The organism is Citrobacter sp. Cb080 (genome assembly GCF_030334745.1).
Lineage (GTDB): Bacteria > Pseudomonadota > Gammaproteobacteria > Enterobacterales > Enterobacteriaceae > Citrobacter > Citrobacter braakii.
Genome location: NZ_JAOWDG010000039.1, coordinates 1 through 48,078, shown reverse-complemented (window position 1 = coordinate 48,078; position 48,078 = coordinate 1). Strand labels below are relative to the sequence as shown.

Annotated in this window: 44 protein-coding genes; 10 read left to right on the top strand and 34 right to left on the bottom strand. The window is 53.2% G+C overall.

All coding sequences use genetic code 11. The features are described from left to right. Positions 1-147 precede the first annotated feature (147 nt). Positions 148-1,128, bottom strand: coding sequence for an IS5-like element ISKpn26 family transposase (locus OGV38_RS08040; protein ID WP_000019450.1), 981 nt, complete (start codon positions 1,126-1,128; stop codon positions 148-150). Positions 1,129-1,289: 161 nt separating this feature from the next. Here OGV38_RS08040 and OGV38_RS08035 point away from each other — a divergent pair, with 161 nt between their 5' ends. After that, the gene (locus OGV38_RS08035) at positions 1,290-2,420 is read left to right on the top strand and encodes a hypothetical protein (RefSeq protein WP_286473156.1); all 1,131 of its coding nucleotides are present in this window, start codon (positions 1,290-1,292) and stop codon (positions 2,418-2,420) included. A gap of 73 nt (positions 2,421-2,493) precedes the next feature. On the opposite strand, the gene OGV38_RS08030 is transcribed toward OGV38_RS08035, so the two are convergent. The 3 genes from OGV38_RS08030 to OGV38_RS08020 are packed head-to-tail and all read right to left on the bottom strand — an operon-like array spanning position 2,494 to position 5,976. Next, positions 2,494-3,435, bottom strand: coding sequence for an ABC transporter substrate-binding protein (locus OGV38_RS08030; protein ID WP_019077849.1), 942 nt, complete (start codon positions 3,433-3,435; stop codon positions 2,494-2,496). Positions 3,436-3,464: 29 nt separating this feature from the next. Continuing rightward, complete coding sequence (locus OGV38_RS08025; protein ID WP_016155386.1) at positions 3,465-4,460, bottom strand: ABC transporter permease subunit; 996 nt, start codon at positions 4,458-4,460, stop codon at positions 3,465-3,467. Next, positions 4,453-5,976 (bottom strand): sugar ABC transporter ATP-binding protein, encoded by a 1,524-nt coding sequence (locus tag OGV38_RS08020; protein WP_016155468.1) that lies wholly within the window; start codon positions 5,974-5,976, stop codon positions 4,453-4,455. Before OGV38_RS08020 ends, OGV38_RS08025 begins: the two co-directional genes overlap by 8 nt. Positions 5,977-6,090: 114 nt before the next feature. Between OGV38_RS08020 and OGV38_RS08015 the strand changes: the two genes are divergently transcribed. Then, the gene (locus tag OGV38_RS08015) at positions 6,091-8,355 is read left to right on the top strand and encodes a hybrid sensor histidine kinase/response regulator (RefSeq protein WP_103767214.1); all 2,265 of its coding nucleotides are present in this window, start codon (positions 6,091-6,093) and stop codon (positions 8,353-8,355) included. Positions 8,356-8,424: 69 nt separating this feature from the next. Next, positions 8,425-8,754: a DDRRRQL repeat protein YjdP gene (gene yjdP, locus OGV38_RS08010; protein WP_016155470.1), complete on the top strand. Its 330-nt coding sequence runs from the start codon at positions 8,425-8,427 to the stop codon at positions 8,752-8,754. Between the two features lie 69 nt (positions 8,755-8,823). Here the strand turns inward: yjdP and phnP are convergent, their stop codons facing one another. The 16 genes from phnP to OGV38_RS07930 all read right to left on the bottom strand — a co-directional run bounded on the left by phnP (position 8,824) and on the right by OGV38_RS07930 (position 20,768). Continuing rightward, a complete protein-coding gene (gene phnP, locus OGV38_RS08005; RefSeq protein ID WP_286473155.1) occupies positions 8,824-9,582 on the bottom strand; it encodes a phosphonate metabolism protein PhnP in 759 nt (252 codons plus the stop codon). An 8-nt stretch (positions 9,583-9,590) separates the two neighbouring features. Beyond that, complete coding sequence (gene phnO / locus OGV38_RS08000) at positions 9,591-10,025, bottom strand: aminoalkylphosphonate N-acetyltransferase (protein WP_016155472.1); 435 nt, start codon at positions 10,023-10,025, stop codon at positions 9,591-9,593. After that, entirely contained in the window at positions 10,012-10,566 is a 555-nt protein-coding gene (phnN, locus tag OGV38_RS07995) for a ribose 1,5-bisphosphokinase (protein WP_016155392.1), read from the bottom strand. Before phnN ends, phnO begins: the two co-directional genes overlap by 14 nt. Before the next feature lie 2 nt (positions 10,567-10,568). Continuing rightward, positions 10,569-11,705 (bottom strand): alpha-D-ribose 1-methylphosphonate 5-triphosphate diphosphatase, encoded by a 1,137-nt coding sequence (gene phnM / locus OGV38_RS07990; protein WP_016155393.1) that lies wholly within the window; start codon positions 11,703-11,705, stop codon positions 10,569-10,571. Then, positions 11,702-12,388 (bottom strand): phosphonate C-P lyase system protein PhnL, encoded by a 687-nt coding sequence (phnL, locus tag OGV38_RS07985; RefSeq protein WP_016155474.1) that lies wholly within the window; start codon positions 12,386-12,388, stop codon positions 11,702-11,704. The genes phnM and phnL overlap by 4 nt, the downstream gene beginning before the upstream one ends. 116 nt (positions 12,389-12,504) lie before the next feature. After that, the gene (gene phnK / locus OGV38_RS07980) at positions 12,505-13,263 is read right to left on the bottom strand and encodes a phosphonate C-P lyase system protein PhnK (RefSeq protein ID WP_003844769.1); all 759 of its coding nucleotides are present in this window, start codon (positions 13,261-13,263) and stop codon (positions 12,505-12,507) included. Continuing rightward, entirely contained in the window at positions 13,260-14,051 is a 792-nt protein-coding gene (gene phnJ, locus OGV38_RS07975) for an alpha-D-ribose 1-methylphosphonate 5-phosphate C-P-lyase PhnJ (protein ID WP_049259807.1), read from the bottom strand. The genes phnK and phnJ overlap by 4 nt, the downstream gene beginning before the upstream one ends. 46 nt (positions 14,052-14,097) lie before the next feature. After that, a complete protein-coding gene (locus OGV38_RS07970) occupies positions 14,098-15,165 on the bottom strand; it encodes a carbon-phosphorus lyase complex subunit (protein WP_137351699.1) in 1,068 nt (355 codons plus the stop codon). Next, positions 15,165-15,749 (bottom strand): phosphonate C-P lyase system protein PhnH, encoded by a 585-nt coding sequence (gene phnH / locus OGV38_RS07965; RefSeq protein ID WP_003031824.1) that lies wholly within the window; start codon positions 15,747-15,749, stop codon positions 15,165-15,167. Before phnH ends, OGV38_RS07970 begins: the two co-directional genes overlap by 1 nt. After that, positions 15,746-16,198, bottom strand: a complete 453-nt coding sequence (gene phnG, locus OGV38_RS07960) for a phosphonate C-P lyase system protein PhnG (protein WP_204566344.1) — start codon at positions 16,196-16,198, stop codon at positions 15,746-15,748. Before phnG ends, phnH begins: the two co-directional genes overlap by 4 nt. Next, positions 16,199-16,924: a phosphonate metabolism transcriptional regulator PhnF gene (gene phnF / locus OGV38_RS07955; protein ID WP_016155397.1), complete on the bottom strand. Its 726-nt coding sequence runs from the start codon at positions 16,922-16,924 to the stop codon at positions 16,199-16,201. Positions 16,925-16,944: 20 nt separating this feature from the next. Continuing rightward, complete coding sequence (gene phnE, locus OGV38_RS07950) at positions 16,945-17,724, bottom strand: phosphonate ABC transporter, permease protein PhnE (protein WP_016155398.1); 780 nt, start codon at positions 17,722-17,724, stop codon at positions 16,945-16,947. 104 nt (positions 17,725-17,828) lie between these two features. Beyond that, positions 17,829-18,845 (bottom strand): phosphonate ABC transporter substrate-binding protein, encoded by a 1,017-nt coding sequence (phnD, locus tag OGV38_RS07945; protein WP_016155478.1) that lies wholly within the window; start codon positions 18,843-18,845, stop codon positions 17,829-17,831. Between the two features lie 80 nt (positions 18,846-18,925). After that, the gene (phnC, locus tag OGV38_RS07940) at positions 18,926-19,714 is read right to left on the bottom strand and encodes a phosphonate ABC transporter ATP-binding protein (RefSeq protein WP_016155479.1); all 789 of its coding nucleotides are present in this window, start codon (positions 19,712-19,714) and stop codon (positions 18,926-18,928) included. Between the two features lie 132 nt (positions 19,715-19,846). After that, a complete protein-coding gene (gene yjdN, locus OGV38_RS07935) occupies positions 19,847-20,293 on the bottom strand; it encodes a VOC family metalloprotein YjdN (RefSeq protein ID WP_016155401.1) in 447 nt (148 codons plus the stop codon). Positions 20,294-20,432: 139 nt separating this feature from the next. After that, complete coding sequence (locus tag OGV38_RS07930) at positions 20,433-20,768, bottom strand: zinc ribbon domain-containing protein YjdM (RefSeq protein ID WP_003031835.1); 336 nt, start codon at positions 20,766-20,768, stop codon at positions 20,433-20,435. 539 nt (positions 20,769-21,307) lie between these two features. On the opposite strand from OGV38_RS07930, the gene crfC reads away from it, so the two are divergent. Beyond that, complete coding sequence (gene crfC / locus OGV38_RS07925) at positions 21,308-23,665, top strand: clamp-binding protein CrfC (RefSeq protein ID WP_286473154.1); 2,358 nt, start codon at positions 21,308-21,310, stop codon at positions 23,663-23,665. After that, positions 23,662-24,555 (top strand): diguanylate cyclase regulator RdcB family protein, encoded by an 894-nt coding sequence (locus OGV38_RS07920; RefSeq protein ID WP_016155481.1) that lies wholly within the window; start codon positions 23,662-23,664, stop codon positions 24,553-24,555. The genes crfC and OGV38_RS07920 overlap by 4 nt, the downstream gene beginning before the upstream one ends. Before the next feature lie 30 nt (positions 24,556-24,585). On the opposite strand, the gene kdgT is transcribed toward OGV38_RS07920, so the two are convergent. After that, a complete protein-coding gene (gene kdgT / locus OGV38_RS07915; protein ID WP_016155482.1) occupies positions 24,586-25,584 on the bottom strand; it encodes a 2-keto-3-deoxygluconate transporter in 999 nt (332 codons plus the stop codon). A 699-nt stretch (positions 25,585-26,283) separates the two neighbouring features. Here kdgT and proP point away from each other — a divergent pair. Then, a complete protein-coding gene (gene proP, locus OGV38_RS07910) occupies positions 26,284-27,786 on the top strand; it encodes a glycine betaine/L-proline transporter ProP (protein WP_016155405.1) in 1,503 nt (500 codons plus the stop codon). Between the two features lie 82 nt (positions 27,787-27,868). Further along, a complete protein-coding gene (gene pmrR, locus OGV38_RS07905) occupies positions 27,869-27,958 on the top strand; it encodes an LpxT activity modulator PmrR (RefSeq protein WP_016155483.1) in 90 nt (29 codons plus the stop codon). Here the strand turns inward: pmrR and pmrB are convergent. From pmrB to melR, 7 genes are all read right to left on the bottom strand, one after another. Continuing rightward, positions 27,952-29,034: a two-component system sensor histidine kinase PmrB gene (gene pmrB / locus OGV38_RS07900; RefSeq protein ID WP_016155484.1), complete on the bottom strand. Its 1,083-nt coding sequence runs from the start codon at positions 29,032-29,034 to the stop codon at positions 27,952-27,954. The genes pmrR and pmrB overlap by 7 nt on opposite strands. Continuing rightward, on the bottom strand, positions 29,035-29,703 hold the full coding sequence (gene pmrA / locus OGV38_RS07895) for a two-component system response regulator PmrA (protein WP_016155408.1): 669 nt from the start codon (positions 29,701-29,703) through the stop codon (positions 29,035-29,037). It lies immediately after the preceding gene. 4 nt (positions 29,704-29,707) lie between these two features. Continuing rightward, complete coding sequence (gene eptA, locus OGV38_RS07890) at positions 29,708-31,345, bottom strand: phosphoethanolamine transferase EptA (protein WP_049043178.1); 1,638 nt, start codon at positions 31,343-31,345, stop codon at positions 29,708-29,710. 145 nt (positions 31,346-31,490) lie between these two features. Beyond that, positions 31,491-32,828, bottom strand: a complete 1,338-nt coding sequence (adiC, locus tag OGV38_RS07885) for an arginine/agmatine antiporter (RefSeq protein ID WP_286473152.1) — start codon at positions 32,826-32,828, stop codon at positions 31,491-31,493. 127 nt (positions 32,829-32,955) lie between these two features. After that, positions 32,956-33,717, bottom strand: coding sequence for an AraC family transcriptional regulator (locus OGV38_RS07880; protein WP_016155486.1), 762 nt, complete (start codon positions 33,715-33,717; stop codon positions 32,956-32,958). A 314-nt stretch (positions 33,718-34,031) separates the two neighbouring features. Next, a complete protein-coding gene (gene adiA / locus OGV38_RS07875; RefSeq protein ID WP_286473157.1) occupies positions 34,032-36,299 on the bottom strand; it encodes an arginine decarboxylase in 2,268 nt (755 codons plus the stop codon). 277 nt (positions 36,300-36,576) lie between these two features. Then, the gene (gene melR, locus OGV38_RS07870) at positions 36,577-37,509 is read right to left on the bottom strand and encodes a transcriptional regulator MelR (RefSeq protein WP_016155413.1); all 933 of its coding nucleotides are present in this window, start codon (positions 37,507-37,509) and stop codon (positions 36,577-36,579) included. 269 nt (positions 37,510-37,778) lie between these two features. Between melR and melA the strand changes: the two genes are divergently transcribed. The 3 genes from melA to OGV38_RS07855 all read left to right on the top strand — a co-directional run bounded on the left by melA (position 37,779) and on the right by OGV38_RS07855 (position 40,914). Then, the gene (melA, locus tag OGV38_RS07865) at positions 37,779-39,134 is read left to right on the top strand and encodes an alpha-galactosidase (protein WP_049259806.1); all 1,356 of its coding nucleotides are present in this window, start codon (positions 37,779-37,781) and stop codon (positions 39,132-39,134) included. Positions 39,135-39,226: 92 nt separating this feature from the next. Beyond that, on the top strand, positions 39,227-40,657 hold the full coding sequence (gene melB / locus OGV38_RS07860) for a melibiose:sodium transporter MelB (protein WP_019077833.1): 1,431 nt from the start codon (positions 39,227-39,229) through the stop codon (positions 40,655-40,657). 2 nt (positions 40,658-40,659) lie between these two features. Beyond that, positions 40,660-40,914 carry a SemiSWEET transporter gene (locus tag OGV38_RS07855; RefSeq protein ID WP_016155416.1) on the top strand — a complete coding sequence of 85 codons (255 nt, stop codon included), beginning with the start codon at positions 40,660-40,662 and terminating at the stop codon, positions 40,912-40,914. 26 nt (positions 40,915-40,940) lie between these two features. On the opposite strand, the gene OGV38_RS07850 is transcribed toward OGV38_RS07855, so the two are convergent. The 6 genes from OGV38_RS07850 to OGV38_RS07825 form a co-directional block, all read right to left on the bottom strand. After that, on the bottom strand, positions 40,941-41,558 hold the full coding sequence (locus tag OGV38_RS07850) for a DUF2238 domain-containing protein (protein ID WP_016155491.1): 618 nt from the start codon (positions 41,556-41,558) through the stop codon (positions 40,941-40,943). Between the two features lie 147 nt (positions 41,559-41,705). Continuing rightward, entirely contained in the window at positions 41,706-43,352 is a 1,647-nt protein-coding gene (fumA, locus tag OGV38_RS07845; RefSeq protein ID WP_016155418.1) for a class I fumarate hydratase FumA, read from the bottom strand. A 96-nt stretch (positions 43,353-43,448) separates the two neighbouring features. Beyond that, positions 43,449-44,789: an anaerobic C4-dicarboxylate transporter DcuB gene (gene dcuB, locus OGV38_RS07840; RefSeq protein WP_003031873.1), complete on the bottom strand. Its 1,341-nt coding sequence runs from the start codon at positions 44,787-44,789 to the stop codon at positions 43,449-43,451. Positions 44,790-44,907: 118 nt separating this feature from the next. After that, positions 44,908-45,198: a hypothetical protein gene (locus OGV38_RS07835; protein WP_220133217.1), complete on the bottom strand. Its 291-nt coding sequence runs from the start codon at positions 45,196-45,198 to the stop codon at positions 44,908-44,910. A gap of 309 nt (positions 45,199-45,507) precedes the next feature. Further along, positions 45,508-46,227 carry a two-component system response regulator DcuR gene (gene dcuR / locus OGV38_RS07830; protein ID WP_016155419.1) on the bottom strand — a complete coding sequence of 240 codons (720 nt, stop codon included), beginning with the start codon at positions 46,225-46,227 and terminating at the stop codon, positions 45,508-45,510. After that, the gene (locus OGV38_RS07825) at positions 46,224-47,855 is read right to left on the bottom strand and encodes a sensor histidine kinase (RefSeq protein WP_286473149.1); all 1,632 of its coding nucleotides are present in this window, start codon (positions 47,853-47,855) and stop codon (positions 46,224-46,226) included. Before OGV38_RS07825 ends, dcuR begins: the two co-directional genes overlap by 4 nt. Positions 47,856-48,078: the final 223 nt, after the last annotated feature.

The following is a 48,078-nucleotide window of genomic DNA, read 5'->3' as shown; positions in this document are numbered from 1 at the left end:
GGAAGGTGCGAATAAGCAGGTCATTTCTTCCCAAGCTGACTCGCTGATTAAAATTTCGCGGATCTGGGCCGATTTTTTTCCCGCAAACACATCGAATCAGCCTATTTAGGCTATTTTTTCCACCATTTCTGGCGTTATTTCCGGTTTTTACTGAGATCTCTCCCACTGACGTATCATTTGGTCCACCCGAAACAGGTTGGCCAGGGTGAATAACATCGCCAGTTGGTTATCGTTTTTCAGCAGCCCCTTGTATCTGGCTTTCACGAAGCCGAACTGCCGCTTGATGATGCGAAACGGGTGCTCCACCCTGGCACGGATGCTGGCTTTCATGTATTCGATGTTGATGGCCGTTTTGTTCTTGCGCGGATGCTGCTTCAAGGTTTTTACCCTGCCGGGACGCTCGGCGATCAGCCAGTCCACATCCACCTCGGCCAGCTCCTCGCGCTGTGGCGCTCCTTGGTAGCCGGCATCGGCTGAGACAAATTGCTCCTCTCCATGAAGCAGATTACCCAGCTGATTGAGGTCATGCTCGTTGGCCGCGGTGGTGACCAGGCTGTGGGTCAGGCCACTCTTGGCATCGACACCAATGTGGGCCTTCATGCCAAAGTGCCACTGATTGCCTTTCTTGGTCTGATGCATCTCCGGATCGCGTTGCTGCTCTTTGTTCTTGGTAGAGCTGGGTGCCTCAATGATGGTGGCATCCACCAAAGTGCCTTGGGTCATCATGACGCCTGCTTCGGCCAGCCAGCGATTGATGGTCTTGAACAATTGACGGGCCAGTTGATGCTGCTCGAGCAGGTGGCGGAAATTCATGATGGTGGTGCGATCCGGCAGGGCGCTATCCAGGGATAATCGGGCAAACAGGCGCATGGAGGCGATTTCGTACAGGGCATCTTCCATGGCACCGTCGCTCAGGTTGTACCAATGCTGCATGCAGTGAATACGCAGCATGGTCTCCAGCGGATAGGGCCGTCGGCCATTGCCCGCCTTGGGATAAAACGGCTCGATGACAGCGGTCATATTCTGCCATGGCAGAATCTGCTCCATGCGGGAGAGGAAAATCTCTTTTCGGGTCTGACGGCGCTTAGTGCTGAATTCACTATCGGCGAAGGTGAGTTGATGGCTCATGATGTCCCTCTGGGATGCGCTCCGGATGAATATGATGATCTCATATCAGGAACTTGTTCGCACCTTCCCTAATAGTGTTAGTAATCTGGTGTGTGGTGATAATCATTCACGGTATAATATCTTTTCCGTTTTATTATGCGGGTTACCTTGAGCAGTATGGTATGTATAAGTGGAAAAACTGGGCAATACAGGCATTGCCTCTTTTAGACTATTCATCAATTCTCCCGGTGCCTGAACTGGCATTAAAAATTCAGAAACTAGAAGGGGAAGCGCCAGCAGGTTCTGCAACGCCGTTACGAATTGATATCGAAGTTGATTCAATGGATGACGCCAGAGTTGATAAAGTGCTAAGCCGGTTGATAGAACCACTCAAGAATTCTCTTGTCAAAGAGTATCGTCCGTTTAATACCTGGTTGTATGTTAAGGGTGCGGATGACACTATCGGCAATAGTTTCAGGGCGGTACTCGCAAGTCTGGGCATCTCCAGCAATAAGGTCGGAGACGTTAATATTCTTCATGATTGTCCGGATTATTCATTAATCAATGGTTGGGTTGGCCTAAATATTTCTGAAAACAACCTGGTTATTACAGTTGAATTGCACAATAAAAATAATTCTGATTTTTTCGAAAGTGCTAATGCCTTTATTTTTACCAATGCAAAATTGCTTGAAGATAAAGACACACCTTTATATTTATTGCGTATGATGGACAGTACTCCATATTATCTTGATGAAATCGTAAGTGCATATTTATCTGCTCAACAAGTGGATGTGAGTAAAATTAAAAAGATGTGGTTCAACTCACTGGATAAACAGTCAAAATTCGTAATGTTTAGTGGGGTGGAAAACGCAAAAGTGAACATTTTGGCCGATAGTCGATATGAACTGGAAGCCGTTACTGGGCAAAGCACAGAGGTTCAGCGTTGGGTTGTATTGGCGTTGGCTGCGGATGCTGCAAAATATGGTCAAGGACATCAGTTATTCGCCAGTGCATCCGCAGGCACGATTCAAACCGGAATAATAACTGCTAAATATCCAGGATGTTGGCCTGCACTTGGTAAGCTCGATTTCGGGAATTATTGGAAAATCATAATTGTTTGCGCAATTATTTTATGGGGTATAGGGTTTGTAAGTCTCGTGCCAACGGAAATGTTCAATAATCATCCCTGGTATACGTTTACTCCTTTAGTTATCGGCATTCTGGTTATTTATACGGCAATTATGATTTATTCTTTGATAGTGAGTCAAAATATAGAGCGGGAAATGGATATTTATTACTCTCAGTTTTTATGAGGTAAGCGCCCTGACGGGCGCTCATACTTCTTTTACTCTCTTTGCGGCAGGAGAGCATCAGTCGGTTAAGGGGTTATTTCACCGTCCAACCCTTATAGCTGCCGACGTTGTTTTTATCGATCATCGTCACCGGGATCAGTACGGGCTCTTTCGGGGCGGGTTTCCCCTGCAATATGTCATAGCCGATTTCGACCGCTTTGGCAGCCATCACCTGCGGATCTTGTGCAGGCGTCGCCACAAATAGTGAGTTTTCCCGCTTCAACGCTTCTTCAGCGTCTGGCGATCCGTCTACGCCGACAATAAAGAATTCGCTACGTTGTGCCTGTTTTGCCGCCAGATCGGCACCGATCGCTGTAGGATCGTTAATGGCGAATACGCCGTCGATCTTCGGATTCGCCGCCAGCAGCGCGGTCATGATCTCCAGTCCGCCTTCGCGACTGCCTTTGGCGTTTTGGTTATACGACAGCACCTTGATATCCGGGTGGCGTTTAAACTCGGTCTGGCAGCCTTCGACGCGGTTCTGGACGGCGGAAACCGGCGGCCCGTTGATAATGACGACGTTGCCTTTCCCTTTCAGACGGTCGGTAATGTATTTACAGGCCATTTCACCCGCCTGGGTGTTATCGGAGGTAATGGTCGCATCTGCGCCTTCCGCCGCTACGTCAACGGCAACCACCACAATCCCTGCGTCTTTCGCGCGTTTTACCGCTGGGCCGATGCCTTTGGAGTCGGCGGCGTTAAGAATAATCATGTCGACCTTGGCGGCAATAAAGTTGTCGATTTGCGACACCTGTTGTCCCAGATCGTAGCCGCTGGAAACCAGCGTCACTTTAACGCTATCACCCGCCAGTTTGCGTGCTTCCAGCTCCGCGCCTTTGGTGATCTGCACGAAGAACGGGTTGGCCAGATCGCCCACCGTAACGCCGATCGATTTCAGTTCTTTTGCCTGCACAAACGGAGCTGCAGCAAGCAGTGCGCCAGCACAGAGCGCGGTGACTAAGGGCTTCAATCTCATGCTGTATTCCTCGAAGTAAGATGTTGTTGTTATGCACTTTGATGGTGTCGGGTACGGTATTTGTCGATCAGTACCGCTATGATGATCACCGCCCCTTTGATCACCAGTTGCCAGAAATAGGAGACGCCCATCAGCGTCATGCCGTTATTGAGCGTGGCGATAATCAACGCCCCTACCAGCGTGCCGGTGATGGTACCGATCCCCCCAACAAAGCTGGTACCGCCGAGGATCACCGCCGCGATGGCGTCCAGCTCGTAACCCATGCCTAAGTTGCCGTTGGCGCTGTATAGCCGCGAGGCGCTCATCACCCCGCCAAGACCTGAGAGCACACCGCTCATGCCGTAGACGAACAGCAGCACCAGCCACACTTTGATACCGGTTAAACGAGCGGCCTGCATATTGCCGCCGACCGCATAAATATGAACGCCGAGTGTGGTGCGCCTAAGAATGAACCAGCACATCACCACCACCGCCAGCGCAATGACCACTAGCCACGGAACCGGGCCAAGATAGTTGTTACCGATCCACTCAAAGCTGATATTGGAATTGATCACCGTCGTGCCGTCGGCCAGCAGATAGGCCGCGCCGCGCAGCGCCGTATACGTTCCAAGCGTGACGATAAACGGTGGCAGTCCGGCAAAAGCAACCAGCGCGCCGTTAAACAACCCCAGCACCAGACCGAGCATCAGCGCCGCCGGAATCGACAGCATGGCAAACTCAGGGATCAGCGAAACGACCATAGCCGCGACGGCGGTGGTGCCGAGAATCGAGCCAACCGAGAGGTCGATCCCGCCGGTCAAAATAATGAAGGTCATGCCAGCCGCCAGCACGATGTTGATCGACGCCTGGCGGGTTATATTCAACAGGTTGCTTTCGGTAAAAAAGTTTGGCGCGATAAAGCCAAACACCGCCACTATCAGGATGAGAATCGGCAAGATGCCGACCGTTTGCATCAGATCGCTCATCAGCAATTTTTTCGCGGAGGCGGATTTCGCCACCTGCTGGGGAGTGGTTGGATTATTCATGGGACACCGCCTGGTGATGGGAGTCGTTCACGCCGGTTGCCAGCGTCATAATATTTTCCTGGGTAATACTTTGCCCGTTCAGCTCACCGGCAATGCTGCCTTCCCGCATGACGTACACGCGATCGCTCATACCGACAACTTCCGGCAATTCGCTGGAGATCATCAGGATCGCCACGCCTTTGCGCGCCATGTCGTTCATGATCCGGTAGATCTCGCTTTTGGCGCCAACGTCTACGCCGCGCGTGGGTTCATCGAGGATCAAAATGCGTGGGCCGATCGCGACCCAGCGAGAAATCAGCAGCTTTTGCTGATTACCGCCGGACAGCCCGCCCGCGCGTACCTGGGCGTGCGGAACGCGGATGTTGAGCAATTGGATGGCGTCATCGGAAATAGCCTGCGCCTTTTTGCGATCGAGCATGCCCCAGTTGGCGTCACGTTCCAGCGTCGCCATGGTGATGTTCTCTGCTGCCGCCAGCTCTAAAAACAATCCCTGCTCTTTGCGGTTTTCCGTCAGAAAGCCAATGCCGTGGTCAATCGCTTCGCGAGGGGAGTGGATCACCACCGGTTCACCGTCTACTTCAATCATGCCGCCGATGGCTTTACGCACGCCAAAAATCAGCTGAGCCAGTTCAGAACGCCCGGCGCCGACTAACCCGGCAAGGCCGACGATCTCCCCGGAGCGCACCAGTAAACTGCACGGCTGGACTTTATGGCCGTCGGTCAGGTGGTGGACGTTGAGGCGCGCTTTACCTAAGGGAATATCGCGCTCTTTGTTGAACAAATCGCTTAACGGTCGGCCCACCATCATGCGCACCAGCTCAGAGGCGTTGAGTTTGTCTCGGGTCAGGCTGCCTACATATTGCCCGTCGCGCAGAACGCTGACGCGGTCCGAGAGTTCATACACCTCCGCCATGCGGTGGCTAATGTAGATAATCGCCATCCCCTCATCGCGCAGGCGCATGATCAGTTCAAACAAGCGGTGGGTTTCACGTGAGGAGAGGGCGGCAGTGGGTTCATCCATCACCAGAATGCGGCTGTTACGGTGCAGGGCGCGGGCGATTTCCACCTGCTGCTGTTCGGCGATGGTCAACGTCATCACGCGATCGCTGGCCTTAAACTGGGCGCCGAGCCGGTCGATGACTTTTTGCGACTGCATCACCATCTCTTTACGTTGGACCAGACCGCCGCGCGACAGCTCGCTGCCAAGAAAGATATTTTCCGCCACCGTCAGGTTCGGCGCGAGCTGCATCTCCTGGTAAATCAGCGTGATGCCTGCGCTGAGCGCGTCTTTTGGCCCGCGAATGTGAAACGGCTGACCGTCGATCAGGATCTCACCGCTGGTGGCGGTATACGCGCCCGCGAGGATCTTCATCAGGGTACTTTTCCCCGCGCCGTTCTCACCCATCAGGGCATGAATCTCACCCGGCCAGACCGTTAAATCGACCCCTTTCAGCGCGTAAAATTTACCAAACGCTTTGGCAATGTTGCGCATCTCCAGAACCGGTGTCCTGCTCATAGCGGATCTCCTGTGGGGTGGCCGATATCAGCAGTCCATCACAGGAATGTAAATGCAAAATGTCAGAAGCCGTTCATATTTGTCATATTGCGATTTTTCTTCACGGAGCGTGATATGCCGCAACCAGGACGTCACTTTTTCGCCAGTGCGCGCGGACGATTGCTGTTCTTCAATCTGCTGGTGGTGACGGTCACGCTGATGGTAAGCGGTGTGGCGGTGCTGGGGTTTCAGCATGCCAGTCAAATCCAGGAACAGGTACAGCAGCAAACCGTTGACGACATGACCGGCAGCATGAACCTGGCCCGGGATACGGCGAACGTGGCGACGGCGGCGGTGCGGCTGTCGCAGGTGGTCGGCGCGCTGGAATACAAAGGTGAAGCGGAGCGGCTGCAGGAGACGCAACGGGCGCTGAAGCATTCGCTGGAACAGCTGGCTACCGCGCCGTTGGCGCAGCAGGAGCCGGCGCTGGTCGAGCGTATTATCCAGCGCAGCCAGGAGCTACAAAGCAGCGTGGAAGGTATGCTGCAGCGCGGGCAACGGCGACATCTGGAACGTAACGCCCTGCTCAGTTCGCTGTATCAGAATCAAAGTTATTTACGTCATCTGCAAAAGCTGACCGGCGCGCAGGATGACGTGCTGCTGGGGCAGATAGACCGCTTAATTGTTGCCGCCATTGAAACACCCACGCCGCGTTCGGTGGTGAAACAACTGGACGGCGTGATGCCCGCGCTGCCTGTGCAAAATAGCAATCCGCTGATTACCAACATCCTCACCGACTTCAACCAGGAGTTGCATAAGCTGGAGCCGCTCTCTTCTGCGCTTGAGCAGAGTGATTTGGCGATCAACTGGTATATGTTTCATATCAAAGCGCTGGTGGCGATCCTCAACAGCGATATCAACCGGTATGCTTCGCAGGTGGCGCTGATCTCCGAACAGCGGGTGGCGCAAAGCCATCAGGAACTGCAATCCGGCGCGTTGTTTATTTTGGTGTTTGCGCTGTTGGCGGTGGTGATCACCGGTTTTGCCGGCTGGTATATCTACCGTAACCTCGGTTCTAACCTGACGGCCATTTCGCGGGCGATGACCCGGCTGGCGCATGGTGAATCGGACGTTAGCGTCCCGGCCCTACAGCGGCGCGATGAGCTGGGCGAACTGGCCCGCGCCTTTAGCGTCTTCGCCCGTAATACGGCATCGCTGGAGCACACCACCCGACTGCTAAAAGAAAAAACCAGCCAGATGGAAATCGACCGCACCGAGCGCCAGGGGCTGGAGGAAGCGCTATTGCACAGTCAGAAACTGAAGGCGGTAGGGCAACTGACGGGCGGATTGGCGCATGATTTCAATAACCTGCTGGCGGTCATTATTGGCAGCCTGGATCTGGTGAACCCAGACTCTCCTGACGCGCCACGGGTCAATCGGGCGCTAAAAGCCGCCGAGCGCGGGGCGCTCCTTACCCAGCGGCTGCTGGCCTTTTCGCGCAAACAGTCGTTGCATCCCCATGCGGTGGAGCTGAAAACGCTGCTGGAAAATTTGGGCGAACTGATGCGCCACTCTCTTCCGGCTACGTTGACGCTGGAGATTGAAGCCCAGTCTCCCGCCTGGCCCGCGTGGATTGATGTCAGCCAACTGGAGAACGCCATTATTAATCTGGTGATGAATGCCCGTGACGCCATGGACGGGCAGGCGGGCACGATTAAAATCCGTACCTGGAATCAGCGGGTCACGCGCAGCGATGGGCGTAAGCAGGATATGGTGATGCTGGAAGTTGCCGACCAGGGAAGCGGGATGTCGCAGGAGGTGAAAGCTCAGGTCTTCGAGCCGTTTTTCACCACCAAACAGACCGGCAGCGGCAGTGGGCTGGGGCTGTCTATGGTCTACGGTTTTGTGCGCCAGTCCGGTGGCCGCGTGGAGATTGAAAGCGCACCTGGGCAGGGAACGACGGTCAGATTGCAGCTTCCTCGCGCGGTTGTGCCGGTGCAGACACCGGTGGAGACAATCGCACAGCACACCCCGACTCGCGGTGAAAAACTGGTGCTGGTTCTCGAAGATGAAGCCGATGTGCGCCAGACGTTATGTGAGCAATTACACCTGCTGGGCTACCTGACGTTAGAGGCCGCCAACGGCGAACAGGCTATGCATATGCTGGCGGCTTCATCCGAGATTGATATTTTTATCAGCGACTTAATGCTGCCCGGCGGTTTAAGCGGTGTGGATGTGATTAATCATGCGCTGGCACATTATCCACAACTGAACATCCTGCTGATTAGCGGCCAGGATTTACGTCCGGCGCATAACCCGGCGCTGCCAGATGTGGCGTTATTGCGTAAGCCCTTCACCCGGGGAGAACTGGCGCAGGCGCTGCGGCATTCGCGTAATTGAGATTCCTCCGCTACCCGCGCAAATACGCTTTGATTACCGTGGGGCGAGTTTCTTGATGAGGCTAGTTTTATGCAACGCTCCGCGACATTCTTACTTTTCACTCTGCTGATGATGACCACCGTATCGGCGCAGGCGGATATTATCGATGACGCCATCGGCAATATTCAGCAGGCAATTAACGACGCATACAAACCGGACAGCGGGCGGGATTATGACGACTCTCGTGATGAAAGCTGGCAGCGACAGATGAGTGACGATCGTCGCAGGCAGTATGATAATCGCCGCCGCCAGTTTGAAGACCGCCGCCGCCAACTGGATGACCGCCAGCGCCAGCTCGATCAGGAACGGCGTCAGTTAGAAGACGAAGAGCGCAGAATGGAAGAAGATTATGATCGTTAGCGCAATCTTTCGCTGGCAAGGTTATAGGGAGCAGAGACCTGTTAACAAGTGTTTTAGTGCGATGTAAACCTACCTCAGCACAATCTCCATTCCGTCATACCCGGCTTCAAGCCCTGTCGGTAGCGGATTCTCCATCATCCACAAATCAAACTGATGACTGATATGTGTCAGGATCACCCGTGGGCAGCGGATAACCTCGTTCAAGGCGATAACGGTATTTACATCGCTGTGATTGCGCGGCGGCTCGGTGTGCGGGGCGTGGCTGCAGTCGATGATAATCACCTGAGGCTGGTTATTGTGGAGAAACTTCAGCGTCTTGTCGGGAAGTCCGGCGGTATCGGAGAGCCACGCCACGCGGCTGTGCGCGGTCTCCAGCAGATAGCCAAACGTCAGCTTTGAATGGTTGAGCGGGAGTGGCGTCACCTGCAACCCTTGCAGGTTAAACACCACGAATGGCGCGACGGTATGGCTAAAATCGAGGATGCCAGGGTGCTTAAACAGATCGTCGCATCCCTGTTCATCCGGCGGACCGTACACCGGGATAGTCGCCCCCACGCCCCAGCGCAGCGGAAACAGCTCCTGCACGTGATCCATATGGTAGTGGGTGAGCAGAAACTGCTGGAAGCTGCCTGCTGGCCAGTCGTCCATCAGATGCGGGATCCCCGCGTCCAGCAGCGTCAGCGCATTGTTAAATTTGACCACCCCGCTACAAGGGCGTCGACGGTATTGCGCCTGTAAGCGTGCTCGTTGGCAGGCCGCACAGTCACAGCCAAATGCCGGCACCAGTTGCGCGCCGCCGGTTCCCGTCAGCGTAATGGTCAGACTCATGGCTCCCCCTACAACGGTTTGGTGAAGCGAAAATGGCTCATGGTATAGCCTTCGCGCTGGTAAAAGCGGTGCGCGTCAAGGCGTTGGGTACTGGTAGAAAGCTCGGTTATTTCTGCGCCCGCTTCGCGCGCGGTGGCTTCAGCCCAGGTCAGTAACTGACTACCCACTTTTAGTCCTCGCGCCTGTGGCATCACCACCAGTTCCTGGATCTCGCCAATCCAGTTGGCGTGGTGCAGATGAAACTGCAGGTGCAGACCGATCAAGCCGACGACCTGTCCGTCGAGCAGCGCCAGCTGGTAGTGCATATTGGGATCTTGCAGATTTGCGGCGTAGCCGGCGCTAAAGGCCTGCAGGTCGAATTGGCCCTGTTTCAACTCACAGATAAGCGCGTAAACCGCATCGGTATCGTATAGCGTGGCGCGGCGTAATTCACAGACAGACATGTTTCTTCTCCTTGCGTCCCATCAGGGTGAGCAGTGTATCGACAGACTGTAGCAAACTTCCATCATTGTTCAGGACGTGGCAGTCATACGGCGTGTAGCGCGCCGCGCGTTCAAGGCGGGCAGCGATTTCCGTTTCGCTCTCCCGTCCACGTGCCTGCAGGCGCTGGCGTAAAATGGCCGGGGAAACCTGTAAGCAAATGGGAAGTAAAGAAGCGCCGTAACGGGCCTGCGCCTGGGGCAGATGCGCGCGCGAGCCGTTGACCACCACATCAAAACCGGCGTGCAGCCAGAGGTCAATCTCTACGCCGACGCCGTAATAGAAGCCGTTGGCGTGCCAGCTCAGCGCCAGCAGGTTCTGCCCGGCGCGGGTAAAAAACTCTGGTTCGCTGAGGGCAATATGGTTTTCATTCCCTGCGTTGGCGGCGCGGGTGATGTAACGGTGCGCCACCAGCAGTTGCGCAGGTTCCTGCTGGCGAAGTTCTGCCAGTAGACTGTCCTTACCGGAGCCGGACGGCCCCATCAGCCAGATCAGTTTCCCCATAGTCAGAATACCCTTTTGCCCTGACGCCAGACGTGGTCGATATGGATGTGATCGCCTTTGCGATGCGCCAGCACCAGATCCGCGCGTTTACCTTCGGCTACAACGCCACGATCGTCGAGATTTAATGCCCGCGCCGGATTGCGGGTCACCAGACGAATGGCCTGCGGCAGCGTAAAGCGGTTGGCGTCATCGTCTGCCACGCGGAATGCCGCATCGAGCAGGCTGGCGGGGTAGTAGTCGGAGGAGAGAATATCCAGCAGCCCCAGCTCAGCCAGCTTATGCGCTGCAACGTTGCCGGAGTGAGAACCGCCGCGCACGATGTTGGGCGCGCCCATCAGCACGTTCATGCCATGCTGGCGCGAGGCCTCTGCGGCGGCAAAGGTAGTAGGAAATTCGGCGATCACGCTGCCAAGTTGATGCGATTCCAGCACATGATCGCAGGTGGCATCGTCATGGCTCGCCAGCGCTATCTGGCGCTCACGACACATCTGAGCAATCGCCGTGCGGTTGGGTTGCGACCAACGTGCAGCCAGAGCTAACTGTTCTTCTTCGTAGCGGGCCATTTGCTCGTCGGTAAGTGAATACTTGCCCTGATAGTACTCGCGGTACTTCTCGCGATTGGCAAACTGACGCTGGCCGGGGGAGTGGTCCATCAGCGATACCAGCGTCACCGGCTCACGACTGACCAGTTTTTCAAACAGCGGTAGGGTGGTGTGATGCGGCAGCTCGCAGCGCAAATGCAGGCGGTGCTCGGCGCGATTGACCCCGCGCTTTTGCGTCTCTTCCACCGCGTTGATCATCTTCTCGAGATTTTCCAGGCGGTCGCCACCGTCGCGCACATCGCCAATCGCCACCGCGTCCAGCACGGTGGTAATGCCGCTGGCGACCATCAGCGCGTCGTGGCTGCTCATCGCCGAGTGGGCGGGCCAGTCTACCTTCGGGCGCGGGGTGAAAAACTTGTCGAGATTGTCGGTATGCAGCTCGATAAGCCCTGGCAGCAGCCAGCCGCCTTCTCCGTCCATCGCTTGGGCCAGTTGGCTCTGACTTTCGGCAAAGGCGCGGATCGTTCCGCCCTCAATTTCCAGCGATCCTTGCACCACTTCATCTTCCAGCACCAGCTTTACATTATTGATAATCATGCTGTTGTTCCCATCAGGTGCAGGCGATCCGCGACGCGGTCGCGCACGGTTTGATCGTGAAAAATGCCGACAATTGCCGCGCCGCGGGCTTTCGCTTCTTCAATCAATGCGACGACGGCGGCGCTGTTTTTGGCGTCCAGCGAGGCGGTGGGCTCATCGAGGAGTAGAATCGGGTAATCGACGATAAACCCTCGGGCGATATTGACGCGCTGCTGTTCGCCCCCGGAAAACGTCGACGGCGCCAGATGCCACAGCCGCTCCGGCACGTTCAGGCGGGTAAGCAGGTTAGCCGCTTTGGCTGCGCACTCCTCGCGCGACACGCCGAGATCCAGCAGCGGCTGCATCACCACATCCAGCGCAGAAATCCTTGGGATCACGCGCAGGAACTGGCTTACCCAGCCGATGGTTGAACGGCGAACTTCCAGCACTTTACGCGCCGGAGCCTGCACCAGATCGACCCATTCGTCGCTGTGGCGGATGTGGATGTGTCCTTCATCCGGCAGGTAGTTGGCGTACAGCGAACGCAGCAACGTGGATTTGCCGCTGCCAGAGTGACCGTGCAGCACCACGCATTCGCCGTTTTTAACTTCCAGCGTGGCGTCTTGCAGCACTGGCAGACGCACGCCGTTTTGCTGATGCAGTACAAAGGTTTTACTGACGTTTTCAACGCGGATCGCGTTCATTTTTAGCCTCTTTAAGCATTTTTGCGTTCGATTGCCTGATGGCGCTTCGCTTATCAGGCCTACAACCGATGCCGATCCGTAGGCCGGGTCGCGAAGCGCCACCCGGCAAGACAAAATCAGTTTTGCAAAACAGATGACACCAGCAACTGGGTATACGGATGATGCGGATCGTCGAGTACGCGGTCGGTTAACCCACTTTCCACCACCTGACCCTGCTTCATCACCAGCAAACGGTCGGCCAGCAGGCGCGCTACGCCCAGATCGTGGGTGACAATAACCACTGCCAGATCCAGTTCCACCACCAGGCCGCGCAGCAGGTCCAGCAGTTTGGCCTGTACGGAAACGTCCAGACCGCCGGTGGGCTCGTCCATAAACACCAGTTTGGGATGGGTGACGAGGTTGCGGGCGATCTGCAGTCGCTGCTGCATGCCGCCGGAAAAGGTGGTTGGCAGGTCGTCGATACGCGAGGCCGGGATCTCCACTTCCTCCAGCCAACGCTGCGCGGTGGCACGGATGTCGCCGTAGTGGCGCGCCCCGGTGGCCATCAGGCGTTCGCCGATATTGCCGCCAGCGGAGACCTGACGGCGCAGGCCATCCAGCGGATGCTGATGCACCACGCCCCATTCGGTGCGCAGCAGACGGCGACGGTCGGCCTCGTTCATGCCGTACAGCGAACGGTTCTGATACAAAATCTCACCGCTCTGCGGCGTTAGCCGTGAAGAGATCGATTTCAGCAGCGTGGTTTTGCCGGAACCGGACTCGCCGACGATACCCAGCACTTCGCCAGGCCACAGGTCAAAAGAGACATCGCTGAAGCCCTTGCCCGGCGCGTAGAGATGGGTCAGGTTGTTGACTGAAAGCAGCGGTTGCGTCATTTGCTGAGGGCCTCACTCTGTTGGCGGCAGTAGTCGGTGTCGGAGCAGACAAACATGCGTTTGCCGGTGTCATCGAGCACCACTTCATCGAGATAGCTGTGGGTTGAGCCACAGATGGCGCAAGGCTCATCCCAGCTCTGCACGGTAAACGGGTGATCGTCGAAATCGAGGCTTTCCACGCGGGTGTAAGGTGGAACGGCATAGATGCGTTTTTCGCGGCCTGCGCCAAACAGTTGCAGGGCCGGCATCATGTCCATCTTCGGATTGTCGAATTTTGGAATTGGCGACGGGTCCATGACGTAGCGGTCGTTAACCTTCACCGGATAGGCGTAAGTGGTGGCGATATGGCCGAAGCGGGCGATATCTTCATACAGTTTCACCTGCATGATGCCGTACTCTTCCAGCGCGTGCATGGTGCGGGTTTCCGTTTCGCGCGGCTCGATAAAGCGCAACGGCTCGGGGATCGGGACCTGAAAGATAATGATCTGGTCTTCCACCAGCGGCGTTTCCGGGATGCGGTGGCGGGTCTGGATCAGCGTCGCGTCTTCCGTGCGCTCGGTGGTGTTCACCCCAGTCACGCGTTTAAAGAAGTTGCGAATCGACACGGCGTTAGTGGTGTCATCCGCGCCCTGGTCAATTACCTTCAGCACGTCCGGCTCGCCAATCACGCTGGCGGTGAGCTGAATACCGCCGGTTCCCCAGCCGTAGGGCATCGGCATTTCACGTCCGCCAAACGGTACCTGGTAACCGGGGATCGCCACCGCTTTCAGAATCGCGCGGCGAATCATGCGTTTGGTCTGCTCATCAAGATACGCAAAGTTGTAGCCGGAGAGGTTAGTGGTCACGGGTGGCCTCCTGTTGCAGGCGTTTGAGCAGTTCCAGCTCGGCCTGGAAATCGACGTAATGGGGAAGTTTGAGGTGCGAAACAAAACCCGCCGCCTCGACGTTATCCGCATGCGCCAGCACGAACTCTTCGTCCTGCGCCGGTCCCGTGACCGATTCATCGTATTCGGCTGCCTGTAGGGCGCGGTCCACCAGCGCCATCGCCATCGCTTTACGTTCGCTCATGCCGAACACCAGCCCGTAGCCGCGGGTAAAATGGGGGGATTCGTTTTCTGGCGCGACAAAACCGTTGACCATTTCACATTCGGTCATCAGCAGTTCACCGACGTTCACCGCAAATCCCAGCTCTTCCGGTACGGTTTCCAGTGCCACATAGCCGCTGCGAATTTCGGCGGCAAACGGGTGATTGCGCCCGTAGCCGCGTTGGGTGGAGTAGGCCAGCGCCAGCAGATATCCCTCATCGCCGCGCATCAATTGTTGCAGGCGTGAAGCGCGTGAACAGGGGTAAACCGGTGGCGTGCGGGTAATGTCGTCGGGCGTGGCACCATCATCCTCTTCACGCTTTGCCAGTCCCTGGTTGGCCAGCAGGGAAAAGACGTGCGGAGAGGCGTCCTGCGCGTCGTCTGCGCTGCGCAGGGGTGGCGTTTCGCCATTGGCCAGCAGGGTAAAATCCAGCAGGCGATGGGTGTAGTCATAAGTGGGACCTAACAACTGCCCGCCGGGAATATCCTTGTAGACCGCAGAGATTCGGCGCTCAAGGCGCATTTCTGCACTGTTAACCGGCTCGCTGACCGCCACCTTTGCCAGCGTAGTGCGGTAGGCGCGGAGCAAAAAGATGGCTTCGACGTTATCGCCGCTGGCCTGCTTCAGCGCCAGCGCGGCCAGTTCGCGGTCGGCGATACCGCCTTCGGTCATCACCCGGTCGACGGCCAGGTTCATCTGTTGTTCGATTTGCGCCACGCTCAGTTCAGCAATGGTCTCATTGCCCCGGCGTCGGTTTTCCTGCAGGGCGTGGGCGTTGGCTATCGCCTTTTCGCCCCCTTTGACGGCGACGTACATCAGCACACCTCCACATGGGTAGTTCGCGGAATAGCCAGCAGGCGTTCGCCGCAGGTGAGGATCAGGTCGACCCCCAGCGGGAACGGATGCGGGCGTTCGGTGAGTTCGTGAATCAGGCATTCCGGTAGCTGTGGCGCGATCATGCGCTCTTCAGCGATACCGGCGCCGGTCAGACGCAGCATGCGTCCACCGCTTAAGCCAGAGACCTGCACAATCAGCGTGGCGCTGGTTTCTGGCGCGACGGCGGAACCAGCGGAGAGGGCGTTAAGCTGTTCGCTGCTGATGCGTTCGTCGGCGACGGCAAAGGCCGCCAACTGCGGCTGATCCACCAGCGGCGCGTTGGTGTGAAAACGCAGATTCTGCCGGGCGATATCGTTATCCATCGACGGCGCAAGCCAGACCGGCGTGTCGCCATCGACCAGGGTCAGTAGCACGCTGGTGGTTGCCAGGCCCAGTGGCTGCCAGCCGTGTTTCAGTTGATGCAGGGCGACGATCACGCCCGGCTCACTCATGGCCTTCAGCAGGCGACGAAAGCTCTGCTGAGCATCCTGAACGGGTAAATTAAAAGCGGTTTGTAAGGTCATGCATTATCTCCGCGTACCAGCGTGAAGAAGTCGACCCGGCTGGCGTTGACTTCGGCACGGCGTGCGCTAATCAGCGCATCGCGTTCCGCTTCCAGCGGGGCAATTAAGGTTTCCATTAGGCTCTGGAAATGCGTTTGTTCCTGCAGCAGCGCGTCAATGACCGCGCACTGCTCGGCGTGTTGTTTGTTGCGTCCCAGCAGGTAGCTGTAGCCCAGCGTGCCGCTCTTCAGGCGTACCACTGCGCGGGTAAGCGTGGTATCACCGGCAAAGAAGCGGTTGCCGGTGCCGCCCATGCGAGCCTGGAGCTGCATCAGTCCGCTTTCCGGTGCGCGGATAAGTTCATAGTCTGGCGTCAGTTTGAGCGCGTGGATGCGGGTGTTCAGGGCATCGGCATTGCTGTAAGCCAGCGCGCGCATCCAGCGCTGGCGGGTAGCGGTATCGAAATGCATTCAGTGCTCCATAGTGAATTCAATCATGTCGGCGCGGGTCAGGCTGACGGAGTATTCCGCCGCGTGTTCTTCGCCTTCACGGTGGTTCAGGGTGCGCACGCACAGCAGCGGCGCCATATTGGGGATTTCCAGCACTTTGCTCTCTTTAGCCTGTGCGCGGCGGGCGCTGATGCGCGTTTGTGTGCGCAGGAGCGTCAGACCGGACTGTTCGCGCAGGTAGTCGTGCAGTGAGCCGTTGTTAAAGCCCTGCAGCAGCGGCCATAGCGTGAGGTCGGAAAAATAGTGGTCGATCTGGCACAATGCGATACCGTTTACCCGACGCAGGGTGCGCAGATGAATCACGTTATCGCCCTCGTTAATGCTGAGCGCATCGGCAATGTGGCTGGAGGCCGGGCGCAGCACCGCCAGCAGTTTTTCGCTGGTGGGATGGCTGCCCTGGTCCAGCAGGTTCTGGCTAAAGCGCGCCTGAGCATTAAGCGGGTAATCGAATGGGCGCATCAGCACCAGTACGCCGATGCCCTGGCGACGCTGGACCCAACCACGCTCAACCAACTGGTCAATAGCGCGGCGCAGGGTGTGGCGGTTTACCTCGTAGCGCGCGGCAAGCTGATGCTCGGCGGGCAGATAGTCACCGCAGCGATAATGATGACGAAGCTCCTGCTCAAGTCTCGCGGCAATTTCCTGATAACGCGTTGGATAACTGGTCGGATGTGTAGACAAGTGCATAGCAATCAATGCCTCGCTAATCAGATAAAGTGCTTACGCAAACGCTGGGAAAGGAAATCCAGCAGGCTGACGGTGACGATGATTAACACCATCAGGGCGCAGGTTTGCTGGAACTGAAAGCCGCGAATCGCCTCCCATAAAGTCACGCCAATACCGCCCGCACCCACCATTCCGACCACCGTGGCCGAGCGAACGTTGGATTCAAAGCGATACAGCGAGTAGGAGATAAGCAGCGGCATGACCTGTGGCAGAACGCCGTACAGAATCTCTTCAATTTTGTTGGCCCCGGTGGCGCGAATGCCTTCTACCGGACCTGGCTCAATGGCTTCTACCGCTTCCGAAAGCAGCTTGGAGAGCACCCCGGTGGTGTGGATAAACAGTGCCATTACCCCGGCGAACGGACCTAAACCCACGGCGACCACGAACAGCATGGCGAAGACCATTTCATTGATGGCGCGGCAGGCGTCCATCAGGCGACGCATCGGCTGGTAAATCCACCACGGTACGAGGTTATCGGCGCACATCAGGCCAAAGGGAATCGACAGCACAACGGCGAGGGCGGTACCCCAGACGGCAATTTGCAGGGTGACGGCCATTTCACCGAGATAGTCCTGCCACTGACTGAAGTCTGGCGGAAAGAAGTCGGCGGCGAAGGTCGCCATATTGCCGGAATCCTGGATCAGCGTGAGCGGAGCCATTTCGGCACCTTTCCACGAGACCACCAGCACGGCGAGAAGAATGGCCCAGCTCAGCAGTGAGAACCAGCTACGTTTGGGCGGGGCGACGGTGATGGTTTGCATGTTTAGCTCCGTGCGTAGGTTATCGCCGGATGGCAGCGTTTACGCCTTATCCGGCCTACAGAACATCGTCTGCCCGGTAAGCGAAACGCCACCGGGCATCAGGTTTACTGCACCGCTTTAGTCACGCTGGTCATGGCGCCCAGGGCGGCGGTCAAACGGTCAAGGTCGTCGAGCTGCGCTTTCAGCGCCGAGGTTTTGCTGCTTTTCTCTTCCTCGTTCAACCCTTTGTTGCCCTTCACGCCCTGCATCTCTTTAAACAGCGCCAGTTGCCGAATCGGTACCAGTTGTAGGTCGCTGGAGGCACGGAACGGTGCCCATCCCAGGCGTTCCAGGACGGTTTTCTGTTCCGGCGTTTTGCCGTAATTCATAAAGAAGTCGTACACCTTGTCCTTGGTGGTTTCGGAGAGGTTTTTGCGCCAGACGATCGGATCGCCCGGGATCAGCGGTGACTTCCAGATAACCTTCAGCTCTTTCAATTTTTCCGGCGCGGAGGTTTTCAGCTTGTCGAGGTTTTCGGTGTTGTTGGTGGCGACATCGACCTGTTTGTTGGCGACGGCCAGCGCGTTGGTTTCGTGTCCGGCGTTAACGGTGCGTTTGAAGTCGCTGGCGGAGATGTTGTTTTTGGCGAAGACGTAGTAACCGGGGACGAGGAAGCCTGACGTTGAGTTGGGATCGCCGTTGCCGAATGTCAGATCCTTACGTTTGGCGATCAGATCGTTCAGGTTGTTGATCGGACTGTCTTTGTTAACGATCAACACGCTCCAGTATCCCGGGGAGCCGTCGGCAGCGACGGTTTGGGCAAACACTTGTCCATTAGCGCGATCTACCGCTTCCATTGCCGAGAGGTTGCCGTACCAGGCGATATCAACTTTGTTAAAACGCATTCCCTGAATGATCCCGGCGTAGTCCGGGGCGAAGAAGGCGTTCACTTTCACGCCCAACGATTTTTCCATGTCCTTCAGGAATGGTTCCCACTGTGGCTTCAGGTTTTGCTGTGATTCGGTCGAAATAATGCCAAAGTTCAGCGCTTTTTCTTGCTCTTCGGCCTGCGCCGGGCTGAACAAGGTGCTGATGCTGAACATGCTGGTAAAGGCCAGCGCGGCAACGGTCTTATAGCTCATGTTGTTTCCTTAATTAGTCTTTGTTCCAGGCTATTTCACTTGCCAGCCTGGCTGCGCCAATAACACCTGGTTTTTTAGAACTATGCAGCCTGCGCGTTCTTTTCGACGCGGTTCATGCTGCGGTAGAGATGGTCAAAACGATCGTTATCAAAATGCTGACTGCTGCCATCAAAGAAGACGTTGCCCTGACGAAGCGCGACAATGCGTTCGCAGTAGCGCAGGGCGTAATCCACCTGATGCAGCGTGACGACCACGGTGATGCCGTCGGTCTGGTTAATGTCGCGTAGGGTGTCCATCACGATGCGTGCGGATTCCGGGTCCAGCGAGGCTATCGGCTCGTCGGCAAGGATCACTTTGGCTTGCTGCATCAGCGCGCGGGCAATCGCCACGCGCTGCTGTTGCCCGCCCGAAAGCGTGGAAACGCGCTGGTATGCAAAGTGCGCCATGCCAACGCGGGTCAGCGCCTGTAATGCACGCTGTTTCTGTTCCTGGCTAAACCAGCTAAAACAGGTGCGCCAAAACGGCGTGCTGCCGAGTGCGCCAATCAGGACGTTTTCCAGTACCGTCAGGCGGTTAACCAGATTGAACTGCTGGAAGATGTAGCCGGTGTGGGCGCGGCTTTTGCGGATATCGCGCGCCAGGCGGCCTTCATGTTGAACGGTACGACCCAGCAGTTCGACGTGGCTACCCGGGGATTTATCACCGACGATCAAACCGCTTAAATGACGTAAAAGGGTGGATTTGCCGGAGCCAGACGGCCCAAGCAGAGCCACCATCTCACCGGAACAGATGTTCAGATCAACCGCATTGAGCGCCTGATGTTGATTGAAGGACTTGGAGAGTTTTTCGACGCGAATAATCGTTTGCATGATGCGGCCTCCCTTAAAAAGTGGCCCCATCGTGGCGGATCAATGTGACGTTTTCGTTAAGGGATGGTTACTTGGTGATGAAGAGTTGAGCGATTTTTGATGACAGTACGGGAGGGCTGGCCTCCCGTTGGATTACTCTGTAGGTTGCTGCTGTTTGACGACGTTGATCATCCACGGCACGCCATACCGATCGCTCACTTTACCGAAACCATGAGCCCAGAAGGTTTCCTGCCAGTCCATTTCGATTTTTCCGTTTGCTGCCAGGTTATCAAACCAGCGTTTGCCTTCGTCGACGTTTTGCGTGTCGAGTACCAGTGTAAAGCCAGAGTAGTGGGCATTTCCGTCGGGGGCGCTATCGCTCATCATGATGTCGCTGCCCGCAACGCGCAGGTTGGCGTGGGCAATGGCGGTATCGGGGAATTTCATGCCTGAAGGGCAACCCTCTTCGCTGTTCTGCGCCGGTTTGGGCATTTCACCGAAGTTGATTTTGTAGAGTAGCTCAGCGCCTAATGTTTTTTGGTAGTAGGCGATAGCATCAGCGCAGTTGCCTGCGAAGGAGATATAGGGACTTAACGGCATAATCTTTACCTCAGGTAAAAGAAACCAGTTAAGTGTAGTTATCGTCTGCAAAAATAAGCCAGGCGGGAAGTATGAGCTTCCCGCCTGGCAGATGAGCTGGCATCGGCCTGATTGACGTAGCGCCATCAGGCAATTTGCATCAGTTCTTTTTCACAAACTCAGATTTCAGCTTCATTGGGCCAAAGCCATCGATTTTGCAATCGATGTTGTGGTCGCCTTCAACCAGACGGATGTTCTTCACTTTGGTCCCGATCTTCAACATGGAAGAGCTACCTTTTACCTTCAGGTCTTTCACTACGGTAACGCTGTCGCCGTCAGCCAGCAGGTTGCCGTTGGCATCTTTAACGATCAGTTCGTCGCTGTCCTGAGCCGGTTCAGCATCGTTCCATTCGTGAGCGCATTCCGGGCAGATGAACATGCCGTTATCTTCGTAAGTGTATTCGGAGTTGCATTGTGGGCAGTGTGGTAATGACATGTGGATTTCCTCAAAAGTCAGCAGGGGCAAATGCGCCCAAAAATGGCAGATTGCCGAAAAAGGCCGCAATTATACATAAAATCCCTGCTTTTGTCGGGACTACTGCGTGATTATGCAAAATGATCTGCTGTAAAGACCCTTTGCTTTTACCTCAATGAAAGTATGGCGGAATATTTTTTAAGGGAAATTGCTACGCTTAGGTATTTAAGATAAGGTGAGGCGAAATATCTGATATTCATAGGTAACGTTGCTTACGGATGCCTAAGCCATTGTGATTGAATATCATTGACCCCCTTAATTTTAGTAGGGGGATTACGCGGGTATTTTTTAAAACTGAACTACGCTGTTTATCTTTCTTACTTATTACATAAGTGAGAGGCATCCGGCCAGCGGTTATACGCCAAATTTATTTTAATAATATCAGTTGGTTGTTTTGATTTTAATTATTTCTACACGTAATTATAAAAGCCAAAAAATCTATAAATAAAACGATTGGGCTAAATAAAAGTAATGCCATTTGCGTTAAGGAAGAATTTTCCATGCACACACAGACAATATATGAATTAAGTCAGGAAGCGGAACGCTTGCTGATGCTCTCGCTTGAACATCTCAGGCAATTGCAAAAATTGCCTATGACGTCGTTGGATGATGTCGCGCTAAAACAAGGAGAGCATAGCAGACAGGTGGTTCAGCCTCTGCATTTCAGCGTGCGTGGCATGGATGTCCAGCAGGCAACGCTCAATAATGAACTGCGTAAGATTACGCGTCTGGAAATGGTGCTGGCGATTGTCGGTACCATGAAAGCGGGAAAATCGACGACGATTAACGCGATTGTGGGGACCGAAGTTTTACCTAATCGTAATCGTCCCATGACGGCGCTACCAACGTTAATTCGCCATACGCCGGGGCAGAAAGAGCCGGTGTTGCATTTTTCACATGTCACGCCTATCGATGCCTTAATGAAGGTTTTACAGCAGCGCGTGCGCGAGTGCGATCGCCAGCGTCTTACGCAGACCCTGGAAATTGATAAGGATATGAATGTTCTGCTGCAGCATATTGAAAACGGCGTGGCATTTGAGCGGTATTACCTTGGCGCACAGCCTATTTTCCATTGCCTTAAAAGTCTGAATGACCTGGTGCGTTTGTCAAAAGCGCTGGAAGTGGATTTTCCTTTTGCCGCCTATGCCGCGATTGAGCATATTCCGGTTATCGAGGTCGAATTTGTCCATTTGGCCGGTCAGGCGAGCTATCCTGGGCAATTAACCCTGCTGGATACGCCGGGGCCGAATGAGGCCGGGCAACCGCACTTGCAAAAGATGCTGAATGAACAGCTGGCGCGGGCTTCTGCGGTACTGGTGGTGATGGATTACACCCAACTGAAATCGATTTCCGATGAAGAAGTGCGCCACGCGATCATGGCGGTCGGCAAGTCAGTGCCGCTGTATGCGCTGGTGAACAAATTCGATCAGAAAGACCGCAACAGTGACGATGAAGAGCAGGTGCGGGCGTTAATTTCCGGCACGCTGATGCAAGGCGGGATTGCCCCGGAGCGAATCTATCCGGTTTCTTCGATGTGGGGGTATCTGGCGAACAGGGCGCGTCATGAGCTGATGACTCGCGGGCGGCTGCCGGATCACCAGGTGCAACGTTGGGTACAGGATTTTGCCGAAGCGGCGCTTGGCCGACGCTGGTGCACCAACGATCTTGAGGATACGGAGCACATCCGCCATGCAGCCGATCTGTTGTGGGAGGATTCACTGTTTGAGCAGCCGATCCAGAAAGTGATTCATGCCGCTTACGCCAATGCTTCGCTGTATGCGCTACGCTCAGCGTCGCATAAGTTATTGAACTATGCGCAAAGCGCGCACGAATATCTGGAGTTTCGCGCCCATGGGTTAACGGTTGCCTATGAAAAACTGCGGCTGAACATCACGCATATTGAAGAGGATATGCAGCAGTTAGAAGTGAGTCAGGGGTGGGTGAGTGATGAAGTCAGTCATGAGGTCGAGCTGGCGCTGGAGGCTGCCGCGGCCTATCTCAATGAGCAACAGACTGAGATTCTGTGCGGCATCAACACGTTCTTTATCAAAGAAAATGTCCTGATGATGTCACAACATGGCCAGGGGGCTGGCGTTTCCTCGGCAGAAATGGCCGGAGAAATGCTGGTGTTGCACGATGAAGGGCAGGCGAAAATCGTGCTGGATAAAATGCGCTCGTCCTGTGAAGTTGTCTTGCTGGCAGCGCAGGAAAGCATCAGCCGGGATTTAGCTCTGCGCTTTGAACAGCTTGAGTCGACGCTGTCCCGGGCGCTAAATGACGCCATGCGCCCCATTGAGCAGCGGGTGAAAGAGGAGCTGAACCACGCTGGTTTTCGTGCGCGGATCCGTTTTCCGGCGTTTCATGCGGCGATGTTTAACTTCAACACTCGCCAGTTGTTCAACGAGGCCATTGAGCAGGATATTCCGGCGGAAAATGCGCCGTCAACTGGCGGTGTGGTGCGTGATACCTTCTCTCGCTGGTTGAATCAGCCCAACTGGGGATGGAATGAGTACGTCGAAACAAAAACGCGTTATCTCATTGATATGGGCGCACTGCATAAGAACCTTGTGCACTATGTCACCCAGTTTTGCCAACAAATTCGTAAAGCTTTAGCTGCGCAGGTCGATATTTCCGTTACGGCAGGCATGGCCACGTTTTTTGCTGATTTTTCACTGTGTTTGACGCAATTACAGGCGAGCCTGCGTGAGAGTCTGACCCTGCGCCAGCAAAATGAATCTGCGGTGAATGCCTTGAACGAACAACTGCAGCATCGCATTACGACTGCGGCATGGCTTTATGAAGATTCCCGCTTGCTGCGCGACGATATCAATACCCTTTTTGCAACCGAGCACACATGACTAACGTGTTACTGGAAGGCCCCGGGCGGACGCTGGAGTGTGTCTACCCGAAGTTTATGGTCGATCTGGTTCAGGGAGATGAAACCAAACGTTCCGGTGGTTTTCTGCAACAGCAGCAGCGGCTGCGTGCGCGTCTGACGCAGGAGGTGCTATCCCAGACGCAACTGCGAGCATGGGTGTTGGCAGGTGTGTCCAGCGAGCATCTGGTGATGCGTCTAAAACTGGTGGAAAAACTGGCGGGCATGATCGATCCGGGCCATCTGGCGCTGGTACGGATCGCCGAAGGGTTGATGTTTTTACAACAAACCGAACACCCGCGTGGACTCTCCACGCCTGGTCTTCTGCAGCAGATAAATTCACTCGCTGACTGGTTTACCCAGCGCGGCGCTTATAAAGAGAAGGCGGTGACGCAACGCGGCCTGACGGTGCAAGCGGGCGAACATAGCGAGCAAATTTTTACCCGCTGGCGGGCTGGCGCGTATGACGGCTGGTCGTTACCTGGACGCTGTTTTGTGGCGTTAGAGGAGCTGCGTTGGGGAGCCTTTGGTGACGCCTGCCGGTTAGCAAATGCCGATGTGGTGTCAATGCTAAAAGACAACCTGCGAACGATGGCTGCTCAGGCGCTGGCAGACAGCGTGAATGCGGCCCCCGCCACGCGTCATTACTATCATCATTGGCTCAGCACGCCGGTTGTTGGCGGCTCGGCTGAGCACAACGATATGTTGAGCTGGCTCGGGGACTGGTGCGATGCGCAGCGTCATCCGGTGAGCTGGTCGGTGACGCAGCGTTGGCAAAATGTGGCGTTGGGCATGCCGAGATTGTGTTCGGCGAAGCGGCTGGTTGATGCGATGGTTGAGGAGATTTTTGCACCGTTCCCGCTCATCAATTGAGCAGGAACGGTGAGTGGGATAAAGGCAGGTTTAGTGGTGCAGTGAGTCTGCCGGGGTAGCCGCCGTCTCATTGACGACCGGGTTTTTATTAAAACGTTTGGCATACAGCGCGGTGATAATCGGCACCAGAATCGCGGTGACTATCACGCTGGCGGCAACCAGCGCCGTAGCGGATGCGGCAACCGGTTCAAATGCCGGGTTAATCTGGGCGATAATCACCGGGTTTGCCACTGCAGCGCCTGCCGCAGAAGAGGCTGCTACGCCTGCCGTACCGTTCCCGCCACCAATAACGCGGTCAGCAATAATCAGCGGAATACCGGTGATGACGATAACCGCGACGCCCAGCAGGATGCCCAGCAGACCCGTATCAACGATGACGCTCAGGTTAATCGTGTTGCCCAGCGCGAAGCCGAAGAACGGGATCAGCACCGGCGTGGCTTTGCTGAAGAAGGAACGCAGATCGTGATCCAGGTTACCCAACGCAAAACCAATCAGGAACGGTAATACCGCGCCGACAAAATGGTGTGGTTCGAAGGAAGCCAGACCCGCGGAGCCGAGGATCACCATGGTCATTAACGGACCGGATTCCAGAGACATCAACACAAATGCGCCAGACTCTTCTTTGGTTCCGTACTGGTTCATCAGGCTGGCGTACAAACCGCCGTTGGTCATGTCCATCGCTGAAACAATTGCCAGTACCGAAAGACCGGCAAAGAACCCGGTTTGAATACCGGTATCAGGAATAAATGAAGCAGCAATCATTGCCACTACCCATGCCACGGCTATTTTAGTTAATACCAGTGTGCCGGATTTGCGTAATACCGTGCCGGTTGCCCGTAAATCAATAGATGCACCGATACAAAAAAACCACACTGCCAGAATCGGCACCGTTCCGCTGATCATTCCTTTGGTAAACGAACCGAAATACGCGCCGGTATCCGGAGCTAACGTATTTAACACTGCGCCTAATAACAAAGGAATCAACATCATTCCGCCAGGGATGCGTTCAATCGTGGCTTTAATTTTCATAAGCGTCCTCATCTCTTGTCGCAGGTAATACACGCGCAAGGAAATAAAAATTAATAAATTCAAGTGTTTACTGTTGTTTCTTAACAAAGAAAACAGCTATCTCTTTGTTTTATAAAATCTAACACGGCATACGTTGAGCGTGTTGCTGCTCCCAGGGATATTGCGTCTGGAATTAGTTTGCATTCATGGGAACATTGATTCAATCAAAATAAAACGATGTTTTAGTTATCTTCATCACATATTCCGAGCAAAAGTTCCTGAGTGCTCTGATAATTAAAAAAGCTGTGATCTTTTTGTGAAGAGATTAGGTGGGTTTTTGCCTAGCAGAATAATAGTGACTGTTGTGATTGTTGGTGCAACAAAGCGATTTATTCTTGTATTTAATTGCCAGAAAATCGCAAGCATTACATGTAAAAAAGTTGACTAAGAATGACCTGATTTACGCATGTTGACGAAATGGAAATCTATATGTGAAGTTGATCACAAATTTAAACACTGTTAGGGTAAAGAGGTCATTAACCGCCCAATCAGGCGTCAACAGGTTCGGTTGTACTGCTCGTTTCTCGTCAGTGTAAGTAAACCTGCTACGCTTGTTACAGGGAATGCGTCTGTGCATTCCCCGCTCGGTGATGACCTTGACGCAGGGGCGTTGAGGGACTCGATCTGTAGCGTGACAGGGCTAAGTCTATGAGGACGAGTATGCTAAAAAGGAAAAAAATAAAACCAATTACGCTGCGCGACGTTACCATCATTGATGACGGTAAACTGCGAAAAGCCATTACCGCGGCGTCGTTAGGTAATGCGATGGAGTGGTTTGATTTTGGTGTTTATGGGTTTGTTGCTTACGCATTAGGTAAAGTGTTCTTCCCGGGGGCTGACCCCAGCGTACAGATGGTTGCTGCACTTGCCACCTTCTCTGTTCCCTTTCTGATTCGACCGCTTGGTGGATTGTTCTTCGGTATGCTTGGCGATAAATACGGTCGTCAGAAGATCCTCGCTATCACTATTGTGATTATGTCGATAAGTACCTTCTGTATCGGTCTTATTCCCTCGTATGCCTCGATTGGTATCTGGGCGCCGATTCTGCTGTTGCTGTGTAAAATGGCGCAGGGGTTCTCGGTCGGCGGAGAGTATACCGGGGCGTCGATTTTTGTCGCAGAGTACTCGCCAGACCGTAAGCGCGGATTTATGGGCAGCTGGCTGGACTTCGGCTCGATTGCCGGGTTTGTGCTGGGTGCGGGCGTGGTAGTCCTGATCTCAACTATCGTCGGCGAAGAAAACTTCCTTGAGTGGGGCTGGCGTATTCCGTTCTTCCTGGCGCTACCGTTAGGGCTTATTGGCCTGTACCTGCGTCATGCACTGGAAGAGACTCCGGCGTTCCAGCAGCACGTGGATAAACTGGAGCAGGGCGATCGTCAGGGACTGCAGGACGGTCCGAAGGTGTCGTTTAAAGAGATTGCGACCAGGCACTGGCGCAGTCTGCTGGCATGTATTGGTCTGGTGATTGCCACCAACGTCACCTATTACATGCTACTCACCTATATGCCGAGCTACCTGTCGCATAACCTGCATTACTCTGAAGACCACGGCGTGCTGATTATTATCGCCATCATGATTGGTATGCTGTTTGTGCAGCCGGTGATGGGTCTGCTCAGCGACCGCTTCGGGCGCCGTCCGTTTGTGATTATGGGCAGTATTGCGCTGTTTGTGCTGGCTATTCCGGCATTTATTCTGATTAACAGTAACGTCATCGGCCTGATTTTCGCCGGGTTGCTGATGCTGGCGGTGATCCTCAACTGCTTTACCGGGGTGATGGCGTCAACGTTACCAGCGATGTTCCCGACGCATATTCGCTACAGTGCCCTGGCCGCAGCGTTTAATATCTCGGTATTGGTCGCCGGTCTGACACCGACGTTGGCCGCATGGCTGGTGGAAAGCTCTCAGAATCTGATGATGCCTGCTTATTATCTGATGGTGATTGCGGTGATAGGTTTAATTACCGGCGTGACCATGAAAGAGACGGCTAATCAGCCGCTGAAGGGGGCTACGCCTGCCGCTTCGGATATTCATGAAGCGAAAGAGCTCCTCGGCGAGCACTACGATAATATTGAGCATAAAATCGAAGATATCGATCAGGAAATTGCTGAGCTGCAGCTTAAGCGTACGCGCCTGGTGCAGCAGCATCCGCGGATTGATGAGTAATCATGTGATTTATCATATCCACTTAAGGTTGGCTTAATCTGTGTCAGGCAAACTCTCCTCCAGAGTATCGGAGGAGAGTGTCATGAAAAACCGCATTTATGAAAGTTTGACCACCGTGTGCAGCGTGCTGATCGTCAGCAGCTTTTTGTACGTTTGGGTGAGTACTTACTGACCTTTCTCTAATTCCACCCAAGCGCGAGTGCCGGTGGTTCCCTGACGATTTTGCAAATAGAAATGCCCGTGATGTAACTGGGTGATACGACTGACAATGCTCAGCCCCAGCCCAATCCCGCCAAAACGGCTGTCCATACGCACAAACGCTTTACTCAGCTCCCCGCATTTACTCTCATCAATGCCAGGGCCTTCATCTTCGACGGCGATAACGGCATCATGCTCTGTATTCAGGCTAATCGTAATATGGGTGCCTTCCGGGCTGTAACGATGCGCGTTCTCCACCAGATTTCGCAGCAGCATTCGTAATAGCGTCGCATCGCCACGTACGACAACGTCCGCCGTGCTTTGCGGTAGGAGCAGCGTCTGCTGACGCTGGTCCAGCATGGTGCTGAGTTCATCGTAGGAGGGCAAAATCACGTCCTCCAGCAGTTTGACGTGCTGGTAGCTCCCGGCCGAGAACGACTGTCCAACGCGGGCGAGTTGCAGCAGTTGCGACACGCTGTCCATCATTTGGTCAAGGCGGGCAATTAACGGTGAAACGTCGACCTTATGGGTTTTGGACAGTAATTCCAGATGCAGGCGAACGCCTGACAGTGGGGTGCGCAGTTCGTGGGCGACATCGGCGGTAAATAAGCGTTCGTTTTCAATGGTGCTCGTCAGCCGCGTCACCAGCTCGTTGAGCGCTGAGACGACCGCCTGGATCTCAACGGTTGAACTGTGAACTTCAATCGGAGCAAGGTTATCGGCTGCCCGCGTTTCTAACTCTTTTTGCAGATCCGCCAGCGGGCGAGTAATACGTCGCACTGCCTGGTAGCAAATCAGCAGCGTCAGGCTGACCATAAAGATACCGGGGACGATCAGGCTGGCGATGGCCTCGCGGATTTCATGCAGGATGTGGCGATCGTTGTTACGATTTTCGCGTAACGCCTGTTCGAATAGCTGTATTTGTTCGGTGCTTTCGTGCCACAACCAGAAGGTGCTAATCAACTGGAAGACTAGCAGAATAAGACCGATGGTCAGCATCAGGCGATGACGCAGCGGGAGCGGTTTTTTTAGATATTGCAGTAGCTTCACTTAGCTTTCCTCAGTGGCAACCAGCATATAGCCAAATCCCCTGACTGTGCGGATACGTGATTTACCCACTTTGTCCCGCAGGTTGTGAATGTGCACTTCCAGCGTATTGGTCGACGGTTCGTTATCCCAGCTGTAGATGTCGTTATACAGGATCTCCCGGTGTACCGGGCTGCCCGCTTTAAGCATCAGGCGCGACAGGAGTGCGTATTCTTTCGGCGTTAAGATAACCTCTTGTCCATCCATCCACACCTGGCGACGACCGATATTCAGCGTCAGGTTACTGACAATGAGTTCACTTTCACCCTGATTGTTATGACGACGCAGCAGCGCCCGGATGCGGGCATGCAGTTCTTCCAGTGCGAACGGTTTGACCAGATAGTCATCGGCGCCAACGTCCAGCCCGCTGACTCGGTCTTTCACTGTATCGCGGGCGGTGAGGATAAGCACCGGCACGGTGTATTTTTTCTGTCTGATGCGGTTCAGGAAGTGCAGGCCGTCTTCATCCGGTAAGCCCAGGTCCAGAACCACCAGACTGTAATGGCCGGTCTCCAGACACTGCTCCGCGGCACGGGCCGTTGATACGCCGTCGCAGGCATAGCCTTCTGTTTGCGCGGCGAGTATCAGTCCCTGTAATAACAACGTATCGTCTTCAACAATCAGAATTTTCATTCGTTTAGCCTCCCCGGCAGGGTTGCAGAATATCATCTGCCGCCTGATATTTCTGTGTTTGCACGCCTGTTAATCCCAGCAGGGTTGAGAAGAGATTATCCTGTGAGAAGTCCTCTGAGCCTGCCCGTTTTTGCAAACATGTCTGAGAGACTTGATAGCGTTGCTGATAATCTTCTGAGAGCCACAGCAGCATCGGCACATGTTTTTGCGTATCTGGCGCAATCGAATATGGCAGGCCGTGTAAATAGATGCCATTTTCCCCTAAGGATTCACCGTGATCGGAAAGGTAGACCAGGCTGGTGGTGAAATTATCTTGATGCTCTTTCAGTATATTGATTGCTTTATCAACAATATAGTCGACGTAAAGAATGGTGTTGTCATAGGTATTGACCAACTGTTGCTGTGAACACGTCTGGATTTCGTTGGTGTCACAGGTTGGCGTAAATTTCTTGAACTGCGCAGGATAGCGGTTGTAATAGGTCGGACCGTGGCTGCCGATGGTGTGCAGCACAATCACGCCGTCGCCTTGCAGGTTATTAATGTACTCTTCCAGCCCGTGGAACAGCACGTCATCGTAGCATTCCCCGTCAATACACTGCCCTGGCAGGTTCAGCTTAGTCATATTCTGGTGCGGTACCCGGTCACATGCCCCTTTGCAGCCGCCGTCGTTATCGTTCCACAGAACGTTAATTCCCGCCCGCTGAATAATGTCGAGCACGCCTTCCTGATGCTGCGCCAGTTCTTCATCGTAGTGCGCGCGTGGCATACCCGAGAACATGCAGGGGACAGATACTGCCGTTGCCGTTCCGCAGGATGTGGTGCGGGGGAAATAGACCACATCATCTTTTTCCAGCAACGGGTTGGTCTGGCGCGAATAGCCTGACAGCGAGAAGTTATCGCCGCGTGAGGTCTCGCCGAGCACCACAATCGTCAGGTTCTTACGCTTTTCTTTCACCATCAACGGATTGCGATGGGCGTCTTCACCAATGCGTACCAGCGGCAGGTGGGCCAGCCTCTGGTGTGAATACCAGGAAGAGGTCGCCACAATGCTGTTGGATGGGCTGAGGGATTTCACCAGTTCTTTATTGTTGCGAAACAGTGAGGCGTAATCTTTGTAGAAGAACGCGGCGACCAGCACGATCAGCAGCGCGGAGATCAGAATATTCGCGCCACGGAACAGTACGCTGCGCATGGCCGGGGCGATCGGTTTGATTCTTATCCAGCAGGCAATGAGCGCGGCGAGAATGCCGCTCACTCCGAGCGTGATGAGCATTTGCGGCGTCAGCAAAGCAAAGGTTTCGGCGGGTGTGGTGTCCATCATATTGGCGATCATCGAGCGGTCAATGATGATGCCGTAGGTCATGATGAAATATTGGGCCGATGCGCCAACCAGAATGAAAACGCAGGCCACCAGGCGATTAAGCCACAGGAATGAGGCCAGCGTCAGCACAATGTTCATGACGCTGAAAGCGACGACCGGCATCGACAAAAACACCAGCAGGTTGCGCACGGAATCCAGGGGCAGTTCTTGCAGCACTTGTTTATAGAACGCAATGTTCAGGAAAGTCGCAAGATAAAATGAGATCAGGAGAAGCCAGCTGATTAGCCCGAGAGTGGGTCTTTTAAACAGGTGCTTTAACATTAAGGGGGTTCCATCGACTAAGTGGTACAAATCCTCTCAAAGTAAAATTAAGCCAACCTTAAGTTCTTAATGTTGATTTCAGGAATCGCGGGGGGCGGCGTTGGCCCGATGGCCTTACACCATCGGGCAACGACGACTGTTTGCGTTAGTTATTGTTTACCGGAGCATCCAATGGATATGGGTTTTTATGGATCCGATTGTAGTTCAGTGCATACAGCGCGGTGATGATCATCAGCGTGACGAATGACCACATCACCTCTTTGGCACCGGAACCGACAACCGCCCAAATGCAGTAAACAAAAGCGATAAAGGTCACCAGTAAGTACATCGGACGCGCTTTACCAAAGTGACCATGGCCGAGCAGCAGCAGCGCGGCGCAGGTGTACAGATACGGCACCAGCGTGAAGATAACGGAGACCGAAGAGACCAGACCAAACTCTTTCGCAGCGTTTGGCGACATGCTGCTGAACTGGAAGATGGTCATCAGAACGCCGACGATAATTAACCCGGCTACCGGCGTACCGGCTTTGTTAACGCGGGCAAAAATCGGTGGGAACAGGCCGTCATCGGCTGCCGCTTTGGCGGTTTGCCCGGCAAGCAGCGTCCAGTCGCCCAAGGAACCCAGGCACCCGGCCGCGGCACAGAAGGAGACAATCGCCCCTGCGGTGTCACCCAGCGCCATGCGTGCGGCATCACCGAACGGGGAGGCTGAAACACGCAGCGCCGCGTTAGGGATCATACCCATAATCGCCGTGGTGGAGAGCACATAGCAAACGGCGGCAATCAGCACGCCGCCCATGGTGGCGATAGGCACGTTACGTTTGGGATTTTTAACCACACCTGCCGCGACGGAGGCGCTTTCCACGCCGATAAATGACCACAAAGTTACGTTCAGAGTGCTTTGAATCGCACCGAAGGTGTTCATGCCGCTGACGTTCCATGCCGCCATATAGGTTTCACCCCGGAACCAGAACCAGCCGAAGACGGCAATACCGACAATTGGCACCAGCGCCAGTACCGTTGCGACGGCCTGTACACGGGTGATCATTTTCGGTCCGACAATGTTCAGCAACACGAAGATCCACAGCACCACGACGCAGGTCAGCGTCAGGACCAGCGGATCTTTTAAGATGGGGAAGAAGTAGCTCAGGTAACCGACGCCAATAACCACCATGGCAATGTTACCAATCCAGCAAGCCAGCCAGTACAGGACGTTGGTCTGGTAGCCCAAAAAAGGACCGAAACAGCGGCGGGCATAAGCGTAAGAACCACCGGGACTGGAGTCTAAGGACGACATTTTCGCGTACACCATCGACAGCGCCAAAGCACCGATAATAGTGACCAACCATCCGTAGATTGCAATCCCGCCAGTTGACGCAAGGTTTGCGGGTAGCAGGAATACACCGGAACCCATAATATTCCCCGACACCATAAGGGTGACGGGGATTAAGCCCACTTTGTGAGCATCAGCATCCGTCGACATATTTAGTAACTCCTGATAAGGATAAATGACGTCTTATCATACCTCTTCAGAAGACTATTTTATGATGGCGGACTGGGGGTATCGCTAATGCTGATATTATTATGGCTTATCGCTAACTGATTAAAAATCAGGCAGCGGATGGCTCCCTATGTTGACTGACATAATGCAGAGGCGTCATCCCATAGAACTCTTTGAATACGGAAATAAAGTACGAGGTACTGTTATATCCGCACAGTTGAGAGACCTGGGAAATGTTTTTGCCATCCATCAATAATTGATTGACGGCATAACGCATGCGACACGTGGTAATTATTTGGCTGTAACTTGTATTTTCACTTTTGAGCTTTTTCTTTAACAAACTGGGGCTCAGGCATAAGCAACTGGCAACCATGCTTAAATTCCAGTCTTTATGTATATCGCTCTCAATAATGTGATAAACGCTGTCGCTGATACGACTGCGTAGTATATGCATGAGCAGAGACATAAACTTTTTGCTGCCGAGAAAGCGTGATAACACCGTGAACAGTAGCGAGCGCGTGCGCACACTTTCACCTTCGTCCATTGTGTCCATTACGCTATATTGGGCAGCCACCCGGAAGACATCCGGCGTCAGACAGACGGCGGTCATCACTGGGTTGGCACTGCGTTGCCAGAGTGGGATCTGTGAAAGGTCTTTATTTAAAAAACGTAGATAGTCTTTAATGATATCACGGCTGATATGTACGACCAGTGCGTTATTAAGTGATGAGAAATCGATAATATTATTATCGCATGCTACCAGCGCCATATGATTAGCTTTTAAGCTGATGGCTTCTTTACCGTTAATCCTTAACCAAACATCCTTCTCCGTTAATACAACAACACAAGCTGCTCTGCTGCAAACCCTCATACCCAAACTCCAGGAATATGAACATAAAACACCGTAGCTCACCATCAGATGAACCATATCGGCTAAATTGAAATTGTATGATGAATCCAGGACCGCATTAAAATAACGTGTCTGAAATTAATTACAATGTTTGGTGGGAATTTTCTTATGTACACTTTTTTTTACGCAAGTGGAAACGTGATATTTGCGTATAAAAAAGCGCGGGGTGGTCCCGCGCAAAAAGGTATGACAATGTTATTGTTTTGCAGCAATACTCAGGAATTACTCAAGCATGACATGTCTACCTTAAAAATCGGACTATCTATAAAATGACATTATGCTTTCACGCACATGACGTGATATACACCGTCAATAATTTCCGTTCCTTCGGTTTCATGTTCAAATCCAGGGAAGTGGTGGTCCCAGGACTGCAACGAACGTAGATAACTAATCTGCGGGCTATTGGCGTCGCCAAAGTTTTCCCCGGACAGCAGCATTGGAATTCCCGGTGGGTAAGGAATTACGGAATTCGCAGCTATACGACCCGGCAGATTTTCAATGGCCACCATCTCAACGTTATCGCTGACTATCGCGTTATAGGCTTCACGCGGGGTGATTTCAGCAACAGGCAGGCCGGAGTAGGCCGCGTTGAGTCGGCTGCCAGGGTTATTCTCTTTCAGCCAGGCAAACATGGTGTCGCCCAGATCGTGAATGCCCATGTTGGCGTAAGTGTCAGGATGTTCCTCAACCAGTTCTGGCATCACCTGCGTCAGCGGTGTATTGGCATCGTAATGGTGTTTGAATGAGCACAGGGTATTGATCAGCGTGCCCCATTTCCCACGGGTAATCCCCATTGAGAACAGGAACATAATCTGGAAATCGGTGGTACGGGTCGGCACGATACCGTGGCGGCCAAGCCAGGCGGTGACCAGCGCTGCCGGTACGCCGCTCTCTTCCAGTTCGCCATCATCGCCCATCCCCGGCGCCAGAATACTGACTTTGATTGGGTCCAGCATGCTCCAGTTATCCGGCAGGTCTTTAAATCCGTGCCAGGATTCACCCGGACGCATCACCCAGCAATTCTGGTCAGTGGTCAGGAGTTGGGTTGGCGCATCGGCAAAGTCATAGGTTTTGCCGGTTTGCGGGTCAGTTACCACTTCTTTGTTCCACGGTTTGAAGAACCAGTCGCCTTCGGCGGAAAATTCTTTGTACAAACGCGCCATGGCCTGACGGAAATCGACCGCTTCGTCGATCACTTCCTGAGTGAGCGACAGACCGCTGTTGCCGTCCATCATGGAGACCGCCACGTCGTTTGATGCGCAGATGGCATACAGCGGGGAGGTGGTGGCGTGCATCATGTACGCCTGGTTAAAGCGGGAGAAGTTCACGGCCCCACGACCTTCACGGACGTGAATGTAAGACGCCTGAGAGAGCGCGTTCAGCAGTTTGTGGGTCGAGTGGGTCGCAAAAACGGTAGGACCGTTATGATCGCCCGGCGCGCCACGCATAGCGTAGTGATCGGCATAAATTGGGTTAAAGCGGGCATAGCCGTACCAGGCCTCATCGAAGTGGATGCGATCGCTGGTTTGCGCGAGCAGGTCCTGGGCCTCTTTGGCGTTGTAGCAAACACCGTCATAAGTACAGTTGGTCACAACGCTGTAAGACGGTTTTTGCCCGGCCTTGCCCTTGGTCAGCGGGCTTTCGCTGATTTTTTTCTGCAATGTTTCAGGTTGCATTTCTTGCGGGTAGATAGGGCCGATAATGCCGTACCGGTTGCGACTTGGCACCATGTACACCGGTTTTGCGCCGGTGAGGATCAACCCCTGCTCGATAGATTTGTGGCAGTTACGATCCAGCACCACGACGTCGTTGTCGGTCATACAAGCCTGCATGATGGTGCGGTTAGAGCCGGAAGTCCCGACCACTACGGACCAGGAGCGGTCAGCGCCAAACACGCGGGCGGCATATTTTTCGCTCTCGCCAAATGCGCCGGTATGATCCAGCAGTGAGCCGAGCGATGCGCGTTCAATACCCATGTCGCTACGGAATAAGTTTTCACCGTAGTAATCATGGTAAAAACGACCCGCCGGCGTTTTGGTAAATCCGACACCGCCCTGGTGACCAGGCGCCGCCCAGGAGTATTCATGGATGTCGCCGTACTTCATCAGCGCGCTGAACAGTGGCGGCAGAAGCTGCTGGCGGTAACGGGTCATCGCCGCAACGGCACGTCCGGCGATAAAGTCTGCGGTATCTTCCATAATCCAGGCGAATTCATCGACAAGCTCCAGCAGGTCGCGATCCAGCGATGCGGTGGCTTTTTCGCGATCGCCCAGCAGGAAAACGGGAACGTTTTGCTGGCGCTCGTGGAGCTTGCCGATCAATTGCCTGACGTTCAGGTGCTCGTCTTGTTGTTCCATTTGATAGCTGAACATCAGGCAATCAATGGCTTCATTAGCGGCGAGGATTGCGTAACCATCGTCGAATGAGGTGGACTTAATGACGGTAACATTTTGGCGGTTTAACGCGTCAGCCAGACGTTCGACAGCGCTACCGACCCAGGTGTCCTGATGCAGAAACTCACTTTCAACAATTAATACTTTCATCATCTTTTACCCGGTTGTGGAAAGGTTGCAATTTATGGATTGCAGACACACCGTATGAATGTGACGCAGGCAAGTATTATCCTGACAAAATGGGCTGTAAAGCGGGTGATAAATAGTCTGATTTGTGTTTAATTTGTTTTTAAACAAATAGTTATGTTTGCTTATTGGCGATTTTTCACCGCTGTTTATCGACAGGGGGAATATTTTTTTGGCTGATACTGATATCGGCGAACGATAGGGATCGTAGGCTGGAGTAACGCCGGTGGTTTCTGGCTGCTCAGCCAGCCATTGTTTGCCGGCGCTGCTGGCTCAGTTTGCGGTACTGCTGCGGCGACATGCCGACAAACTTGCTGAAGGTGTCATAAAAACGGCTGCTGGATCGGAATCCGGCGGTCAACGCGACGTCAAGAATGGTTTTATCGGTATCGCTAAGCAATGCGCGGACGTGATTGATCCGCATTGCGGTGATGTACTGCTTCATGGTGAGTTGCATCACGCGCTGGAAAATCCCCATCGCGTAGTTGGCGTTGAGCTTCACGTGTTCCGCGACGTCGTTGATAGTGAGCACCTGATCGTAGTTATCGGCAATAAAACTCAGCATCTGGCTTACGTAAAACTGGGCGTGCCGCGAAACGCTGTTTTTGTGCGTCCGCGAAGTTTTATTGACCAGGATTGGCTGCCAGCCGGAAAGGCTAAACCGCTTGAGCATCAGACCAATTTCATCAATGGCGAGCTGGCGAATTTGCTCGTTCGGGTTGCTCAGCTCCTGTTGCCAGCGTTGAACTTCAAAGGTGCTTAGCTGCTGCGACGCCAGCGATTTGATGACCATGCCATGGGTAACGTGGTTGATCAGTTCGCGATCCAGCGGCCAGGAAAGGAAAAGGTGCATCGGTAAATTGAAGATAGCCATGCTTTGGCAACTGCCCGGACGCGTGAGCTGATGCGGCGTACAGGCCCAGAAAAGCGTAATGTGTCCCTGTTTTATCTGCACCACTTCGTTGTTGATAAGGTACTCAACGTCGCCATCAAACGGCACATTAATCTCCACCTGCCCATGCCAGTGGCTGGCAGGCATAGCATGCGGTGAGCGCAGCTCAATATCCATCCGTTGATATTCTGAGTACAGCGACAATGGGCTGCGGGTTTGCTCTTCATCGCTGCTGCACATGTGCGGATCGGGGGGAAGAGGCGATGTCGGTAATGTACTCATGGTTGCTCCATTTCCTGAATTATCAGAATCATGTCATTTGCTGCGCATTAAGGCTGAGAATCAGGACACAAATCGGACCGATATCATTGAGCATAGCGAGATTTTGGGGCCGCATACTCTGCTTTTTGTGCAATTTTGTCCCATAAACTCAGATCCAGTATGGGGCAAAGAGGCGATCTGAGTTTATGGGAATGCTCGCCAGGGAAGTCGGAAGTTTTCATCTATGCGCTGTGCCACCATGACTGTGTTCACTAATGTTCTGGAGAGTCATGATGTCTGCACCCAAAATTACCTTTATCGGCGCCGGTTCCACGATTTTCGTCAAAAATATCCTCGGGGACGTCTTTCATCGTGATGCGCTGAAATCTGCGCATATCGCCTTGATGGACGTCAATCCTACTCGGCTGGAAGAGTCACACATTGTGGTGCGTAAGTTGATGGACTCAGCGGGCGCGTCCGGGCGTATCACCTGCTATACCGATCAAAAAGCGGCATTACAGGATGCTGATTTTGTGGTGGTCGCTTTCCAGATTGGTGGTTATGAACCCTGTACCGTCACCGATTTTGCGGTGTGTAAACGTCATGGTCTGGAGCAGACGATTGCCGATACGCTGGGGCCAGGCGGCATTATGCGCGCGCTGCGCACTATCCCGCATTTATGGCAGATTTGTGAGGATATGACCGAAGTCTGCCCGCAGGCCACTATGCTTAACTACGTTAACCCGATGGCGATGAACACCTGGGCAATGTATGCGCGCTATCCGCATATTAAGCAGGTTGGATTGTGTCACTCGGTGCAAGGGACAGCGGAGGAGCTGGCCCGCGATTTGAACATCGACCCGGCCTCTTTGCGCTATCGCTGCGCCGGGATCAACCATATGGCGTTTTATCTGGAACTTGAGCGTAAAACGGCTGACGGTGCTTATGTGAATCTCTATCCGGAGCTGCTGGCGGCCTATGAATCTGGTCAGGCGCCGAAACCGAATCTTCACGGTAATACCCGTTGTCAGAACATTGTGCGCTATGAAATGTTCAAAAAGCTGGGCTATTTCGTCACTGAGTCGTCGGAGCATTTCGCGGAATATACGCCGTGGTTTATCAAACCAGGGCGTGAGGATCTGATTGAGCGCTATAAGGTTCCACTGGATGAGTATCCAAAACGCTGTGTGGAACAGCTGGCGAACTGGAACAAAGAGCTGGAAGAGTACAAAACGGCGGCGCGGATCGAGATTAAACCGTCACGTGAATATGCCAGCACTATCATGAACGCTATCTGGACCGGTGAACCGAGCGTGGTGTATGGCAACGTTCGCAATGACCATCTGATCGATAACCTGCCGCAAGGCTGTTGCGTGGAGGTGGCTTGCCTGGTCGATGCGAATGGTATCCAGCCAACGAAGGTGGGTACTCTCCCGTCACATTTGGCGGCCATGATGCAAACCAATATCAATGTTCAGACCCTGCTAACGGAAGCCATACTGACGGAAAATCGCGATCGCGTTTATCACGCGGCGATGATGGATCCGCATACCGCCGCGGTATTGGGGATTGAGGAGATTTATGCGCTGGTGGACGACCTGATCGCGTCTCATGGCGACTGGCTGCCGGCCTGGTTACACCGTTAACACACCATTACGCCGGGCAGAGCATCCGGCGTTTAACCTCTGACGTTTCCTCTAACAGAAGGCGGGCGCTGGTAACGGCGACCCGATACCCTATGAGCATCTCTCTGAAAACAAAACTCAGTTACGGATTTGGAGCGTTTGGTAAGGATTTCGCCATCGGTATTGTGTACATGTACCTGATGTATTACTACACCGACGTGGTGGGATTATCGGTGGGGCTGGTCGGAACGTTGTTCCTGGCGGCAAGGGTCTGGGATGCGGTAAACGATCCCATCATGGGCTGGATTGTGAACGCCACCCGGTCGCGGTGGGGAAAATTTAAACCCTGGATCTTACTCGGTACGCTGGCGAACTCATTGGTGCTGTTTTTGCTTTTTAGTGCACATCTGTTTGAGGGTACTGCGCAAGTCGTATTTGTCTGCGTGACGTATATATTATGGGGAATGACCTACACCATTATGGATATTCCATTCTGGTCGCTGGTGCCAACTATTACGCTGGATAAACGCGAGCGTGAACAACTGGTGCCGTTCCCTCGTTTCTTCGCAAGCCTGGCTGGGTTTGTCACCGCGGGGGTAACGCTGCCCTTTGTGAGCTATGTTGGCGGGGCCGATCGCGGCTTTGGTTTCCAGATGTTTACGCTGGTGCTGATTGCATTCTTTATCATTTCTACCGTTGTTACGCTGCGTAATGTGCATGAGGTTTATTCGTCAGATAGTGAGGCAACGGCGGACAGCAGTCGTCTTGGGCTGAAAGCGATCGTTGGGCTCATCTATAAAAACGACCAGTTATCCTGCCTGCTAGGCATGGCGCTGGCTTACAATATTGCCGCCAATATCATTGCTGGCTTTGCCATTTACTATTTTACTTATGTGATTGGCGATGCAAGCCTCTTCCCGTACTACATGTCTTACGCAGGAGCGGCAAACCTGCTGACGCTGATTTTCTTTCCTCGATTGGTAAAAGCGTTGTCACGACGGATCCTGTGGGCTGGGGCATCCGTGCTGCCGGTGCTCAGCTGTATCGTTTTGCTGGTGATGGCGTTAGCCGGTTTTCATAACATCTTACTCATTGTTATTGCTGGTATTTTACTGAATATTGGTTCAGCGCTTTTCTGGGTGTTGCAGGTCATTATGGTGGCGGATACCGTTGATTACGGCGAATACAAACTGAATGTACGTTGTGAAAGTATCGCTTATTCAGTGCAGACGATGGTGGTAAAAGGAGGGTCTGCGTTTGCCGCTTTCTTTATCGCAGTGATACTTGGGGTGATTAATTACGCGCCGAATGTCGCGCAGTCTGCAGAAACCATTGTTGGTATGCAATTCATTATGATCGCGCTACCTGCACTCTTTTTTGTGGTGACCTTAGTCCTTTACTTCCGCTTTTACCGACTGAACGGCGACACGCTGCGCAGGGTCCAGATTCATTTGTTGGATAAGTACCGTAAGATGCCGCAGCAGCATGAACAACCGGATATCCCGGCTATTGCGATAGTCACCCCAGGTGATGTGAAGGCGTAGCTATGGAATGGCATTCGTGGATTGGGTATTTGGCGGCTAGCCTGACGACGCTCTCATTCTTACCGCAAGCGATTAAGGTCATTACCACCCGCAACACGCAGGGTATCTCCGGTTTAATGTATGTAATGTTTGTGTGTGGGCTGGTGTTGTGGCTGATTTATGGATTATTGATTGAAGATACTGCTGTCAGCATGGCGAACTTTCTGACACTCCTGTTCGCCTTGCCGATTCTGGTTATCAAGTCTCGCAATGGGTAGGGCAGATTGCCGGATAAGCGTCAGCGCTATCCGGCAGTTTTTAACTGTCTGTTATGCCAGCCCGCCAACACGAGCACCGTGGTTAGCGCACCGAGCAGGGCGCAGAACATATCCGACTGGGTATCCCACGGGTCGCCCTGCGTCCCGAGAAAATCATCCGCTCCCTGACCCATCGCCAGCGCCGCCCACCATTCGATCAGCTCATACATCGCGCTAATCGCCAGCGCCACGCAGCAGACCAAAAATGCCAGCATTTTGCGGCCACGAACTATATTACCGCGCACTAAAATCTCTCTTGCCGTCAGGGCGGGCACCAGACCCTGGAAGAAGTGACCCAGCTTGTCATAGGGGTTACGACTGAGATCCAGCCACTCCTGAACCTGAAAACCGACAGGGACTTTAGCGTAGGTATACATACCGCCGACCATCAGAATGATGGCGTGCAAGAAAATGAGCGTGTAGAGCAATGGCGTCAGCGGGTAGCGCTTCACGGTCGCCAGCAACAGTGGGACGACAATAATGACCGGAGTAACTTCCATCAGCCAGGTGATTTTCTCCGTGGCAGAGACACCGGTGTAGATAAGTATTAGCGCCAGGAGCAGCGCGCCAGAGTGCAAGATTGTGGAGTTCAGTGTGCGGAGCATGGCGAATTCACAAGTAATGGAAAAGGTTACTATTCCCTGTGAGCGGCAAAAATTCAACGCCAGTAAATGGGGGGATAAAGTTGGCCCGGGGGGATCACTGGACTGACGCCAAAAATCTGTTGTCAGTCCAGTGCCGGGCCGAATGGGTTACTTCGCGCAGTTAGCGCATTGTTTGCTGACGATTTGCTGGAAGAAATCGTTGCCTTTGTCATCGACCAGAATGAAAGCCGGGAAATCTTCGACTTCGATTTTCCAGATAGCTTCCATACCCAGCTCCGGGTATTCCACGCATTCCAGATGTTTAATACTCTGCTGCGCAAGTACCGCAGCCGGGCCACCAATGCTACCTAAATAGAAGCCGCCATGTTTATGGCAGGCATCTGTCACCTGCTGGCTACGGTTACCTTTTGCCAGCATGATCATGCTGCCGCCGTGAGACTGTAGCAGGTCAACATAGGAGTCCATACGACCCGCAGTGGTTGGTCCTAAAGAGCCGGACGGATAACCCGCAGGTGTTTTGGCCGGGCCCGCGTAGTAGATAGGGTGATCTTTCACGTACTGCGGCAGACCTTCGCCGGACTCAATACGTTCTTTTAGCTTCGCGTGGGCAATATCGCGGCCGACAATGATGGTGCCGCTCAGCGACAGACGGGTAGAAACCGGATACTGAGAAAGCTGAGCGAGGATCTCTTTCATTGGGCGGTTAAGGTCAACTTTAACCACTTCACCTTCGCCTGCCTGGCGCAGCGACTCCGGAATGTACTGGGCTGGGTTATGTTCCAGTTTTTCGATCCAGATCCCTTCGCGGTTAATCTTGGCCTTGATGTTACGGTCTGCGGAGCAAGACACACCCATACCAACCGGGCAGGATGCGCCGTGGCGAGGCAGGCGGATCACGCGGATATCGTGCGCGAAGTATTTCCCGCCAAACTGGGCGCCGAGGCCGAGTTTCTGCGCTTCTTCCAGCAGTTCCTGTTCCAGTTGCAGATCGCGGAACGCCTGGCCGTGCGCATTACCTTCAGTCGGCAGTGCGTCATAGTAGTGTGTGCTGGCCAGCTTCACCGTTTTCAGGGTGCTTTCCGCTGACGTGCCGCCAATGACGAATGCAATGTGGTACGGCGGGCATGCTGCGGTACCCAGCGTGCGCATTTTCTCTACCAGGAAGTTTTTCAGTTTGCCGGGGGTGAGCAGCGCTTTGGTTTCCTGATACAGATAGGTTTTGTTCGCTGAACCGCCGCCTTTGGCCACGCACAGGAATTTGTATTCGTCACCGTCCACGCTGTACAGGTCGATTTGTGCGGGCAGGTTGGTGCCGGTATTCACTTCTTTGTACATATCCAGCGCCGCGTTTTGCGAGTAGCGCAGGTTATCTTCAATATAGGTATTAAATACGCCCTTGGAGAGTGCCGCTTCGTCGCCGCCACCGGTCCAGACGCGCTGACCTTTTTTACCCATAATAATTGCCGTACCGGTGTCCTGGCAGGTTGGCAATACGCCTTTAGCAGCGATTTCGGAGTTTCTCAGGAACTGCAGCGCTACGTATTTATCGTTTTCGCTGGCTTCGGGATCATGGAGAATTGAGGCGACTTGCTGTTGGTGTTCAGGGCGGAGCATGAAGGAGGCATCGTGGAAGGCTTGTTGGGCCAGTAGCGTAAGTGCTTCAGGGGCTACTTTCAGGATTGTTTCGCCTTCAAACTCGCCGACGCTGACGTGATCGGAGGTCAGCAGGTAGTACTCAGTTTTGTCTTCCCCCAGTGGGAAAGCCGCCTGATAAGTGAATTCAACTTTTGACATTTGCTTCCAGCCTTTTCATTTTTCTCAGGAATTTTAAAATTCTCTGTGTCTTGACGGTGGCGTGCCGTACCAAAGCGGACAGCACGCGCACTGTAATTACAGGAAACCGTACATTGCGGCGAAGATCCAACCAAAGACACAGGATACGCTCACGCCGATCAACCCAGGTAGAATGAAGCTGTGGTTGATAACGAAACGGCCAATGTGGGTGGTGCCGGAACGGTCAAACTGAATAGCCGCCAGATCGCTCGGGTAAGTCGGCAGAATGTAGTAACCGTAACATGCCGGAGCGGAAGCAACGATGTACGCTGGATCAACCCCAATTGCCAGTGCGACCGGAACAATCGCCGCCAGCGCCGCAGCCTGGGAGTTTACAAATTTGGAAACCAACAGCAGAACAATTGCATAGGCCCACGGATACTCTTTCACCATATTGCCCAGCACACCTTCGATTTCCGTCATGTGCGCGCCGAACATTGTTTCGGCCATCCAGGCAATACCGTACACCGCCACAATCGCGATCATACCGGAACGGAAGACTTCGTTTTTAGATATTGAAGCGGGATTGGTCTTCGTCAGGATAATAATCAGCGCACCGGTCAGCAGCATGAACATCTGGATAACCAGTACCATTGACAGCGGTTTGCCGCTGAAGGTAGGGCGCAGCTCAGAGAACGCGCCGAGCACGGCAACAACGGCGATAGCGGCAAGGAAGATCCACATGGCCAGCCAGTTGCTTTTTGGCAGCTTTTTGTCTAACAGTGTGGCGGTATCGCCATAAACGTAGTTGTGGTTTTCAGGGACGGAAATAAACTTCTGGAATTCTTCATCTTTATCCAGATCTTTACCGCGGAACCAACTGAAGATACCGATCGCCAGGATACCCAACAGGGTAGACGGGATAGTGATGCTGAGCAGGTCGAGGAATTCAAGATGCTTGCCTTCAAACGTTACGTTACCCAGCATTGCGACCAGTGATACAACGGCCACGGACACCGGGCTGGCGATAATCCCCATCTGCGCACCGATAGAACTCGCCGCCATCGGACGTTCCGGGCGAATATTGTTCTTAATAGCAACGTCATAAATGATTGGCAGGATGGTGTAGACCACGTGGCCTGTACCGCAGAGAATCGTCAGGGTGCAGGTAACGAACGGGGCGACGATGGAAACGTATTTTGGGTTACGGCGCAGCAGCTTTTCAGCGATTTGCAGCATAACGTCAAGGCCGCCGGAGGCTTGCAAGGTTGCCGATGCGGCCACCACGGCAATAATAACCAGCATTACATCTACAGGTGGTTTACCCGGCTGGAGATGGAAAACGAAAACCAGAATGACCAGGCCGATACCGCCTAATAAACCCAGCGCGATACCGCCCTTTCTGGCACCATAAAACAAACATATTAATATTATAAGAAGTTGTATACTAAATAACATTTTATTTACCCTCGCGAAAAAACCAGTCAATTTTTTGAAAAATGGATCTGTGCCACATTCTTTTTTGCCGGAATAGGCATCAAAAAATGGTCAGTATTCGATATGTCCGTATTTGCGATTAATGTTCAAATGTCTTGCTAGAATGTTTTTTTAACGTTATGGCGATATTTAGCTTTTTTCTGTGGCTTTGATCAGAGGAGAGAATCCTCAGGCGATGGGAAGCAGAGCTGGACATGGAGAGCTGCGGTTGACGCTGTAATTTATCTGTTTTGCGTTTTCCGCTATTTCGTGAACCACCGACAGAATGGGTGAGTAGGTTATTTGTGTGATCACGCTCACGCCATTTCATAATGTGATGAGGTTGGCGTGCGGATACTTTTATTTGCTCACAAAAATGTACGGTGTCCATGGTACGTAGCATGGTCTCCATTGCTACCAGTCTAGATTTTGTATGTCTGGTTAATTTCAGACTAATCCTTTATGGGTAAAAATACACACTCTGCGAGCTAGATAATACTTAATTAACTTTTGTTAGCGATTTTGAAATTAAAAACAGTGTGACGTTAATCAATATTAAAATAATACATTTAACATGCCGGATACAAATATATTTGATCTAACGCAAATTTATAATTCTGCAGCATGATTCAGAAAAGTAGGGATTTTTCATTATTTTAATAATTGTTACTTTCAAATAACAAATAATCCCAAATTGTTTTTATTGGCAATATTGTTTTAGTAATGAGTAATGTTCAGCCTGAACGCGGTAACGATAAACCGGTCTACCGGTTACGCCATAATGGATGCTGGTAAATAGGATGTGACAATTGACGAGCCAGATAAGATATTTACGGCAAGAAACGCGCGAGATATTGACCTCGTTGGCCAGTTCATCGGTGGAGAATTCCTGATCCTGATGCTCATCAATCCACTGGCACAGCGTGCGTAACGTTTGTGGCGTTAATCCTTTAGGTAAGCGCCGCGCTTCCTGTTCATTGGAGGAGCTGCCGTGAATCAACTGGTCAAGCTCAGACTGTTCATAGTACTGATGCTTTTCCATCTCGGTTTTCTTTTGTAGCCAGCCGGTCAGCGCCTCTTCAAAACGGGACGCCTGGAACGGTTTGATCAGGTAGTCAACGACACCATAGTGGAGAGAGTCTTTGATGGTGGTCGCGTCAGCGGCGGAAGAGATGACAATGACATCACACTTGCAACCTTCGCTGTGCAATACAGGCAACAGATCCAGACCGTTTTCTTTTTGCATATAAATATCAAGCAAAATCAAATCGATATGATTGCCGCTATGAAAGATTATCTCTTTTGCTTTCTCCAGCGTGGAGGCTGTGCCGCAGCAATGAAAACCGGAGAGTTGCGCGACATAACGGCGGTTTAATTCCGCTACCATTGCATCGTCATCGACAATTAAGACATTGATCATCTGCTGGCCCTCTCACCATTCCACGGTAACTGTACAAAAAATTGGGTGAAGATCCCAGGTTCTGACTCGACGGAAATATTGCCGCCAACGTTTTCAACCTGTTGTTTAACAAGCGCTAAACCAACGCCCCGTTCGGTTCCTTTTGACGAAACGCCCTTCTCAAAGATGTGCTCAATGTGTTCGGGGGCAATCCCCGGACCATCGTCATTCACTTCGCAATGCAACCAGCCGTGTCGATAATGCAAGGATACGCTGATCTCGCCACCAGGTTCTTGACCTAGCGCCTCCAGGGCGTTTTCAATTAAATTCCCCAGAACGGTAATCAGCACAGCCACCTGATCTTCGTTGCTGTTTTCCGGTAACTGGCTTTCATTGCTGATCACCAGGCTATGGCCTAAATCAGATGTGCGATTAATCTTACTGAGTAAAAATCCTGCGATCACCGGGGATTTTATTTTTCCTAACAGTGAGCCAATCTCTTCCTGATAACTGTTTGCGGTCTTCAGGATGTAATTTTCAAGCTGCTTATAACTTTTCAGATGCAATAATCCCAGAATCACGTGCAATTTATTCATGAATTCGTGGGATCGTTCACGAAGTGCGTCGGCATAGTTGACCATGCCGTCCAGTCGTTGCATTAATTTTCGGACTTCAGTCTTATCTCTGAATGTTGAAATGGCCCCGATGATTTTACCGTTGCTGAGTACCGGAACCGTGTTAATTAAGAGTAGCCGATCCTTCACCATGATCTCTTCATCGCGACGCGGCGTTCCGTCATGCAGTACCTGTGAAAAATCGACCACTTTTGACCATGCGTGGCTGAGCGTGGAGAGCTGGGCATCGTCTTGCGATTTGTGGTAATCCAGCAGCTCTTGTGTCGCCTGGTTTATCAGCGTCACTTCACCGCACTCGTCAACGGCAATGACGCCTTCCTTTATAGAGTGCAGCATCGCCTGGCGTTGTTCGAACAGATTGGAGATTTCATACGGCTCCAGACCAAACAGAATACGCTTGAGGACTTTGACAAATACCCATGTGCCGAGCAGCCCAACCAGCACGCCAAATAAGATGGACCAAAAGATGCTGCCACGGCTGTTATTGATCTGCTCAGTCACCCTGCTTAGCTCAAGGCCGATCGACACGACGCCTATCTGCCGGTGATGCTCGTCATAAATAGGGGTAAATACGCGCAGGGCTTGCGCCAGAAATCCGCGATTAATGGCGACATTCTCTTTCCCTTGCAGGGCCAGCAAAATGTCATCGCCTTTAAACGGCTGACCGATTCGCTGCGCTTCGGGATGGGAGTAACGAATGCTTTGCATATCGGTGACGACGATGAATAAAAAATCGTTGCTCTTATTCACCGCCTGGGCAATCGCCTGAATACCGCTTTCCTCGGGCTTTTTCATTAGCCCCTGGCGGATCTCCGGGGAGTTTGCCAGCGTTCGTGCGACCGCAAGCGCTTTACCCGCTAATGCATCGCGCGTCATGTTGCTGATTTGCGAGAAATAAATCAGATGAACGACAAGCAGTACGGAGAAGAGTACCGCACTGACCATGAGGATCACGGTAGTGCCGAGCTTCATCGGGCGTTTGCGTATAGCAGTACGTTGCAGAGAGTGTCTCATCACGGTCCTGGAATCACGGTTTGTATGGGTATTATCGCCTGATGGGATGCGTAATTCAAAGGTGGTAGGGATGATGGGGCATGGGCTGCCTGGGCTTTTCTTCTATATATAACGTGGAGCGAGTCTCTTTTTATATAGAGATTTGAATCGACACGGGTTTAACAGACACCTCAGAGTCATTTAAGATGGCTTAAAGAGAGGTGCCCATGAGCGGTAAGCGTTA

Excerpts from the sequence above, each read along its gene's own strand:
- OGV38_RS08040 (WP_000019450.1), bottom strand. The coding sequence starts at position 1,128 with ATGAGCCATCAACTCACCTTCGCCGATAGTGAATTCAGCACTAAGCGC.
- OGV38_RS08035 (WP_286473156.1), top strand. The coding sequence starts at position 1,290 with ATGTATAAGTGGAAAAACTGGGCAATACAGGCATTGCCTCTTTTAGAC.
- OGV38_RS08030 (WP_019077849.1), bottom strand. The coding sequence starts at position 3,435 with ATGAGATTGAAGCCCTTAGTCACCGCGCTCTGTGCTGGCGCACTGCTT.
- OGV38_RS08025 (WP_016155386.1), bottom strand. The coding sequence starts at position 4,460 with ATGAATAATCCAACCACTCCCCAGCAGGTGGCGAAATCCGCCTCCGCG.
- OGV38_RS08020 (WP_016155468.1), bottom strand. The coding sequence starts at position 5,976 with ATGAGCAGGACACCGGTTCTGGAGATGCGCAACATTGCCAAAGCGTTT.
- OGV38_RS08015 (WP_103767214.1), top strand. The coding sequence starts at position 6,091 with ATGCCGCAACCAGGACGTCACTTTTTCGCCAGTGCGCGCGGACGATTG.
- yjdP (WP_016155470.1), top strand. The coding sequence starts at position 8,425 with ATGCAACGCTCCGCGACATTCTTACTTTTCACTCTGCTGATGATGACC.
- phnP (WP_286473155.1), bottom strand. The coding sequence starts at position 9,582 with ATGAGTCTGACCATTACGCTGACGGGAACCGGCGGCGCGCAACTGGTG.
- phnO (WP_016155472.1), bottom strand. The coding sequence starts at position 10,025 with ATGTCTGTCTGTGAATTACGCCGCGCCACGCTATACGATACCGATGCG.
- phnN (WP_016155392.1), bottom strand. The coding sequence starts at position 10,566 with ATGGGGAAACTGATCTGGCTGATGGGGCCGTCCGGCTCCGGTAAGGAC.
- phnM (WP_016155393.1), bottom strand. The coding sequence starts at position 11,705 with ATGATTATCAATAATGTAAAGCTGGTGCTGGAAGATGAAGTGGTGCAA.
- phnL (WP_016155474.1), bottom strand. The coding sequence starts at position 12,388 with ATGAACGCGATCCGCGTTGAAAACGTCAGTAAAACCTTTGTACTGCAT.
- phnK (WP_003844769.1), bottom strand. The coding sequence starts at position 13,263 with ATGACGCAACCGCTGCTTTCAGTCAACAACCTGACCCATCTCTACGCG.
- phnJ (WP_049259807.1), bottom strand. The coding sequence starts at position 14,051 with ATGATTCGCCGCGCGATTCTGAAAGCGGTGGCGATCCCCGGTTACCAG.
- OGV38_RS07970 (WP_137351699.1), bottom strand. The coding sequence starts at position 15,165 with ATGTACGTCGCCGTCAAAGGGGGCGAAAAGGCGATAGCCAACGCCCAC.
- phnH (WP_003031824.1), bottom strand. The coding sequence starts at position 15,749 with ATGACCTTACAAACCGCTTTTAATTTACCCGTTCAGGATGCTCAGCAG.
- phnG (WP_204566344.1), bottom strand. The coding sequence starts at position 16,198 with ATGCATTTCGATACCGCTACCCGCCAGCGCTGGATGCGCGCGCTGGCT.
- phnF (WP_016155397.1), bottom strand. The coding sequence starts at position 16,924 with ATGCACTTGTCTACACATCCGACCAGTTATCCAACGCGTTATCAGGAA.
- phnE (WP_016155398.1), bottom strand. The coding sequence starts at position 17,724 with ATGCAAACCATCACCGTCGCCCCGCCCAAACGTAGCTGGTTCTCACTG.
- phnD (WP_016155478.1), bottom strand. The coding sequence starts at position 18,845 with ATGAGCTATAAGACCGTTGCCGCGCTGGCCTTTACCAGCATGTTCAGC.
- phnC (WP_016155479.1), bottom strand. The coding sequence starts at position 19,714 with ATGCAAACGATTATTCGCGTCGAAAAACTCTCCAAGTCCTTCAATCAA.
- yjdN (WP_016155401.1), bottom strand. The coding sequence starts at position 20,293 with ATGCCGTTAAGTCCCTATATCTCCTTCGCAGGCAACTGCGCTGATGCT.
- OGV38_RS07930 (WP_003031835.1), bottom strand. The coding sequence starts at position 20,768 with ATGTCATTACCACACTGCCCACAATGCAACTCCGAATACACTTACGAA.
- crfC (WP_286473154.1), top strand. The coding sequence starts at position 21,308 with ATGCACACACAGACAATATATGAATTAAGTCAGGAAGCGGAACGCTTG.
- OGV38_RS07920 (WP_016155481.1), top strand. The coding sequence starts at position 23,662 with ATGACTAACGTGTTACTGGAAGGCCCCGGGCGGACGCTGGAGTGTGTC.
- kdgT (WP_016155482.1), bottom strand. The coding sequence starts at position 25,584 with ATGAAAATTAAAGCCACGATTGAACGCATCCCTGGCGGAATGATGTTG.
- proP (WP_016155405.1), top strand. The coding sequence starts at position 26,284 with ATGCTAAAAAGGAAAAAAATAAAACCAATTACGCTGCGCGACGTTACC.
- pmrR (WP_016155483.1), top strand. The coding sequence starts at position 27,869 with ATGAAAAACCGCATTTATGAAAGTTTGACCACCGTGTGCAGCGTGCTG.
- pmrA (WP_016155408.1), bottom strand. The coding sequence starts at position 29,703 with ATGAAAATTCTGATTGTTGAAGACGATACGTTGTTATTACAGGGACTG.
- eptA (WP_049043178.1), bottom strand. The coding sequence starts at position 31,345 with ATGTTAAAGCACCTGTTTAAAAGACCCACTCTCGGGCTAATCAGCTGG.
- adiC (WP_286473152.1), bottom strand. The coding sequence starts at position 32,828 with ATGTCGACGGATGCTGATGCTCACAAAGTGGGCTTAATCCCCGTCACC.
- OGV38_RS07880 (WP_016155486.1), bottom strand. The coding sequence starts at position 33,717 with ATGAGGGTTTGCAGCAGAGCAGCTTGTGTTGTTGTATTAACGGAGAAG.
- adiA (WP_286473157.1), bottom strand. The coding sequence starts at position 36,299 with ATGAAAGTATTAATTGTTGAAAGTGAGTTTCTGCATCAGGACACCTGG.
- melR (WP_016155413.1), bottom strand. The coding sequence starts at position 37,509 with ATGAGTACATTACCGACATCGCCTCTTCCCCCCGATCCGCACATGTGC.
- melA (WP_049259806.1), top strand. The coding sequence starts at position 37,779 with ATGATGTCTGCACCCAAAATTACCTTTATCGGCGCCGGTTCCACGATT.
- melB (WP_019077833.1), top strand. The coding sequence starts at position 39,227 with ATGAGCATCTCTCTGAAAACAAAACTCAGTTACGGATTTGGAGCGTTT.
- OGV38_RS07855 (WP_016155416.1), top strand. The coding sequence starts at position 40,660 with ATGGAATGGCATTCGTGGATTGGGTATTTGGCGGCTAGCCTGACGACG.
- OGV38_RS07850 (WP_016155491.1), bottom strand. The coding sequence starts at position 41,558 with ATGCTCCGCACACTGAACTCCACAATCTTGCACTCTGGCGCGCTGCTC.
- fumA (WP_016155418.1), bottom strand. The coding sequence starts at position 43,352 with ATGTCAAAAGTTGAATTCACTTATCAGGCGGCTTTCCCACTGGGGGAA.
- dcuB (WP_003031873.1), bottom strand. The coding sequence starts at position 44,789 with ATGTTATTTAGTATACAACTTCTTATAATATTAATATGTTTGTTTTAT.
- OGV38_RS07835 (WP_220133217.1), bottom strand. The coding sequence starts at position 45,198 with ATGGACACCGTACATTTTTGTGAGCAAATAAAAGTATCCGCACGCCAA.
- dcuR (WP_016155419.1), bottom strand. The coding sequence starts at position 46,227 with ATGATCAATGTCTTAATTGTCGATGACGATGCAATGGTAGCGGAATTA.
- OGV38_RS07825 (WP_286473149.1), bottom strand. The coding sequence starts at position 47,855 with ATGAGACACTCTCTGCAACGTACTGCTATACGCAAACGCCCGATGAAG.